55 protein-coding genes and 3 pseudogenes (1 of these 58 running past the window's edge) are annotated in these 56,639 nt (G+C 56.9%); 32 read left to right on the forward strand and 26 right to left on the reverse strand.

Annotated elements, in window-relative coordinates:
* Positions 1-15 precede the first annotated feature (15 nt).
* Positions 16-576, forward strand: a complete 561-nt coding sequence (locus tag HNQ72_RS26220) for a Fic family protein (protein WP_246450595.1) — start codon at positions 16-18, stop codon at positions 574-576.
* A 98-nt stretch (positions 577-674) separates the two neighbouring features.
* On the opposite strand, the gene HNQ72_RS26225 is transcribed toward HNQ72_RS26220, so the two are convergent.
* Positions 675-2,126 (reverse strand): CYTH and CHAD domain-containing protein, encoded by a 1,452-nt coding sequence (locus HNQ72_RS26225; protein ID WP_183996899.1) that lies wholly within the window; start codon positions 2,124-2,126, stop codon positions 675-677.
* A 120-nt stretch (positions 2,127-2,246) separates the two neighbouring features.
* Between HNQ72_RS26225 and HNQ72_RS26230 the strand changes: the two genes are divergently transcribed.
* Both HNQ72_RS26230 and HNQ72_RS26235 read left to right on the forward strand, forming a co-directional pair.
* Positions 2,247-2,684 carry an NUDIX hydrolase gene (locus HNQ72_RS26230; protein ID WP_183996901.1) on the forward strand — a complete coding sequence of 146 codons (438 nt, stop codon included), beginning with the start codon at positions 2,247-2,249 and terminating at the stop codon, positions 2,682-2,684.
* A gap of 17 nt (positions 2,685-2,701) precedes the next feature.
* Positions 2,702-2,995 carry a hypothetical protein gene (locus HNQ72_RS26235; RefSeq protein ID WP_210319727.1) on the forward strand — a complete coding sequence of 98 codons (294 nt, stop codon included), beginning with the start codon at positions 2,702-2,704 and terminating at the stop codon, positions 2,993-2,995.
* A 228-nt stretch (positions 2,996-3,223) separates the two neighbouring features.
* Here HNQ72_RS26235 and HNQ72_RS26240 read toward each other — a convergent pair whose 3' ends face one another.
* Positions 3,224-4,405 carry a Fic family protein gene (locus HNQ72_RS26240; RefSeq protein ID WP_183996905.1) on the reverse strand — a complete coding sequence of 394 codons (1,182 nt, stop codon included), beginning with the start codon at positions 4,403-4,405 and terminating at the stop codon, positions 3,224-3,226.
* A 245-nt stretch (positions 4,406-4,650) separates the two neighbouring features.
* On the opposite strand from HNQ72_RS26240, the gene HNQ72_RS26245 reads away from it, so the two are divergent.
* From HNQ72_RS26245 to HNQ72_RS31150, 4 genes are all read left to right on the forward strand, one after another.
* Entirely contained in the window at positions 4,651-7,011 is a 2,361-nt protein-coding gene (locus tag HNQ72_RS26245) for a hypothetical protein (RefSeq protein WP_183997221.1), read from the forward strand.
* A 304-nt stretch (positions 7,012-7,315) separates the two neighbouring features.
* On the forward strand, positions 7,316-7,903 hold the full coding sequence (locus tag HNQ72_RS26250; RefSeq protein WP_183996907.1) for a glutathione S-transferase N-terminal domain-containing protein: 588 nt from the start codon (positions 7,316-7,318) through the stop codon (positions 7,901-7,903).
* 732 nt (positions 7,904-8,635) lie between these two features.
* Positions 8,636-9,505 (forward strand): alpha/beta fold hydrolase, encoded by an 870-nt coding sequence (locus tag HNQ72_RS26255; RefSeq protein WP_183997222.1) that lies wholly within the window; start codon positions 8,636-8,638, stop codon positions 9,503-9,505.
* 273 nt (positions 9,506-9,778) lie between these two features.
* Entirely contained in the window at positions 9,779-10,741 is a 963-nt protein-coding gene (locus HNQ72_RS31150) for a helix-turn-helix transcriptional regulator (protein ID WP_183996909.1), read from the forward strand.
* Between the two features lie 16 nt (positions 10,742-10,757).
* Here the strand turns inward: HNQ72_RS31150 and HNQ72_RS26265 are convergent, their stop codons facing one another.
* The 12 genes from HNQ72_RS26265 to HNQ72_RS26320 all read right to left on the reverse strand — a co-directional run bounded on the left by HNQ72_RS26265 (position 10,758) and on the right by HNQ72_RS26320 (position 23,249).
* Positions 10,758-11,507: an SDR family NAD(P)-dependent oxidoreductase gene (locus HNQ72_RS26265; protein WP_183996911.1), complete on the reverse strand. Its 750-nt coding sequence runs from the start codon at positions 11,505-11,507 to the stop codon at positions 10,758-10,760.
* 253 nt (positions 11,508-11,760) lie between these two features.
* On the reverse strand, positions 11,761-12,678 hold the full coding sequence (locus HNQ72_RS26270) for an MBL fold metallo-hydrolase (RefSeq protein WP_183687154.1): 918 nt from the start codon (positions 12,676-12,678) through the stop codon (positions 11,761-11,763).
* A gap of 246 nt (positions 12,679-12,924) precedes the next feature.
* Positions 12,925-13,290 (reverse strand): response regulator transcription factor, encoded by a 366-nt coding sequence (locus HNQ72_RS26275; protein ID WP_183996913.1) that lies wholly within the window; start codon positions 13,288-13,290, stop codon positions 12,925-12,927.
* Positions 13,291-13,410: 120 nt separating this feature from the next.
* On the reverse strand, positions 13,411-16,290 hold the full coding sequence (locus tag HNQ72_RS26280) for an MASE1 domain-containing protein (protein WP_373289506.1): 2,880 nt from the start codon (positions 16,288-16,290) through the stop codon (positions 13,411-13,413).
* Between the two features lie 130 nt (positions 16,291-16,420).
* Entirely contained in the window at positions 16,421-17,908 is a 1,488-nt protein-coding gene (locus HNQ72_RS26285; protein WP_183996915.1) for a mechanosensitive ion channel domain-containing protein, read from the reverse strand.
* Between the two features lie 86 nt (positions 17,909-17,994).
* Positions 17,995-18,426 (reverse strand): CBS domain-containing protein, encoded by a 432-nt coding sequence (locus tag HNQ72_RS26290; protein ID WP_183996917.1) that lies wholly within the window; start codon positions 18,424-18,426, stop codon positions 17,995-17,997.
* Positions 18,427-18,600: 174 nt separating this feature from the next.
* Positions 18,601-19,011 carry a cupin domain-containing protein gene (locus HNQ72_RS26295; protein WP_060723604.1) on the reverse strand — a complete coding sequence of 137 codons (411 nt, stop codon included), beginning with the start codon at positions 19,009-19,011 and terminating at the stop codon, positions 18,601-18,603.
* A 71-nt stretch (positions 19,012-19,082) separates the two neighbouring features.
* Entirely contained in the window at positions 19,083-19,841 is a 759-nt protein-coding gene (locus HNQ72_RS26300) for an SDR family oxidoreductase (protein WP_183996918.1), read from the reverse strand.
* A 35-nt stretch (positions 19,842-19,876) separates the two neighbouring features.
* Positions 19,877-20,692, reverse strand: a complete 816-nt coding sequence (locus tag HNQ72_RS26305; protein ID WP_183996919.1) for an alpha/beta fold hydrolase — start codon at positions 20,690-20,692, stop codon at positions 19,877-19,879.
* Between the two features lie 346 nt (positions 20,693-21,038).
* Positions 21,039-21,701, reverse strand: a complete 663-nt coding sequence (locus tag HNQ72_RS26310; RefSeq protein ID WP_183996920.1) for a response regulator transcription factor — start codon at positions 21,699-21,701, stop codon at positions 21,039-21,041.
* A 152-nt stretch (positions 21,702-21,853) separates the two neighbouring features.
* Complete coding sequence (locus tag HNQ72_RS26315; protein ID WP_183996921.1) at positions 21,854-22,381, reverse strand: RrF2 family transcriptional regulator; 528 nt, start codon at positions 22,379-22,381, stop codon at positions 21,854-21,856.
* Between the two features lie 85 nt (positions 22,382-22,466).
* Positions 22,467-23,249, reverse strand: coding sequence for a sensor histidine kinase (locus HNQ72_RS26320; RefSeq protein WP_183996922.1), 783 nt, complete (start codon positions 23,247-23,249; stop codon positions 22,467-22,469).
* 227 nt (positions 23,250-23,476) lie between these two features.
* Here HNQ72_RS26320 and HNQ72_RS26325 point away from each other — a divergent pair, with 227 nt between their 5' ends.
* Positions 23,477-25,495 (forward strand): mechanosensitive ion channel family protein, encoded by a 2,019-nt coding sequence (locus HNQ72_RS26325; RefSeq protein ID WP_183996924.1) that lies wholly within the window; start codon positions 23,477-23,479, stop codon positions 25,493-25,495.
* Positions 25,496-25,631: 136 nt separating this feature from the next.
* Here the strand turns inward: HNQ72_RS26325 and vapC are convergent, their stop codons facing one another.
* Both vapC and vapB read right to left on the reverse strand, forming a co-directional pair.
* Positions 25,632-26,033: a type II toxin-antitoxin system tRNA(fMet)-specific endonuclease VapC gene (gene vapC, locus HNQ72_RS26330; RefSeq protein ID WP_183996926.1), complete on the reverse strand. Its 402-nt coding sequence runs from the start codon at positions 26,031-26,033 to the stop codon at positions 25,632-25,634.
* Entirely contained in the window at positions 26,033-26,263 is a 231-nt protein-coding gene (gene vapB / locus HNQ72_RS26335) for a type II toxin-antitoxin system VapB family antitoxin (protein WP_183996928.1), read from the reverse strand. Before vapB ends, vapC begins: the two co-directional genes overlap by 1 nt.
* A 226-nt stretch (positions 26,264-26,489) precedes the next feature.
* Between vapB and HNQ72_RS26340 the strand changes: the two genes are divergently transcribed.
* The 7 genes from HNQ72_RS26340 to HNQ72_RS26370 all read left to right on the forward strand — a co-directional run bounded on the left by HNQ72_RS26340 (position 26,490) and on the right by HNQ72_RS26370 (position 34,463).
* Complete coding sequence (locus tag HNQ72_RS26340; RefSeq protein ID WP_183996930.1) at positions 26,490-27,500, forward strand: LacI family DNA-binding transcriptional regulator; 1,011 nt, start codon at positions 26,490-26,492, stop codon at positions 27,498-27,500.
* A 42-nt stretch (positions 27,501-27,542) separates the two neighbouring features.
* Positions 27,543-28,820: an ABC transporter substrate-binding protein gene (locus HNQ72_RS26345; protein WP_183996932.1), complete on the forward strand. Its 1,278-nt coding sequence runs from the start codon at positions 27,543-27,545 to the stop codon at positions 28,818-28,820.
* A gap of 211 nt (positions 28,821-29,031) precedes the next feature.
* Entirely contained in the window at positions 29,032-29,883 is an 852-nt protein-coding gene (locus tag HNQ72_RS26350) for a carbohydrate ABC transporter permease (RefSeq protein ID WP_183996934.1), read from the forward strand.
* A complete protein-coding gene (locus HNQ72_RS26355) occupies positions 29,880-30,722 on the forward strand; it encodes a carbohydrate ABC transporter permease (RefSeq protein ID WP_183996936.1) in 843 nt (280 codons plus the stop codon). The genes HNQ72_RS26350 and HNQ72_RS26355 overlap by 4 nt, the downstream gene beginning before the upstream one ends.
* Positions 30,723-30,733: 11 nt before the next feature.
* The gene (locus tag HNQ72_RS26360; protein ID WP_183996938.1) at positions 30,734-31,786 is read left to right on the forward strand and encodes an ABC transporter ATP-binding protein; all 1,053 of its coding nucleotides are present in this window, start codon (positions 30,734-30,736) and stop codon (positions 31,784-31,786) included.
* Positions 31,787-31,806: 20 nt separating this feature from the next.
* The gene (locus HNQ72_RS26365; protein WP_183996940.1) at positions 31,807-33,075 is read left to right on the forward strand and encodes an MGH1-like glycoside hydrolase domain-containing protein; all 1,269 of its coding nucleotides are present in this window, start codon (positions 31,807-31,809) and stop codon (positions 33,073-33,075) included.
* Between the two features lie 119 nt (positions 33,076-33,194).
* Complete coding sequence (locus tag HNQ72_RS26370) at positions 33,195-34,463, forward strand: glycerate kinase type-2 family protein (protein WP_183996942.1); 1,269 nt, start codon at positions 33,195-33,197, stop codon at positions 34,461-34,463.
* Positions 34,464-34,770: 307 nt separating this feature from the next.
* Here HNQ72_RS26370 and HNQ72_RS26375 read toward each other — a convergent pair whose 3' ends face one another.
* A complete protein-coding gene (locus HNQ72_RS26375) occupies positions 34,771-35,472 on the reverse strand; it encodes a GntR family transcriptional regulator (protein ID WP_183996943.1) in 702 nt (233 codons plus the stop codon).
* A 205-nt stretch (positions 35,473-35,677) separates the two neighbouring features.
* Between HNQ72_RS26375 and HNQ72_RS26380 the strand changes: the two genes are divergently transcribed.
* The 8 genes from HNQ72_RS26380 to HNQ72_RS26415 are packed head-to-tail and all read left to right on the forward strand — an operon-like array spanning position 35,678 to position 41,891.
* Positions 35,678-36,157, forward strand: coding sequence for an ureidoglycolate lyase (locus HNQ72_RS26380; protein ID WP_183996945.1), 480 nt, complete (start codon positions 35,678-35,680; stop codon positions 36,155-36,157).
* The gene (locus HNQ72_RS26385; protein WP_183996947.1) at positions 36,157-37,071 is read left to right on the forward strand and encodes a polysaccharide deacetylase family protein; all 915 of its coding nucleotides are present in this window, start codon (positions 36,157-36,159) and stop codon (positions 37,069-37,071) included. The genes HNQ72_RS26380 and HNQ72_RS26385 overlap by 1 nt, the downstream gene beginning before the upstream one ends.
* Before the next feature lie 24 nt (positions 37,072-37,095).
* Positions 37,096-37,938: a substrate-binding periplasmic protein gene (locus HNQ72_RS26390; protein WP_244654581.1), complete on the forward strand. Its 843-nt coding sequence runs from the start codon at positions 37,096-37,098 to the stop codon at positions 37,936-37,938.
* 55 nt (positions 37,939-37,993) lie between these two features.
* On the forward strand, positions 37,994-38,659 hold the full coding sequence (locus tag HNQ72_RS26395) for an amino acid ABC transporter permease (protein ID WP_183996949.1): 666 nt from the start codon (positions 37,994-37,996) through the stop codon (positions 38,657-38,659).
* Between the two features lie 12 nt (positions 38,660-38,671).
* Positions 38,672-39,346: an amino acid ABC transporter permease gene (locus HNQ72_RS26400; RefSeq protein WP_183996951.1), complete on the forward strand. Its 675-nt coding sequence runs from the start codon at positions 38,672-38,674 to the stop codon at positions 39,344-39,346.
* 4 nt (positions 39,347-39,350) lie between these two features.
* Positions 39,351-40,346 carry an NAD-dependent epimerase/dehydratase family protein gene (locus HNQ72_RS26405; RefSeq protein ID WP_183996953.1) on the forward strand — a complete coding sequence of 332 codons (996 nt, stop codon included), beginning with the start codon at positions 39,351-39,353 and terminating at the stop codon, positions 40,344-40,346.
* The gene (locus HNQ72_RS26410) at positions 40,343-41,098 is read left to right on the forward strand and encodes an amino acid ABC transporter ATP-binding protein (RefSeq protein ID WP_183996954.1); all 756 of its coding nucleotides are present in this window, start codon (positions 40,343-40,345) and stop codon (positions 41,096-41,098) included. Before HNQ72_RS26405 ends, HNQ72_RS26410 begins: the two co-directional genes overlap by 4 nt.
* A gap of 10 nt (positions 41,099-41,108) precedes the next feature.
* Positions 41,109-41,891 carry an SDR family NAD(P)-dependent oxidoreductase gene (locus HNQ72_RS26415; RefSeq protein ID WP_244654580.1) on the forward strand — a complete coding sequence of 261 codons (783 nt, stop codon included), beginning with the start codon at positions 41,109-41,111 and terminating at the stop codon, positions 41,889-41,891.
* Positions 41,892-41,900: 9 nt separating this feature from the next.
* Here the strand turns inward: HNQ72_RS26415 and HNQ72_RS26420 are convergent, their stop codons facing one another.
* Positions 41,901-42,767 (reverse strand): LysR substrate-binding domain-containing protein, encoded by an 867-nt coding sequence (locus HNQ72_RS26420; protein WP_183996958.1) that lies wholly within the window; start codon positions 42,765-42,767, stop codon positions 41,901-41,903.
* Between the two features lie 92 nt (positions 42,768-42,859).
* On the opposite strand from HNQ72_RS26420, the gene HNQ72_RS26425 reads away from it, so the two are divergent.
* Both HNQ72_RS26425 and HNQ72_RS26430 read left to right on the forward strand, forming a co-directional pair.
* Positions 42,860-43,273, forward strand: coding sequence for a VOC family protein (locus tag HNQ72_RS26425; protein ID WP_183996960.1), 414 nt, complete (start codon positions 42,860-42,862; stop codon positions 43,271-43,273).
* A 619-nt stretch (positions 43,274-43,892) separates the two neighbouring features.
* Complete coding sequence (locus HNQ72_RS26430) at positions 43,893-47,873, forward strand: PAS domain-containing protein (RefSeq protein WP_183996962.1); 3,981 nt, start codon at positions 43,893-43,895, stop codon at positions 47,871-47,873.
* 171 nt (positions 47,874-48,044) lie between these two features.
* Here HNQ72_RS26430 and HNQ72_RS26435 read toward each other — a convergent pair.
* A pseudogene (locus tag HNQ72_RS26435) lies at positions 48,045-49,169 on the reverse strand (IS3 family transposase).
* Positions 49,170-50,076: 907 nt separating this feature from the next.
* Between HNQ72_RS26435 and HNQ72_RS31155 the strand changes: the two are divergent.
* Positions 50,077-50,238, forward strand: coding sequence for a recombinase family protein (locus tag HNQ72_RS31155; protein WP_343061640.1), 162 nt, complete (start codon positions 50,077-50,079; stop codon positions 50,236-50,238).
* Between the two features lie 4 nt (positions 50,239-50,242).
* A complete protein-coding gene (locus HNQ72_RS31160) occupies positions 50,243-50,671 on the forward strand; it encodes a recombinase family protein (protein ID WP_308422370.1) in 429 nt (142 codons plus the stop codon).
* A 39-nt stretch (positions 50,672-50,710) separates the two neighbouring features.
* On the opposite strand, the gene HNQ72_RS26445 is transcribed toward HNQ72_RS31160, so the two are convergent.
* From HNQ72_RS26445 to HNQ72_RS26455, 3 genes are all read right to left on the reverse strand, one after another.
* The gene (locus HNQ72_RS26445; RefSeq protein ID WP_183996964.1) at positions 50,711-50,962 is read right to left on the reverse strand and encodes a hypothetical protein; all 252 of its coding nucleotides are present in this window, start codon (positions 50,960-50,962) and stop codon (positions 50,711-50,713) included.
* 126 nt (positions 50,963-51,088) lie between these two features.
* Positions 51,089-51,322, reverse strand: a complete 234-nt coding sequence (locus HNQ72_RS26450) for a hypothetical protein (protein WP_183996966.1) — start codon at positions 51,320-51,322, stop codon at positions 51,089-51,091.
* An 80-nt stretch (positions 51,323-51,402) separates the two neighbouring features.
* The gene (locus HNQ72_RS26455) at positions 51,403-51,744 is read right to left on the reverse strand and encodes a hypothetical protein (protein ID WP_183996968.1); all 342 of its coding nucleotides are present in this window, start codon (positions 51,742-51,744) and stop codon (positions 51,403-51,405) included.
* Positions 51,745-51,996: 252 nt separating this feature from the next.
* On the opposite strand from HNQ72_RS26455, the gene HNQ72_RS26460 reads away from it, so the two are divergent.
* The 3 genes from HNQ72_RS26460 (at position 51,997) to HNQ72_RS26470 (ending at position 53,331) form a co-directional block, all read left to right on the forward strand.
* The gene (locus tag HNQ72_RS26460; RefSeq protein WP_183996970.1) at positions 51,997-52,290 is read left to right on the forward strand and encodes a hypothetical protein; all 294 of its coding nucleotides are present in this window, start codon (positions 51,997-51,999) and stop codon (positions 52,288-52,290) included.
* A gap of 8 nt (positions 52,291-52,298) precedes the next feature.
* Positions 52,299-53,051 (forward strand): hypothetical protein, encoded by a 753-nt coding sequence (locus tag HNQ72_RS26465; RefSeq protein WP_183996972.1) that lies wholly within the window; start codon positions 52,299-52,301, stop codon positions 53,049-53,051.
* Positions 53,052-53,175: 124 nt separating this feature from the next.
* Positions 53,176-53,331, forward strand: coding sequence for a hypothetical protein (locus tag HNQ72_RS26470; protein WP_183997254.1), 156 nt, complete (start codon positions 53,176-53,178; stop codon positions 53,329-53,331).
* 160 nt (positions 53,332-53,491) lie between these two features.
* Here the strand turns inward: HNQ72_RS26470 and HNQ72_RS26475 are convergent, their stop codons facing one another.
* From HNQ72_RS26475 to HNQ72_RS26485, 3 genes are all read right to left on the reverse strand, one after another.
* Entirely contained in the window at positions 53,492-53,920 is a 429-nt protein-coding gene (locus HNQ72_RS26475) for a hypothetical protein (protein ID WP_183996974.1), read from the reverse strand.
* 195 nt (positions 53,921-54,115) lie between these two features.
* Positions 54,116-54,823: a hypothetical protein gene (locus HNQ72_RS26480; protein WP_183996976.1), complete on the reverse strand. Its 708-nt coding sequence runs from the start codon at positions 54,821-54,823 to the stop codon at positions 54,116-54,118.
* A gap of 304 nt (positions 54,824-55,127) precedes the next feature.
* Positions 55,128-55,280 (reverse strand): hypothetical protein, encoded by a 153-nt coding sequence (locus tag HNQ72_RS26485; RefSeq protein WP_183996978.1) that lies wholly within the window; start codon positions 55,278-55,280, stop codon positions 55,128-55,130.
* A gap of 247 nt (positions 55,281-55,527) precedes the next feature.
* On the opposite strand from HNQ72_RS26485, the pseudogene HNQ72_RS31390 reads away from it, so the two are divergent.
* Positions 55,528-55,653 (forward strand): annotated as a pseudogene (locus HNQ72_RS31390) (hypothetical protein); the annotation flags it as partial.
* Positions 55,654-56,005: 352 nt separating this feature from the next.
* On the opposite strand, the gene HNQ72_RS26490 reads toward HNQ72_RS31390, so the two are convergent.
* A complete protein-coding gene (locus HNQ72_RS26490; RefSeq protein ID WP_183996980.1) occupies positions 56,006-56,209 on the reverse strand; it encodes a hypothetical protein in 204 nt (67 codons plus the stop codon).
* A 339-nt stretch (positions 56,210-56,548) separates the two neighbouring features.
* Here HNQ72_RS26490 and HNQ72_RS26495 point away from each other — a divergent pair.
* Positions 56,549-56,639: pseudogene (locus HNQ72_RS26495) on the forward strand (DUF4158 domain-containing protein) (its annotated part continues 1,445 nt past the right edge of the window); the annotation flags it as partial.

Raw genomic sequence — 56,639 nt, forward strand, 5'->3', positions numbered from 1 at the left:
GATACGCCGCGTCGAATGGAAGAACTGATCGCCTGGCTGGATGATCAAGGGCGAGAAAAGCGGCTCCATCCACTTTTGGTTGTCGCGATCTTCATCGTCGTTTTCCTCGAAATCCATCCATTCCAGGATGGCAATGGCCGCCTATCGCGTATTCTGACCACCTTGCTGCTCCTGCGGGCCGGCTACGCTTACGTGCCCTACAGCTCGCTCGAAAGCATCATCGAGCAAAGCAAGGAGAGCTATTACATCTCGCTTCGGCGCACCCAGGGAACGATCCGCAGCGCCGAGCCCGACTGGAATCCCTGGATCGAGTTCTTCTTGAGAGCCCTGCATCGGCAGAAGACGCGGCTTGAGAAGAAAATGGAGCGCGAGCGTATTATCCTCGCCGACATGCCGGAATTGTCCGTTACATTACTCGAGTTGGCGCGCGAGCACGGGCGCATCACGGTCGCGGAGGCTGCACGGATCACCGATGCAAGCCGTCACACCATTAAGGATCATCTCAAGGCACTCGTGGATCAAGGGCACCTCGTCCTGCACGGTGCCGGCCGCGGCGCCTGGTACGGTCTTTCCTAAAGAAGGGGGTGTCAAGCCCATCTGAATGGGGCACCTTTATGAGGTACGAACTCTCGACCCCTTCTTTAAGTCGGTCATGCAATCAGTAGCTTAGCTGATTAACGCCAGAAGCGTTTGGCATCGAGAACATCTTCGAGCGCCGATTGAGCTTGCCCGACGAGGGCCTGCTTGTCAGCATGGGATACCAAATATTCCAATCCTGGTATGTCAGAAATCCCGTGGGTCCTCAGAACTTCAGGACCCGTCGCCAGATCGTTGAGTGCGCCGAGTTCATCCTGCAGCGTCTCCATAGCGCTGACGAAACGCTTGTAGCGTCGCGACCCCTTCTTGTCCGAAAACAGCGAACGGAAAAATTCAGACGCGTATCGCAGCTTTTTTGCGTCCTTGCGTGCCTCGTGTCGATGCTCGTCATCAACGCCTGCAAGATCCCTGCCGTGCTTCTTTAGCTTCTTTCTTGCCTTGTCGAGCGCTTCAGAGGCGAACTCGTCGACCTTTCGCTCCCGGATGTCGCGGCTGGCCGGATCCCGAAGATACTCTCCGCAGTGCAGCCACTCGTAGAAGTCCAGCATCAACGCGCGCGTGCGGGAACTGTCGATCGCCACCATCACGTCCTCATATGCGCTGGCGCGCTTTCCCGATAGTTTGTCTCGCAGTTGCCCTGGTTTCGCCTTTGGTAGCAACACGTCAATGTTGCGGACCTCGCCAAGAACGTCGGCCAGCCATCGCAACTCTCCTGACAATCGTTTTGTCTCACCGTCACGCAATATCGGCTTGAACAGTGTGATGGCCGACCGCAGACGACGCAATGCGACGCGGGCCTGATGTAAGGATTCAGGGTTTTGCCTCACCCGCATGATTTCTTCGTTTAGACGAAACTGGCGGAAGCATGCCGACATGATGGCTTTGAATGCATCGGCTGTCGAAGTGCCACGATCCAGCTCAATTGGTTCCGCCTTAACGACCGAACGGGCTGCTTCCATCAGTCGATATCCGCGTTCCGCCTTCGAGAGAACGCCGAAGCGGACCGGTACGACTGCCTCGATCTTGCGGGCCAGAACGAAGAGGTCACTCGCCTCGCCGTCCTTGAGCTCAAGTTCCAGTTCAACGAATGGGGCTTCCCGGTCGACTGCACGCGCGCAGCCGATATCCAGGGCGACTTCGATGGTTGAGCCATTTTCATTGACGGTCCAAATCCGCCGCTCGTTTGAGACCTCGAATTTCGCGGCCACGTCATTGAGGCCGTCATCGAACTCGTTGAGGAGCGGACTGGAGTGGTCGAGAACTGGAACCTTGCCTGCAACCGGAAACTCCCATTCATCGCGGGCGAAGATCGAGGCGCTCGGACCCGTCGCCTTGATGGTCTGCACCTGAGTGTCGCCTTCCTGCCGGATGCGAAGCGTGAAGCCAGAGGCAAACAAGAGATTGTCGGGGGTATCGAAATAAATCGAACCCTGCGAGACGCTCCGCGGCTCCCCTTTAAAGAGATCAGCAGCCACCAAGCGATCGACATCGGCACTCTGAATTTCAAGCTTCAATTCGACTTCGGGCAAGGGAGCACTCCGCGATTTCGTGACAACACCGTCGAACGCATGCGGTCTGGAATTAGTTCATCCTCCTGTAACAGGTATGACGGTAGCACCGGCAGGCAAGTGTTCGGGGAGATGGACGAGATGAAGCGTGGTTCCAAGGCGGTGAAGATAAGCTCTGAGCCCTCGGTCATAGAACAGGCCGGTGCTCTCTGTTTTCGCATCACCGCCGACGGGACAAAAGAAATGCTCCTTGTCGGCAGCAGGCGCAACGGGAGATGGGGTCTGCCGAAAGGGCACATGGATCCTGGCGAAACCTCCCATGCAGCCGCGGCGCGGGAAGCCTTCGAAGAGGCTGGGATTCGAGGCACTATCTCCGAGGCGATCGTCGGATCCTTTCTTTACTCGAAAGACAGCAGTCCCTCTCGCTACCGGGTGATCGTGCACGAACTTTCGGTGACCTCGGTCGAAGATAGCTATCCTGAGACAGGGCTTCGAGCCCGCGAATGGTTTTCTCTTGAGCAAGCACGCGAGATTGCCGGCCATGACGGTCTTCGAACGTTATTATCTTCGATAGTTTGACCGTTGGCCTTTTAGAAATGCAGGAAGAAAACGACGTTGATGGCTTCACAAGCCTCGATCAGAATGCGCAGAAACAGCCAGCTCTGTTAGTACTGTCGCTCCTCGACCGCCGCGCCGATCTGCAGGAACGGCTCGGCTTGATCGACATCGACCGGCGAATTTCGCAAGCGACATCCCTTCGCTCCGAAGTGAGCGAACTCTCTCATATGGCAGATGATATCATCCAGCGACGCGTGGAGAGCTTGAAAGGGGAGATCTACGGCCTGGAACTCGAAATCAAAAAGAGGAACGATCATGCGTCGAAGGCCTGACATCTCCGACTTCGATGTCCTGATTATTCCCGATGGACTGGGGAACCCGTCGCGACGGCACTACGACGAACTCGCGGTCGACACCGTCAGACATTTCCTCCTCTCTAGCAAAGATATCGTTCTCTTTGACTGCAGCGTTTCGCAATCCACCGAACATCCCTCAAATTCCGAGACGTACGCCTGAGATTAAGATCTTGATGACGATCGAACCTTTGACCCAGTTATTTGTCATGAACTTAGAGGCAGAGGATCGGTACCTTCGCCTAGAATTGCAAGGTATCGTTGATAGCTGAACACGCGGCCACGCTTGCGGCCGGTGACCTCATCAACAATGCCCAATCGCTCCAGATCGGCGAGTGCCGCGTTGACCGTAGGTGCGGACAGACCTGTTATTTGAACAATCTGGTTCGCCGTGTGAAACGGATTCTGCTGAAAAAGCTCGTGAATGCGAAGTGCCGACCCTGCTCTATCACTCTCCACCGTGATCCGCTCCCGATCTTCCTTGAAAAGATCGACGATTTGAGTGGCAGCCTCAAATGCCTGATTGGCGGTGTCGGCGACGCCGGCGAGGAAAAAGTCTAGCCAGGCTTCCCAGTTTCCATTCTCGCGGACCTCTTGCAGTAGCCGATAGTATTCTCTCCGATGGGATTTCAAATAGAGGCTGAGGTAGAGCAGCGGCTTTCGCAAAACACCGTGCATGCACAAATATAGGGTAACAAGCAGACGTCCTATACGGCCATTGCCATCGAGAAATGGATGGATCGTTTCAAACTGGACATGCAGCATGCCAGCTTTGATGAGCGCCGGTAACCGAGATTGGTCGTCATGCATGAAGCGCTCGAATGCATCCAGGCAACCGGCCATTTCGGTGACGGGTGGCGGCACAAAGAGTGCGGTACCGGGGCGCGTGCCACCAATCCAATTTTGCGAGCGGCGGAACTCTCCTGGATCCTTGGTGCCTCCTCGCCCACTGTGTAGGAGCCGGGCATGCATCTCGCGGATGAGACGCAATGACATGGGCAGCGTTTCCAGCCGCTCCAAACCATACATCATGGCGTCCACATAGTTTGAGACTTCGCGAATATCATCAATCGGCTGCCCCGCCTGAGCTTCAGTCTCAAACCGCAAAAGATCGGAAAGCGTCGACTGCGTGCCTTCAATCTGCGAGGAAAGAACAGCTTCCTTTCTGACATACATATAAAGAAACAGCTCCTGTCGCGGCAGCAGCATTGTGATACCATCCAAGCGTCCTAGCGCGCGTTCTGCCAGACTGAGACGCTCGAGCAATGAGAGCACATCAATCGCGGGCTCGGGCGGCAATGGTGGGGGCACGAACGCCCGCACTGTTTCATTGGCAGCTATCGTCTCGACAAAACGACCCAGACGATGTTTGGACTTGGAATCAGACATGGCCGATTATCGGTCTCACTCCTTATTTAAGCAAGATACGCTTCGTTTAAATAAGCGATAGACTTAAATAAGCACGCTTAATTAACGCGAGCACATTGAATTCCCGAGCACTGAGCCGGAGTGATTTGCGTAGGACATGAATGCGACGATCACGCAGCGTTTGAATTGCCATGCCCGATAAATCCATTCTTAACGCTCGCCCCCTATTTCCGCTCGCCCTCGGCATTGCCGCCGAGAGAAACGGAATGATTATGACCAACGACATTTCATCACGCCATTTCCAGCGAAAGATATCCCAATTCTGCGAGCTACGTATTGCGCCAATCGCATCCAGGCGGGTGCTGGAGAATATCCGGCCTTACCTGGTCAGTTTAATCATCTATCGGAAATCGCCCCCGCTCCTGAATGGCCATATCGACTGGACGATGATCAGTCAGGCCTGTGGGATCGAAGCCGATTTGACGGCAGAACTGAAAAAGCAGCTGCGGCCAGGCCTGGATGCAATCATCCGGTGGCTCGGTGTAGCACCAGCGGTCGAAGAGAAACGGTCGCCAAAGCAGACAGCTCGCCCGGACAACATAACGCCTGCCAAAAAAGCAGCCTCCGCAACCTCAACCAGAAAGCCTCAACGTGCGGCCGCGGATGGCAACGTTGCCCCGCTTGCATCTGCGCCACGTGGACCGGCCCCAAAACCGATTAGCCCTTTCCCGGAACCACTACTCGAAGCGACAGAAGATCCGGCGAGCTTTCAGGATGCACTCGTCTATCATATGCGTCGGTTCGGCGACACCTATTGGCAGCTCTACCGCGCAGTTGTTCATCTGAATGAGACCTTCGACAATAAGACGCTGCTATCCTGGATCCAGGGCGAACGCGTGCCCCGATCTGTCGCCAGTTTCAATATCCTCCGCCGCATCGAGCGACGCTATCGGCTTTCGGAGGGATATTTCAAAGAGAAGCTGCCGCACCAGGCACGCTCGGTGTATGGTCACGATCTCGGTGACATCAGTCCAGCTGAGCGTCGACGGATTTCATTACACCTGCCAGAGGACTTCAACAACCTCCCCTTTACCAAGCGAGAGGAGATCCTCGATTGGGTGCGCCGGGTGATCATTTCCGGCTCCACGGAATATCGCCGCTATCAGGCGGCAGCCAGCAAGCAGCGATATGCCATCCGTTTTCCCGGAGTCACTTATGGCAGCAACTTTCTTTCTTCTCGATTGTTAGCCTCGGCGGCCGGTGCCAATCAGAACGTCGCAGCAGAACTTGATGATCCGGATTTGCTCTCCGGCGTTGTCGACGCGCCGCCGAGGCTTGCAATGGAAATGGCTGATCTCATCCGCTTCAAGACTTCGACGCTGACGGCTATAGGCTTTCACCGTAACGGCGTCTGGGGTGAAGAAACGGCCTCACAGAAGATTGAGCACCTCGGCTTGATGTTTGGTGCGCTGGCTGCCTCGCCAAATGGCGCCGTGAAGGGTTTCGGCGTGCCAGTCAGCCGGTTGAGCTTTGGCCTTCTCGTCTTCCCTGGTGTTTGGGACTGGTACCTGCAGTGGCGGGAACAGCGGCGTGGTTTCTACACTAAATGGGAAGAGGATATGTTGATGGTCGCCCAAGCCCTATCTCGCGCGGACGTCGGCTGGATCCGGCAGCACCCGGAACTCCTTCGGAATGTCATGCCCATCGCGGGTTTGATCGAGCAGGAAGAAATCGATTTTGCGGCTCGCGACTGGCATGGCGCCTGCGATGCGTTTCATCGACATGCCGCTAACCGATCCAAGGAAATCCAACGCGTCATGCGCGTTCACCGCGATCCGTTTGAACCGATCATGTGTGTCCTCGAGGCCGAGAGCCCATTGGCTGAATATCGTAAGATTACGGACGAGATCCTTGAGCGGATGCCGGATGAAAGCCGATACCCGCGGCCGGCGGCCGAAGCCGTCAGGTCCTTCCTGCTCCTCCGACTTGGCCTCCATCTCGGGCTGAGGCAAAAGAACCTCCGCCAACTTCGTGTCTGCCCACGCGGGCATTATCCGACATCAGAGCGCCGGCTTGAAGACATGAAATGCGGGGAACTGCGGTGGAGCGATCGCGACCATGGGTGGGAAGTCCTTATCCCATCGGTCGCATTCAAAAACTCTGGCTCCTCCTTCTTCGGACAGAAGCCGTTCCGGCTAATCCTGCCCGACTTGCTCGACCTCTATAAATACCTCGACGCTTACATCGACCGCCATCGTGGCGTTCTGCTCAGTGGAGCCAAAGATCCCGGAACCCTGTTCGTCAAAACGGTGAAGACAACCAGTATCGATGCGGCCTACAACTCCACGACCTTCTACGAGGCATGGCGGACGGTTATCCAACGCTATGGCATTTATAATCCCTATACTGGACGAGGTGCAATCAAGGGCTTGCTGCCTCATGGACCCCATAACCTGCGGGACATTCTCGCGACGCATATTCTGAAGCAGACAGGATCATACGAGCAGGCGAGCTACGCTATTCAGGACACGCCCGATGTCGTGCAACAGCACTACGGTCGTTTCCTGCCGCAAGACAAGGCCGCACTGGCGGCCAAAATCCTCAATCAGGTTTGGGAAGCTGCATAAAACCGAATGAGACGCTCGGCTTGGATGTTGGTTACAGCCTACGTCTGAGCCGAGCTCGTCGTTTCGTCTTGATGGGTATCGAACCTACGACCCGAAATTAACAGCGCTTCAAGTTCTCTATTAGAGGAAAGCCTACTACACCGCGCTATCGACCATCTCCGATTGGTGTACGCAGACCGACAACCCGCGTGACCAGGCTATCCCCTAGTCTAATTTTCCGGACCCGGCGGGCGCCCTAATCTCCTGCGTGAAATCGACCAAGAGCTTTAATGGTCGCTTTTTCACATTCAGACAGGAGTATCCCTTGAGACTTTACTACTATCCAGGCGCATGCAGCCTTTCGGATCATATCGCTCTCAGAGAAGCAGGTGCCGAGTTCGAGATCGAAAGTGTCGACTTGCAGACAAAAATCACTTCCTCTGGTGACGATTTCACAAAGATCAACCCGAAAGGATATGTGCCAGCGCTCGTCTTGGACAACGGCGATGTTATCAGCGAAAACGTCGCGATATTGGACTGGATAGCGTCGAGCTACCCCGAGCTCGGCGTCGAGGGCAATCTCGGTCGAACACGCTTGCTCGAAGTGCTGGCCTTCATCTCTTCCGAGTTGCATCAGGGGTTTGAGTCTCTCTGGTCACATCGAAGCGCAGACGAGATCGCTCGTGCCAAAGCTGCCCTAATCCCCCGATTTGGCTTTTTGTCGGAAAGCTTCGAAGGAGCGTTTCTGTTCGGCGAGAAGCCCACTGTTGCGGACTTCTACCTTTTCGTGATGCTATTGTGGGCAGAGCGCTATTCGCTGGGCTTGGAACCGCATCTCGTCGAGTATCGCGAAAGATTGAAATCGCGTTTGAATACTAGCGGGGCAATGAAGGCAGAAGGTCTAATCCAATAATATCGCGGCTGACGCGAACCCTGGCCAATGTAGCGTCAGGCGCGCGTTGCTGTGTTTTCGCATCACCTTATTTCCTGTATTGATATCCACCGCCTGGACTTGCAGCCAAAGCCGAGGACTGGCGCCCGGCGAACCGCTAGGCTGCAAGATTTACACACCTACCGTTTCCCTCGTTGGAACGCGTGGCGCCATCTGAAAAACTTTGCCGCTGGATGCCGGCGCCCACTAAGGTCAAAAGTCACTAACCGCTCATCGCCACCCTGGGGGAATCCGGGGTGGCGTTTTTTATTGAGGCGGCCACAAGGGCGCAACACGTCTTTAAGATTCTTCTTGCTCAACCCGTTTCCGGTGTTGTGGCCGTCCCCACACGAGCAATTCTATCTAGTGCGGGTAGAGCAAGGTGAGGCTAATTATCGATTGCTCCCGAAGTGCCAAGAGATGGCATCATGAACTGCCGCTCACTCTCTACATTTATTCGAAAAATGGCAATCGCACGATACTTAGAGCAACTTCCCAAGGTCCCGCGCTGATTGATTTAAGTAAAACTACTTCCGTTAATGGCTCACAACGGAGATAAATATGATTGAGAGCTTTTCCTCGACTCGCCCCTTTATCAATAACCGATTCCCCGCGCCGGCGATGCCATTCCGCCGTGATTTCTTGGTCGCCGGTCTCTCTGCGCCAATTCTTGTAGCAGCGCCATTGAGCGCTTCTGCAAAAACAAACGAGAAGATGGGTACGAGCACCAGTAGTGCGAGCAAAGATACCAATTACGTGACCACGACCGATGGCATTGAGATCTTCTACAAAGACTGGGGGCCAAAGGATGCTCAGGCGATCGTCTTTCATCACGGGTGGCCCCTTTCATCGGACGACTGGGATGCTCAGATGTTGTTCTTTCTCGGCAAAGGTTATCGCGTAATTGCGCATGACCGCCGTGGCCATGGGCGGTCAGGCCAACCCAGCAACGGCCACGACATGGAGCACTACGCAGCAGACTTCGCCGCCGTCGCCAAACATCTGGACCTGCGAAACGCGATCCACATCGGTCACTCCACAGGCGGAGGCGAGGCCACCCACTACGTCGCCAGACATGGTCAACCCCATGGTCGTGTCGCGAAGCTGGCCCTTATCGGTGCTGTACCTCCGATCATGGTCAAGACGGTGAATAACCCTGGCGGGCTCCCGATTGAGGCTTTTGATGATCTTCGTGCCCAGCTTGCCGCCAACCGATCCCAGTTCTATTTCGATCTGCCGAGCGGCCCATTCTATGGTTTCAATCGGGATGGCGTTAAACCGATCGATGCGATCATTCATAACTGGTGGCGGCAGGCAATGATGGGCGCTGCCAATGCACACTATCTCGGCATCAAGGCGTTTTCGGAAACCGATTTCACGGAAGATCTGAGAACGATCACAGTGCCGACACTTGTCTTACACGGTGATGACGACCAGATCGTTCCAATTGCCGCCTCTGCGCCGCTCTCCGCCAAGCTTCTCAAGCACTCGACACTCAAGACCTACGCAGGCCTGCCGCACGGGATGTGCACGACGCACGCCGACGTAATCAACGAAGACCTGCTTGCTTTCGTTAGAAGCTGAGCAGCGCCGGAAGGCGGCGCATGACCCGTGCCGCCTTCTCCACTCTCTCTGCCTTAATCCTATGAAAAACGTCAGGTCTCATAGCGATGAAAGCTAACCGACTTGCCATTCGTTATGCGTGCCTTCTCTTTTGGCCGAGACGCTATACGAATTCGTGCAGCCGACACGAACAACAGCTTAGATGATATAGTCCAACGACTGATACCTTCTGCACGTCCTGTTGCATATCGTCTTTCCACGTCTCCGACAAAGAGCCGAAGGAAGGATGCATACGTGGCTCACACAACGACCAAGAAATACACGTCCGATATCAAAAAAAGCGTCCTTAAAGAGGACTCAATGCACGCTCCCGATCAACCAGCGCCGCCAGTTCAGGCCGATGCTGAAATGGAACGCGTCCTGCGAACCGCGCCGTTAACATCCTTTAGTGTGCACGATCCCTTCGAAACCCGACTTGCCCGCTGGAAACATCAACCGTTCCATGACGTCGTGAAACCGATGTCCGACCATGTTGTGATGACATATCTCGGCGCAATGCAGCGCCTCGATCGCACATCCGGGCGGGACCACCACTCGTCCGTGGGGCGGCGGGGTTCAATTACATTTATCCCAGCCGGATCCAGCTCCCGCTGGGACATACATGGCCCAATGGATATCGTGCAGGCTTACATGGCGCCCGAACTGCTCGAGCAGATCGCCAAGGAATGCCCTGGCCCGACGACCTCGCTGGTGGAAAGTACGGCGCGACCCGACAGCCTACTGGCAACGCTTCTCGAAAAGTCGATTGAGCCTTCAGTTGAACCGGCATATTTGGAAAACCTGTATCGCCAGCAGCTCACGACGTTGATTGCAGTTCACGTCGTCAAAGCGCACCGAGATATCGCTGAGGCGTTCAGTAATACCTTGGGCGGGCTTTCTCCCTATGTCCTGCGGATGAGCCTCGAGCGCCTCTCCACGGACGATGACAGAGACATCTCGCTTGGGGCGCTCGCAGACGGAGCAAACCTCTCACGTTTTCACTTCTGCAGGGCTTTCAAGAAAAGTACGGGTGTCAGCCCTCATGAATGGCTACGTCAACGGCGGATGGAGCGCGCGATGGCGATGCTTCGCGATCCGCGTTTACAGGTGACCGAGATTGCAGAGCGACAGGGTTACGCGACGCTGACGGCTTTCAGCGTCGCATTCAAACGCCACACAGGTCTGACACCCAGCGAATGGAGAAGGGCTGCCCTGTGACACCGTCTGATCGATCTCATACCAGCGTCATGCCGCCGTCAACGTGAAGTTCGATCCCGTTGACGAAACTGCCAGCATCAGATGCAAGAAACAGCGCCGCGCGCGCAAGCTCCTCTGGCCGACCCATACGCCCGGCGGGGATAAGCGACGCCATATGCTGCTCGAAATCCGGGAGCTGCTCTTCAGAAACGCCGAGCTTGCCCAAAATTGCGGTCTCAACAGGTCCGGGGCTTAGTATGTTGACCCTGATTTTCCGTGGTTTCAGCTCGATTGCCCAATTTCGAGCGAAGGCAGAAACCGCTGCCTTGGATCCGGCATAGACCGCATGATCAGGCAGTACCTTTGTTGCGGCGAGCGAGCTTGTGACGATGATATTGCCGCCATCCCGGATCAACGGCGCCATCGCCTGCACTCCGAAGGAGACACCCCGCGTGTTGATGGCGAAGTGCTGGTCATATTCTTCCGGCGTCACCTTGCTGGAGGCAGTGAGATTGATGACGCCGGCATTGGCCATGTAAACATCAAACTTGCCGAATTTCTCGGCAATCATTTCGGCCAGTTTCTGGTGATGCTCCAGATCGGCGGTATCACCGACGAAACCCACAGCTCCGCGACCAATTTCATCGACTGCCCGGGCGACTATATCCGCCCGCCGGCCGGTGATGATGACTTGCGCGCCTTCATCGGCAAACAGTTGAGCAGTGGCTTTGCCGATCCCGCTATTGCCGCCGGTTATGACGGCAATTTTGTTCTTGAGATGCTGCATTGTTCTGTTTCCATTGAAATTGAGCGGAATTCGATTGCCGATGCGCTCTTACCTTACGGGCTCGGATCTTTCTTGTGAAAACCTGTGCCATGGAACGGTGCGATCGACTGGCAATCGGAAAGGTCACTACAGACATCGCACGTCTACCGGGCAAAAACCGAATGCTCGTTAAGCGCCTGACCGAATAGGAAGTGCCGTAAGCGATGAGGTCTTCGACCAATCGCATACGGCACCAAACTTTAAGGCTGTTGGATCAGTAATCCCAGAAGACGGGGACCCAGCGGAAGGCTTCGCCGTCTGTCGCCACCCGGCCAACCGATGGAAAAGGCAAATGCGTCGCAACCAGCTGTTCGCCGGTGTCGGCCAGTTCCCTCAGAAGCTTCAACCGGACCCGAGCGGCCTCCTCCGGGTCGTGCTCGAAGCCATTGTACCAGTCGGGATGATCAAAACCGACCGCGAAGATCGCATCGCCAGCGAATGTCAGCCGGTCGCCGCCCGATGAAAGACGCACGACACTGTGCCCTGGCGTGTGTCCGCCCGTACGGTGAATGACGATCCCCGGTGCGACTTCATACTCATCTTCGAACGTGTTGATGAGGTCTCGATATTCTGCAGCGAATTTCTTGGCTGCGGCGCGGAGTGCGTCAGGAAACCCCTGCGGCATATTCACATGCGTGAAGTCCGGGTTTTCCCAGAAGTTCAGTTCGGCAGCCGCAACGTGAATTCGCAGATCGGAACGCAGCCGTTCCTTGACACCTTCGACGAGGAGCCCGCCGACATGATCCATATGCATATGAGTAATGATGATGTCGGTGACGGATCCGAGATCCACACCGGCCGCCTCGAGCCGCCTGACCACCTGTCCGGCCCTCGGCAGGTTCAGGTCCGGGTCAAGGCCAAGACCGACGTCGATAAGTATCGTCTGCTCGCCGTGGCGGACGAGAACGACGTTCAACGACCAGTCGAACGCGTCCTGGGGCAGGAACATTTCGCCAAGCCAGGCCGCACGCTCGGACGCTTGCGCATTGTGCCCTAACATCTTTGTGGGAAGCGGGAGAACACCGTCGCTGATGACCAGCACTTCGATCTCACCGATCTGAACGGCGTAACGCGACGGAACAAGTTCTTCCGTTCTAACTTGGTCAGCGCGTAAAGCGTTAACTGCGCTCATGCTTGTCTCCTATTGATTAGAATACGTGGAATTGTCACAGCGCTTCGTCGTGAAAAGTACCCGTATTGCGATGTCAGAGCATCGGGATGACGAGACTGCGCTTCGGATTGTAGGTCCGTGCCCGTCAGCGGTCGATTGGGCCCTCTACGAGGCCGGCCTAGCCATTGGGCTATAGCGAGTTATGCATTCCGCTTATACAATCACCGTAAAGACCAGTGCGCAGTGAGCTGGGTCTCTCGCCGGAATTTAGCTATGCCTTGCCAGCGCTCTTCGGATCGATTCCAGCAAGGCGTGGCCATCGAAGGGCTTTCGCAAGATCTTCTCAGTGCGGGATGATTTTCGATCCGACTTCTCGTGCCTGCCGCTTATTAGAAATATGGCAATGTGAGGATGTTTTTCCTCGACGCAGGCCTGCAATTCGAAACCGTCCATATCCGGCATGCCGATATCGGTGATCAGAACGTCGATCTCGTTAAGTCCGGCAGCCAGAAGCGCAGTGGCAGACGAGAAGGTTCGTGGGGTAAACCCGGCTGATTCCAGGAGCTCCTGGAGAGACTCAAGCACTTGTGGATCATCATCGACAACTGCAATCACTGCCGCGCGTTGGTTCATATTCTCCTCCATAGACCGCGGCATGCCCCATATTCGCTATCGACCGGTCTGCTATCCAATTGAAACTCTTTGCCATGCAAGGCTCGGGACGAACAATAAGAACGCGCCGGAGGCTTGCAGTTAATCGATGTGGTCCAGTGCGGCTCGCAAGGTAAAAATGAAAATCGCGCCCTGAGGTTCATTTTTTTCCGACCACAGTTGGCCCCCGTGCGCTTCGACAATCGAGCGAGAGATCGAGAGACCCATCCCCATTCCCTGATCCTTGGTCGTGAAAAACGGTTCGAAGATTTTAGTCGGAAATTGAACGCCTCGACCGCAATCGCTGACAGACACTTGAACCAGATCCTCGTTTCGGTGAACCTTCAGCGTCACTGTTTTTCTATTCGATACGGATGTCATTGCATCCATCGCATTGCGGACGAGATTCATGACGACTTGCTGGATTTGAACGCGGTCGAAGGGGGCGAGTATAAGGCCCACTTCCAGATCGAGCTCAATACGTATCCCCCGGCGCGAAGCTTCGGACGCCAAAAGATCTCGAATTTCGAAGATAATCTTATCGAGGGAAGTGCTGTCTCGCGTATCTCTATCCTGCTTGAACAGAGCGCGGATACGGGCGACCACATCAGCGGCCGAGTTAGCGCTGTGAATGATGCGATCAACCGCTTTCTTTGCTCTTTCGATGTTCGGCGGGTCCATCGTCATCCAGCGCTGGCAGGCATTCGAGTAGTTCATCACTGCAGCCAGTGGCTGGTTGACCTCATGCGCGATAGACGCAGAGAGCTCAGCAAGACTTGCCGCCTGGCTGGCGCGCGCCAAGCTATCCTGCGCCATGCGGAGATTTTCTTGGGCCCAGACCTCTCCGTCGATGTCGAGGCAAATCACATTCCATTGGACGATGTCTCCCGCATCATTCCGCATCGGAGCTGCTCGGGTCTCTACCCACCGATATTCTCCATTATGCCGTCGTAGCCGATGTCGCCGGGCATATGGCTCGCCCGTCGTCAGGCAATGATGATATTGTTCCTTGACGCCAGCTACATCGTCTGGATGCACACCCGAATCGAGAGTTCCATCGAGGCGGGTTTTCCCGCTGCCATCCAGCGCATCGAGATTGTAGCCCAAGAACTCTCGAAGCTGCTGGCTGCGATAGAGCGGCTCTCCGTCCGGCCCTGCACAATCGATCATCGCGGGCAATGTTTCCACTAACTGCCATAGGAAGCGTTCTCGCTCGCGTAACGCCTCCTGGGCCTTCATCTCTTCCTCAATATCGATCGACGCAATATACCATTGAACGATTGCGCCATCTTTTCCTCTCAACGGCTGCGCCCGCGCCTCGATCCAGCGGTAGCTTCCATCCGTCAATATCCGGCGAAAGCGATTGATGAACGGCTCACCAGTTACAAACCCATGCTTGGCCCGGGCAAACATGACAGGAAAGTCATCTGGATGAACCACTTCCCGGGCTAGGGCATCAAAGTCTTTGACATGTGGAGACGGCGTCCCAGCCTGCTTCAGATACCGTTGGCTCGCATAGGTCATTTGACCTGAAGGCGAGAAGCTCAACACGTTGAACGGAACAGCCTCCAGCATTTGCTCCAGCTGCTGCTTACTTTGGTGAAGCGCCTTATCCGATCGAACCTGATCTTCAATGTCCTGGGATAGTCCGTACCACTGGATAATTTCGCCGTCGTCGCCGCGAAGCGCTTCTGCCCGCCCTGCGACCCAACGATAAATGCCATCCTTCCCGCGGAGGCGGTATTTTAAGGAAAATGGGTTGCCAGTTTCAAAAGACTGCTGAAGAGTCGCGGCGAAACCTTCCGCGTCTTCAGGGTGGACCAAAGCTTCGATAAATGCAGAAAGCCCCTTTTTCTCCGAAGTGTCATAGTCACCGACGTCAAGTCCAAAGAAATCGACGACCCTTTGGCTGAAGAATACCGGATCACCTTCCGCACTTAGGCGCCATAAGTAACTCGGCACCATGTTGACAAGTTGTGAGAACTCCCGCTCCCGGTTCCGAAAGGTTTCGACGCTGTCCTCTAATGTACGCAATGCGAGCTGATGCTCTCTCGAAACGGCGGCGACCACGAGCGCCGAAAAGGCTGAGATCGCCAGGAAGAGCTGGAGCATGACCTGCCGATGCTTCTCCGTAAGTTGATCGTCGACCGCTTGGCTGCCGCCCGATACGGCGAATAGCACCGTGAACACCGCGAGTATGGCGAGTGCCATGGCAGCGCCTTTGAATTCGAAGCGAACGGCAGCCCAGAGTAAGGGTGGCATTATGATGTAGGCGAACGGAAGGTAACCGCTCAGTGTCAATGCGGCGAGACCGAGAAGAACGAGGCACAGCGCACCAGCTTCTATTAGACGTTGGATCGAGATCCGGTTGGCATCTCGCCAGCTCTGAAAAACCACCAGCGCAAGCGGAGCAACGATTAGCACTCCGGTCGCGTCTCCAATCCACCAAAGCGGCCAAGCCGTAGTAAAGGATTGCGACTGAATGTCGAACCATGCAAGTGCTACGCTTCCAACCGTCGCACTGATGATCGGCGCCAGCCCTCCTGCGAAAACGATGAGGGTCACGACCTCCTTTAAGGTCTCGAACCGGTGGCTTTGCCCGGCGACGCGATGCACAATCCAGGCCCCGATCATCGCCGCCAGCGCGTTGCCTATGTACATGACAGCTGCAGCGACAAACGGGCTATGAAACCACAGAGCGTTCGCGGCGAGTTCGGCGCCTGCGCCCGATATAATCCACCACGGCCACGTACCTTTCCCCGCAAAGAGAAGTGTTGCGATAAAGAGGCCGCCGGGTGGCCATACTGAGATGCCCGTGCCTGGCACGACCGCGAGCAGCTGAGCAAACCCACACCCAAGGAGATAGGCAAAAAAGAATAAACCTAGATACCGTGCATCGGGTAATCGAGACAGCAAAAGCTTTATCGGCTCGATCACCCGCCGAGACAACGTACCGTCATTTAAGCGCCCACCAGTATCCAAGACCACCGCTCCCCTTCAGCCAGAACATCATGGTCCAGAGAGAGTCGGACTTGATCAGTGTTCAACGGCTTGAGGGAAATGATAGCTTGAAAAAATCGATGGCGAACCTCTTCTGAAGGCTAGGTTTTGGTTAGTTGGTAAAGATTGTACGGATCGATCTCAGGAGAGCGTGCGGTGTATGATCATCTTTCGCCTCCGCATGAGCGACGCGCCGAGCTTCTTCCTCGTGCATCGCCAGCCTTGCAGTAATCTCGTTAGCCAGTTCAGGCCTGCTTCTGAACAGATCGGAGAGATCATCGCGGCTAATTTCCCATATTTTCACGGCGGATATAGCCGTGAGGCTGCAGTCATTGAGTGATGATGACAAGCTCGCGTCGCCATAGAAATCACCTGGTGAAAGGCGTCTTTGCTCCAGTCCATGCTGCGTCACGGCGACTACACCGGAATCAATCACGAAAAATGAGGAAGGTTGCTTGCCTTGGGGCATTATCGAGGCCCCCTGTGCAAAGACCCGCGATCTGACAGAACGGGCAAGCAGATCCTTGTCTGCTCTGGCGAGTGTTGCGAATATTGTATTTTGGTCGATGAGCTCGATGAACCGCTCTTCGGCGGGCTGGTGGAAATCCGCTCCGCTTGTTGCATCCGCGAAAAGCACAGAGGATGCGGACGGTGCAAGTTGCAGGCCAGCCGCTCTGCAATGGCGATGAAGCAGATCGATGATTTCGTTTCGAGCTTTTGCCATCCGCATTGGATCCATAACACGTGCATAGATGTCCGCGTCGACGGCATTGGCATCGATACTTTTGAGGGCGACCATCGGCGCCGGATCTTTGATAATCAAGTTGCATCCGGCCAGAGCAGTGTTAAGTACAGCCTCGATCGACGAGGGTGTTCTTGTCGGCTTGATCCTCACATTCAATTGCAGAAGATGCGTCTCTGTCGGCCGGCTGACATTAGTGAGGCCGAGTTTGGCCAATGCACTATTCGGCAAAACGACGACATTATTGGCTATCGTCAATATTTGTGTCGAGCGCCACGTGCTGGCGACAACTCGCCCTTCCATGCCATCGTTGAGGCGTATCCAGTCTCCGAGTGCAAATGTGCGACCAAGCGTTAGAGCGATGCCGGAGAAAACGTCGCCCAAGGTATTTTGCAGAGCAAGCCCGAGCGCGATGGCAATTACACCGGAGGTCGCGATCAAGGTTCCAACCGGCAACCGAAACACGAATGCGAGAGCCGATAGCGTGACGCACAAATAGACGCCGCCGACAACAATGTCTTGGAGAAGCCGCGCTTCACGCGGCCGGCCTTCGAGCACGAGATAAATGCGCACAAATCCGATGACGGCCCAGGAGAGGTGCAACCACCATAGCATCTGCCCAAGAATGACGAAAAACGTATGCTCATCGCCCGATTGAAAACCACCTGATTGACCAAGCGGGATCCGCCCGAAAACAAGGACCGATGTCATGGCGCCGAAAAATACGATTTGCACTACGAGCCGCAGGTTCGAGCGGGCCGGACCAATAAGCTTCCAGACGATCATTCCGGCAATGCCGAGAATGATAAGCCATGCAACAGGATCGCTGGCCAGGTCACCATACTGAATTTGTGGCATATCGATTTTCCCCGAACCTATAGTGGATTGCTGAATGGGTAATGTGCTTGTGTGAGATCCGGGGCGCTGAGCGGGCAACGGCGCCGTCAGTAGCCGATCCCGGCGATATAGTTCTCCATCATTTGTTCCTGCAGTTGCTCTTGTTCGTAGAGCACCTTCAAAGCATCCCGCATATCGAGCACTCCAAGAGGTCTGGCCTCGGCGCCGAGGACCGGCATGTTCTGTAGGCGATTGCTGATCATGATTTGCCAAGCCGCTTGCAGATCATCCGCCGGTTGACAAGCAATGATCTTGGGATTCATGAGCTCTTCGACCGAGTTCGACCGTCCGTGATCGGCAATATGACGGATGAGATCGGATTTGCTGAGCACACCCTTTGCTCTGCCATCGGGTGAGCAGACAATGGCGAGCCCGATTCCGGGATTGGACAGTGTCGCAGCGGCGTTCTGCACCGTTGCCGCTACATCTATAATCTTCAAGCGAGCCGAGATCATGGGGTAGAGTTTTTCGATGCGCATCGCATTCTCCTGACGAGACCGCGCAGCTGCCGGATCCGTCTTCTATCGCGAAATGTCAACCGGAGTGGCGCGGCGGCAGCGCCACTCCGGTATGCCGGCGATCGTCCTGCCCAATGCGGGACAATCGCCGAACAAGTCCGCGGGCTACGCCGCGCGGACGGATTGTTGGCAAACTTACTTCTCGTAGTTCGTGAGATTGGTTTCGGACGTATCGACCACGAAGACCGCCAGAAGACGCGCACGTTCGGTCTTGCTTGCGTTTTCGCTAACCGCGTGGTGATCGCCCGGGTATTCAGAAAAATTCTCGCCCGCATGGTAGACTGTGACGGGCCCGCCGTTGACCTGGCTGGTGATCGCACCTTCCAGGACAGTCGCATAGATGAAAGCTGAGTCCGGATGGGTGTGTGCTGGAGAGGAGCCACCGGGTGCATATTCGACGAGCACACCCTTCAAGCTTTTTCCCGGAACATTCGGAAGCGGTTGGTCATATACGACCTTCACATCCTCGCCTATGGCGTCATGGGCCGAAACAGATGCGGCCAACGACAGCACGCAGGCACTCGCGCAGATGAGCAATTTCAACATCGTCAGTTTCCTTGTTCGTGAGCAGTCCGCCTGGACGATTTCGGTGCCAGGCGGACCTGAGACAGAGCCAGTTACTTCTGTTGCGCCGAGTTGGCTTTCAGCCAGTCCTCGAACCGGATATCGCCGAGATGAGCACCGGCATCCGGTACCAGCGTCCGATCGTCGATCTCGACTTCGAAGTAGCGGGCCGTCGGATCAGCCGTGACAGTGCGTGGATCGTTTGTCGCCTTCAGATACCGCGCGATGAACTCGTTCATCGGTCCGCGGTCAGGGCCGGCGATCTCGGTGATTGAGTTCATCGGTTGGCCGACCGCAACCTTTGCCATCGCGTCCGCTACGTTGTCGGCCGCGATGGGCTGGAATGCGCCTGTCGGTGCCCGAACGATCGAGCCTTCGGTTGCAGACTGCGCGATCGCGCCCACAAACTCAAAGAACTGGGTCGCATGAACGATCGTGAAAGGGATGCCGGATTTCTGGATATGCTCTTCCTGGAGGAGCTTTGCACGAAAATATCCCATTGCCTGCATGCGGTCGGTGCCGACAACCGACAATGCAACATGATGGCGTACCCCGGCCTTCTTTTCTGCCGCAAAGAGATTGCGCCCTGCCGCTTCGAAAAAGTCCATTGCGGCCTTTTCCTCGAACGAGGGAGAGTTTGCCAGATCAATGACGACTTCTGCTCCGGCAAGAGCTTCATCCAGACCCTCTCCGGTGACGGTGTTCACGCCGGAATTTGGCGAAGCGGCAAGGACGTCGTGTCCCAGCTTGGAAAGCCTTGCGACGGTCTTTGAGCCAACAAGGCCTGTGCCTCCGATGACGACGATTTTCATGTTAGATCTCCTTGTTAGAGTTGTGTGATTGATATTCAGTTGGAGCCGTGGACAGGCTTGGCCTCTTGGCTATCGCGCACTGCTTGCTCGATGAGCGAGACCACTTCCTTCGGCCTCGACACGATCAGGGCGTGCGAGGCGCCGTCGAGTACGACAGTTTTCCGTGCATGGGCGCGTTTCGCCATGAAGCTCATGACCGCTGGCGGAATGCAGAGGTCGCGCGTACCGTAGATCGCGTAGGACGGCAGCAGCTTCCAGGATGCTCTTTTTGTCGGCTCAGCCAGTGCGGCTTCGGTAACCGGTCGTTGCGTGACCGCCATCTGTTCGGATATCGGCTGAGGAACGTCTGCAGCGAATTGATCGTGGAACAGGTCGGGCCGGATATAGAGATCCCGGTTCCCATCCGGCAATGCGACGGTGTTCAGCGTCTTTGGCAGCGTACTTCCTGGAAATTTCGCAGAAAGGCTGGTGCTCGACTCTCCTACATCGGGTGCGAAGGCTGCGACGTAGACGAGTGCCTTGACGTTAGGGCTGTCGTTCGCAGCCTCGGTGATGACTGGTCCGCCATAGGAATGACCGACGAGAATGACCGGACCGGGCACCGAACGCAGATAACTTGCGACAGCTGCACCATCGTCGGCGACGCCGCGCAGCGGGTTGGCTGCAGCAACGGTTTTGTACCCGTCTCTTTTCAGCTCATCGATGACGCGGTTCCAGCTCGACGATTCTGCGAATGCGCCGTGTACGAGCACGATCGTCGGCTTGGGTGAAGCGTCCTCGGCAAAACCGAAGGTGCAGGCCGCGACACTCATTACACTGCTGAGAAGAAGAGTTCTGATCGAGTTCCGCATCTGGTTCTCCCATCCGACGTTTTCGCTGATGGGAGATTGCGCGATTAAGCTCCTTTGGCCTATCGAGCCTTGGACGAGGTCATATAGTCCCAAAGGCGAGGTCGCGCACCTCGGATGGCTGGCACATTCCGCACGGCGGTGAGTGAAGCATCGCGACACGTCAGGCAGGCGTGCAGGGCCGGCGAGGATAGAAGGATTTCCGCCATAGTAAATTGAGACAGCAGGAGACGCGCTTGCCCAACCTCTCCGCCGAGGCATCAAGGTTTAAGTCTCTACGGCGGGTGATTGGTTTGCTTGGGCCGACCCGGCATGAACCGGCCTCCGGCCTTAAGTGTTCAGGAAAACACTAGGAAGATAACGACATTGAAGAGGCGTCGCGTAACGAAGAAGGCAAGGCGTCCCAGACGCGAATGAGTTCTCCCACCGAAATGGTCTGCATCTTCCGCATGACGTTGCTACGGTGGAGTTTGACGGTCGCCTCGCTGATGCCCAGATCAAAGGCAATCTGCTTGTTCAGCCGACCAAGCGCGACTTCGTAGAGGATCTGCTTTTCACGCGGCGTCAAGGTCGCAAATCGAGATGTGTGCTCATGCGTATTTTCCGCGAGCTTGCGTTGATCGACATCTCGTTTAATCCCGGCAACCACTGCATCGAGCAAGGTCTGATCCCGCACGGGTTTGGTCAGAAAATCCACTGCCCCCGCTTTCATGGCCTGCACTGACATGGGAATATCGCCATACCCGGTGAGGAACACAATCGGTTTGGTTTTACCCTGCTCGTAAAGCTGTTGCTGAAGGTCAAGGCCGCTTGATCCCGGCATTCGTACATCCAGAACCAGGCAGCCTGGCCGGTCAGGAAGTGCCGCGGTCAGAAGCTCACGTGGCGATGGAAAGCAAATCACATCCAGACCAACGGATTCGATCAATTCCTGCAGCGAATTCCGAACATCTGCATCGTCATCGACAACGATTACCAGCGGGCTATCGGCGATAAGAGCCGCCGCCGTCATTGCCCGGCCCTCCGGCAGGATTTCATCGCTTTCTTGTCATCATCAGAAACTGGACAATCACTCATGACCCTTCTCCAAAAATCCATAGTCAGAATGCCATTTTGTTGAAGGCGGATTGCTTTCGCGCGCAGCACTTCCATTGGCGCGGAACGCTAATTCAAGGTCGATCCGCCGGGGCCTTTCGAAATGGCTCTGCTCTCGATCCACCGATCGATGTCCTCGTAGAATTCCGCAGGCGCCTTACGGCCAAATTCCTCGGCAATATCGGCCAAAGACTGAGTTGCCAAAGCCTCGCGCATCGCCTTCTCTGCACGCAACATCACAGCATGGATCGCACAAACGCCTTTTGTTGCCCAAGGCGGAGGCTTCCCGTCAAAGGCCGCACAGCGACCGCGAATCTCCTGACAGTCGAAGAGAGGTTTTTTCCCCTCGATCGCATCCACCACCTCAAGCACACTGATCTGATCGGGCGATCTAGCTAGCCGGTACCCCCCCTTCACCCCCTCAAATGCAGCTACGATGCCGGCACGTTCAAGCTTCGGGAAGATTTTTGCCAGAAAGCTGGGAGAAATTCCTTGTAAGTCAGCGAGATCCCGGCTGCTGAGAGGCTTGCCTGGGGATCCCATCAGCCACATCAGACAATGCAAACCGTATTCAACTCCAACCGTCATATGAGCCATAACACGGACTATATTTGTCCGCGTTTATTTTGGCAAGGGTCAAGTTGCCGTCTCACTTTTGGCTATTTGCACCAACTGTTCGAGATCATGTGATCCCGTAGGCTGGGAGTGTCATTGTAATTCGTGTGCCGACACCGGGCTCGCTTTCAAGCTGGATGTCGCCATCGGCCGCCTTCACGAAAGTTTTAACAGCGGACAGCCCATAGCCCCCTTCGCGCGATGACCGTGTTGTGAACAAAGGTGTGAAAGCCCGCTCGAGTGTTTCCCGTGTCATACCCATCCCATCATCGGCGACCACGATTTCAACGCCAGCGACGCCAGCCGCAACAAGCGCCCGTGCAGCGAGCAGTATCGTGCCGCCGTCCGGCATCGCATCACGCGCATTGACGATCAGGTTCAAAAGCACCGTCTGGAAACCAATCACATTGCATGCCAGGCGAGGCAGGTTTGGCTCTGCCTGAACTTCGAAATGAATTTCGGGCTCCCAGATTTTTTCGAGCAAGGCTTTCAAATCGAACAAGCAAGTTCCGACACAAATGCTATCGACCGGCGTATAGCCACCGCGAGCGGATCTAAGAGACTGGCGAACGAGACCGCCGGCACGTTCCAGCGAAGCCTGAGCGCTCAGAATGATTTGCGAAGCCTGCTTATCGCGAGAAATGCAGCGACTACGCGACAAAATATTGAAGGCGGATGTCGCGACCTGAATAAGATTGCCGAGATCGTGGATGACGGCTGCCAAAGGCTCGTGAACAGCGTGTGATTCATACGCGGCATTTATCGAAAGCGTCGGCCGAGGCTCTGCAGGCAAGACTGGCTCTGATTGCAGCATTTTGTCCTCCGGATCTACTGCGATGGCTCGTTCCATACGGAACTGCTCCAAAGCCTAGAGGAGAAGACGCTTGGTATCGACCTCGCAATCGACCCAAGCAGACCATACGGAAGGCTAGGTTTCCTACCGCTTTCGATGTTGCCCAGCGCGAATGCTAACGATTGGCTCAAACACAGCGAGGACCTGCCGGTAGGGGCTATTGTGCCTAGCAATTTGGCGAGGTGGCGCACTCCTTAGGAGGATGAGGACCTACGCCAGTCCAGATGGGCGATGACGTCAAAGCAATGCATCATCCTGGAACCAACCAATCGCCATATCCGACGGCCCAGGCTCGTGAGTTCCCTATGAAATGGCTGCTAACACTCATTCTCATTTTTTGCTCGAATCCCATCGCTGCGGCCACGGTGAGCGTTTCCAAACTCGATGACGAGCGGCCAAAAACGTTTCAGCAGCCGGCAATGCCTACAGCTTCGACATCAAACCTTTTCTTGCAAGCCTCTCCCGCACCTGACCAAGATGCAGCTGTCGGCATCGTGAGCTGGGAGAAGCGTACTCGCGCCAAGATACACGCGGTTCTCTCAGCCATTAGCCTCATTCCGCACGAGGCACGCCGCGCGTTAGAAATCCTTGTTCGTGATGTGACGGAAAATGGCTATTTGCCAGTCTCCACTGCCTTCGCCCTGCTGGTTGCCGCAGGCGCGGCGGCGGAGCGATCAATACGTCGGAACCGGCTGAATCACTGGGATGGACTGGAGCAATACCTCCCATCACTTGTCCTCTCGATGCTCATCGCACCACTCTATTTTATCGTGAATCTTCCGCCCTCTGTCCGTCTCATTGCTGGCTCATATCTCCTTTTATTCGTGGCCTACCGCTTTGCTTCAGCCTTGGTTGACCACGTAGCGCCTTACTCCGTTCGCAGGAAACTCAAGACCGTCATAGGCTTATCACTGTTTACCGCCGCCACAATTATGGTAGGCGACGTGCTGCTTATCGATCCAGACGTAGTCACAGCGATCGAGGTCCTGGCTTCCTGTGTGATATTGATGCTCGTCATGAGGTTGACCTGGACCACGGCAGGTCGCGATGCGGCAGTGAACACGGCGCTATCACTCTATATCGTGGGCGCTTGGATCCTTTGGTGTTTGGATGCGCGCGCGTTTTTCTGGTTGAGCGTATATCCAGCGCTGCTTCCACCAATCCTGCGCTCCATTACGCGTGTCGTGCAGGACGTCGCCTGTAGAAAGCTTCAGATTCCGGATTCGAACAGCCGAACGATCTTGCTTGTGCGCGGAGGCAGGGCATTCGTTCTAGCGTTGGCTCTTGCATGGCTCGCGTTTGTTTGGGAGACCGACATCAATTTCCCGGGTCACAATATCCCGCTAGTTCATCAAGCCCTTTACGGCCTTCTGCGCGGAGCACTCGTGCTTCTCGTCGCTGACATTGTCTGGCACCTCGCGAAGGCCGCCATAGATCGAATGCTCGCTCAGCAAAGCTTGCCTTCGGCTGAACCGCTCGAAAATGGTGAAGCAGAGCATTCCACGCGTCTGCAAACGCTACTCCCGATCCTGCGAAACGTGCTCGCGGTTGCTATCTTTGTCGTTTCGGGCCTGACGATCCTCGGGCAGATCGGCGTCGATATCGGTCCGCTTGTCGCAGGAGCGGGTATTATCGGAGTGGCAATAGGCTTTGGATCGCAAGCGCTGGTACGCGACATTATAAGTGGCTTTTTCTATTTGTTCGACGATGCTTTCCGGGTCGGCGAGTACATACAGGCGAAGGATTATCGCGGGACCGTCGAGGGTTTCAGCCTCCGATCTGTCAAGCTAAGGCATCATCGAGGTCCGATTTTCACTGTTCCCTTTGGAGAGCTGGGCGCCGTGGAGAACATGAGCCGCGATTGGTCCAAGACCAAAATACTGGTCACCGTTCCTTATGACACGGATCTCGAAAAAGTCCGCAGGATCGGAAAGGCTATCGGCCAGGCGTTGCTCGCGGATCCGGAAGTGGGCCGTTTCTTCATCGAGCCGTTGAAGCTAAAGGGTGTCGAAGATTTCGCTGAGTATGGAATCGTGATTAGTTTCGCAATGATCACCGTGCCAACCGCCCAACAGAGTTTCATCAAACGCACGGCCTACGCATCGCTTCGGAAAGCCTTCCAGGAGAATGGGGTGACTTTTGCCCAGCCGACAGTCAACATCGGTGGCAAGGATTCTCCGGAGGTCATAGCTGCCAACTGGGAACACCAGCGAGCAAAAGCATCAGGCCAAGCGAACGGCTGAAATTGCCGACTACTGCAAGAGGACGTGTCTTCGCGTTGAACAGATATGAACCAGAAACCCGTCGATCTCATAGGATTATCATGAGGTATCTGCATGCTGTGATCACGGAGGGCCCACAGCGACTGTTAGTCTAAATTCAGGTTGCCCAATCCTCGACACGTAAACCGGGCACGCGATCGAACTCGCGCCGGTTGTTTGTCACCGTGATCAATCCACGAGAGCGCGCATGCCCTGCTATAAGTTGGTCATACAGACCAATAGGCGTTCCGTTTAGAGCAAGTTCGGCTCGTAATTGACCAGTATGGCTGGCTGCGAGCTCATCGTAAGGCAAGACCTCAAGGCGTGCGGCGAAGCCTTCTACAACAACCAGATTTTGTTCGGGATTGGCAGACCTTTCTGCTCCATAGATCAATTCCATCAAGCTAACTGAGCTAATGCATAGCTGACCGTGATGACGATTGAACGCATCTCGGACCTGCTGCGGCTTGTTCTTGATGGTGAAAATGCAGATGTTGGTATCGAGCATGAATTTCAACATCAGAAAGCTTCACGCTCCTGCAAGGCAGGCTGATCACGGTCGCCCATAAAATCCGATGTCACCTCAGCACCCTCGAACCAGCTATCCCAAACCTCACCGGCCGGTGTGATGATCCGAGTGCGTCCAAGCACTACAATATCAACACGCTTTACGTCATCAGGCAGGGCAACAGCTTTTGGCAGCCGAATGGCCTGGCTACGATTGCTCTGAAATACCGCACCTTGTTCCATCAAATGCTCCTTTGGCATCTACGTCTGGCCTACCCCAGAAGATATTTTCCGGACTTGGATATGTCAATGGGATATACATACAGATATGTACTTCATTCGCGTTGAGGTGATCTGCATTCGAACGCGCTTTCATCCACCTCCTCAGCACCAGGAGCGTATCCAAAACGTTTCGGCTTGACTCCCAAAACGTTTTGGATAACCCTCAACTGTCTGGGAGGACTTTGCCTTGGCTAATCTAAAGCAACTTGCCCAATCACTGGGACTTTCGATCACGACCGTCTCGCGGGCGCTTGACGGTTATTCCGACGTATCGGCCGCCACCCGAAAGCGTGTGCAGGAAGCCGCCGACAGGGCCGGTTACCGCCCCAATGCTTCCGCCCGTCGTCTGCGCAAGCAGCGCGCCGAACTTGTTGCAGTAACGCTTCCAAGTGAACCCGGTCACATCGGCCCACTGCATTTCCTCGACATGCTGTCGGGCTGCGCAGAACATCTGGCCGGTGCCGGCCTTAACCTCGTGATTGCGCCAGTTCCCCACGGAGAGAGCGAACTCGACATGTGCCGCCGTTTCGTCGATGGCCGCAGGGTCGATGCCATGCTGCTCGTCCGCACGAAACGCCACGACGAGCGCGTCGAATTTTTCCAGTCGCGCGGCTTTCCCTTCGTCACCAATGGCCGCACGGAATCGGCGATCCAGCATCCCTTTATCGATGGCGACGGCTTTTCCGGCTTTCACGCGGCGACACTGCGGTTCCACAAGGCAGGCCATCGCCGCATCGCCCATGTCGGCGGCCCTCAGGCTTATTTTTTCGCTCATGTCCGGCGTCAGGGCTGGGAAACAGCGATGCATGAATGCGGCCTTGCTGCCGATCTATATGTGGAACAGATGCCGACAGAACAGGGCGGCTACGAAGCCGCACTTTCCCTGCTTGGGCGGCAGGACCGACCAACCGCGATTGCCTGCGCCACCGATGAAATGGCTATCGGTGTGCTGCGCGCGCTGCGTGAGGTCGATGGCGGTCAAGGGGTCAGCGTCATCGGCCATGACGACCTGCCGATCGGCGCCTTTTCCAGCCCGGCACTTTCGACCATGCGCATGACCGGCGGCAATCTCGGCCGCAGCTTCGCCTCGCTCCTTCTGCGCACGATTGCCGGTGAGCCTGCCGAGGCGCTGCAGGAATTGCATGCGGTCGAATTCGTCGATCGTGACAGCCACCGCCTGCCGCCGATCTCGGCCTGAAGGCCGACCAAAATCAGACAAGAGAAAAACGGAGGAAAAGCAATGAAACGTCTATTGTCCATCGCCATCCTGGCATCCACCGCAATCGGTTTCGCCGGCCAGGCGCAATCGCAAACAGTCTTCCTTTCCACCCAGCTTCGCCCGATCGAGGAAGCAACGGCGGTGCGCGAGGAACTGTTGAGCGGTCTCGAAAAGCCGGTCGACTACGTGGTTGAGGAGCCGCCGCAGTTCGCCGTGCGCATGGAAGCCGAGCGTCAGGCCGGCAAGCACACGATCAGCCTCGTCGGCGCCCTGCACGGCGAATTGTCGCCGCTTGCCGACAAGCAGATGCTCGAGCCGCTCGACGATCTGGCCAAGAAGCTGGCCGACGCAGGCATGCCGCAGTCGCTGATCGATCTCGGCAAGCTCGGCAAGGCCGAGCAGCAATATATCCCGTGGATGCAGGCAACCTACGTGATGGCCGCCACCAAGGATGCGCTGCAATATCTGCCTGAAGGCGCCGACATCAACACGCTTACCTATGATCAGCTGATCGAGTGGGGCAAGAAGATGAAGGAGGAAACCGGCGCGCCGCAGATTGGCTTTCCGGCCGGACCGAAAGGCCTGATGCCGCGTTATTTCCAGGGCTATTTCTACCCGTCCTTCACCGACGGTGTGGTCCGCACCTTCAAGAACGCCGATGCCGCTGCCGGCTGGGAGAAGCTGAAGGAACTGTGGACCGTCGTCAGCCCCAATTCGACCAATTACGATTTCATGCAGGAGCCGCTCGCTTCGGGTGAAGTCATGGTTGCCTGGGATCACGTGGCCCGCCTGAAGAACGCCATTTCCGGCTCGCCGGACAATTACGTCGTCTTCCCGGCACCGGCCGGTCCGAAGGGCCGCGGTTACATGCCGGTCGTCGCCGGCCTTGCCATCCCGAAGGGCGCACCGGACGCGGCCAACGCCACCGCCGTCATCGAACACCTCGCCACTCAGGACGTGCAGCTGCAGACAGCTTCGCTGGTCGGCTTCTTCCCGACGCTGAACGTCCAGCTGCCGGAAGATCTCGATCCGGGTGTCGCCCTTCTTGCCGGTGCCGTCACCGCCACCCAGAGCGCGCCGGATGCGGTCATCTCGCTCCTGCCGGTCGGTCTCGGCGACAAGGGTGGTGAGTTCAACAAGGTCTATATGGACGCCTTCCAGCGGATCATCCTGCAGAACGAACCGGTCGCCGACGTCCTGAAGGCGCAAGGTGAAACCATGGCGAAGCTGATAGCCGACACCAAGGCCCCCTGCTGGGCTCCCGACGCCAAAAGCGACGGCGCCTGCCCGGTGGAGTGAGATTTTAGCGGTCAGTCGCAAAAGCCCCTCATCCGCCTGCCGGCACCTTCTCCCCGCGAGCGGGGAGAAGGGAGCAAGCCGCTCTTTCTCGGCTTCTCTCCAAGGTCGCTTATGCCACGTCCCTTCTCCCCGCCTGCGGGGAGAGGGCTAGGGTGAGGGGCTTTTCCAGCCACCGCCCCCACCACAGAAATCAAAAACCAAAGGGTAACCCATGACCCAATCCAAACCCTGGATCCCCTACGCGCTGATCCTCCCTTCCGTCGTCTTCCTCGGTTTGCTGTTCGTCGTGCCGCTGGTGCAGACGCTGTGGCTCGCCGTTTCCGATAACGGCACACCGTCGCTCGCCAACATGACGACGATGGTGACCGACCTCCATTTCGGCCGCTCGGTGCTGAACACGTTTCTGCTGACGCTCGCTGTCGTCCCCGTCCAGATCGTCATGGCGCTGACCATGGGCTCGATGGTCGCAAAGATGAACGGTGGCCGCGAAACGATCCTGTGGATCTGGACCATTCCGCTCGGCATTTCCGATCTCGCTGCCGGCATGGTCTGGTTGTCGATCCTGCAGAATACCGGCTATCTCAACTCCATCCTCTTCGGCCTCGGCATCATCGAGCGACAGACCGCCTGGCTCACCTACCAGACGCCGGTCGCTCTCTTCATCGGCATCGCCATTGCCGAAATCTGGCGCGGCACTGCGATCGTCATGATCATCATCGTCGCCGGTCTCAACCAGGTACCGAAGGAGTTCAAGGAAGCCGCCGAGATCTTTGGTGCCAGCCCCTGGACCCGCTTTACGCGCATCACCCTGCCGCTCATCCGCCCTGCCCTGCAATCGGCGCTGATCCTGCGCACCGTGCTCGCCTTCGAGGTCTTTGCGGTGGTCTACGCGCTCGGCGGGCGCAATTTCCCGGTCCTCGTCGGCGAGGCCTATAACTGGCAGAACCAGAACCAGAATTATGGCGTCGCAGCCGCCTATGCGGTGCTGATCATGGTCATCTCGCTCGCTGCCACCCTCGTCTATCTGAAGGCCGTCAAGGTCGATCCGGAGCGCCTGCCATGAGCAACAGCATGAACACATCCGGTCCTGCCGGTTTCATCTCGGCCCGACGTCTTCTGTTCTGGAGCGGCATCGTCGCGCTCTGCGCCTGGGTTCTCGTCCCGATCTATCTGGTAGCACTCGGTGCGCTGGGCGGACGTACCGGCGCCTATCAGTGGCCGAAGAATTTTCTGCCCACCAATATCTCGCTGCAGCCCTTCCTGCTGTTTTTGAAAACGGAAGGCGTCTTCCAGTCCTTCCTCAATTCGCTCGGTGCTGCAGGCATCACCGTGGCGCTGTCGATCGCGCTCGGCGCACCGGCGGGTTATGCGCTGGCCCGCTACAATTTCCGCGGCAAGGACAGTTACCGGCTTCTGGTGCTTCTCACCCGCGCCTTCCCGCTCGCCATCCTCGCCCTGCCGCTGACGGTCTCCTATATCCGGCTCGGCCTTTACGACACGGTCCTCGGCGTCGGCCTCATCCATACCGTGCTGGCGCTTCCCTTCGCGGCGCTGGTCACGCAAGGGATCTTTCTCGGCGTCCCCCGCGAGCTGGAAGAAGCTGCCTGGGTGTTCGGCTGCACCCGCATCCAGGCCTTTTTCAAGGTCGTCGCACCGCTTGCCCTGCCGGGTCTGGTGGCAACAGCGGTCTTTGCCTTCGTCATCTCGTGGAATGAGGTTTTTGCAGCCTCGGTCCTTACCGTGCGGCATCGCACGCTGACCGCCTATCTGCTCACCGTGCTGTCGGAAAGTCCGATGCACTACCGCTTTGCCGGCGGCCTCATGCTCATCCTTCCCTCGGTTGTCTTCATCTTCGCAGTCAGGCGCTACCTGTTTGCGATCTGGGGCGTCTCTTCAAAGTAACGGGTACATTCATGGCCAACATTGTCATCGACAACATCAAGAAGAGTTTTGGTGCCTTCCAGGCGCTCAAAGGCGTCTCGCTGACGATCAATGACGGCGAGTTCGTCTCGCTGCTCGGACCGTCCGGATGCGGAAAGACCACGCTTCTGCGCATCATCGCCGGCCTGGAAACCTCGACTTCGGGCGACGTCCGCATCGGCGAGAAATCCGTTATCGGCCTGCTGCCGAAGGATCGCGGCCTTGCCATGGTCTTCCAGAACTATGCCGTCTTCCCGCATATGACCGTCTACGAAAACGTCGCCTTCGGCCTCAGAATGCAGAAGGCAGATGATGCACGGGTGAAAAAACAGGTCGAAAAGGCCGCCGGCCTTTTGCATATCGAACCCTATCTCGACCGTTATCCGAACAAGCTCTCCGGCGGCCAGCGCCAGCGTGTTGCGGTTGCCCGTGCGCTCGCAGTCGAACCCGGCGTGCTTTTGATGGACGAGCCACTCTCCAACCTCGATGCGCTGCTGCGTCTCGAAATGCGCACGGAACTGAAAACCGTGCTGCAGGAAGCCGGCACCACCACCATCTACGTCACCCACGACCAGACGGAAGCCATGGGCCTGTCGGATCGCATCGCCGTCGTACATGACGGCCGTATCGAACAGGTCGGAACGCCGGTCGAGGTCTATAACAACCCCGCCACCCGCTTCGTCGGCGGCTTCATCGGCAACCCGCCAATGAATTTCATCACCATGCCGGTGACGGGAGGCCAGGTGACGGCCGGCGCACAGCAGTTTGCAGTTCCCGCCCAAGGTGGCGATATCGTGCTTGGCCTGCGTGGCGAAACCGTCGAGCGGGCACCGACCGGACATGGACTGGACATGCACGTCCGCGTCGCTGAACCGATGGGCTCGCACCTGCTTCTGACCGGCAGCATTCTCGGCCAGCCGGCCCGCGTCATCCTTCCCGCCACCGAAACCGTCAAAAACGGCGAGACAGTCGGCCTCACGCTCGATCCCAGGCGCCTGACATGGCTGTCGCCCGAAAGCGGTGTTTCCTATCCGGCAGCTGCCTAATATTTTTGGAGTTTTCGACAATGACCAAACATTTCGACGAGGCCTATCGCATCCTCGCGGCCAACGATCGCGGCGGTTATACCGTGCCGACCGATCGGCTTTATCCGTTCCAGTGGAACTGGGATTCCGCCTTCGTCGCCATGGGTTTCGCCACATTCGACATCGACCGCGCCTATCGCGAACTGGAGCGGCTGACCGAAGGCCAGTGGGCCGATGGCATGATCCCGCATATCGTCTTTCACCAGCCGAGCGACACCTACTTTCCCGGTCCCGACGTCTGGCGCACAAGCCACACGATCCCGACCTCCGGCATCACCCAGCCGCCGGTCTTCGGCATTGCGCTGCGCGCCGTCCACGAAGCTGCCGAAAAGGCCGGAACTGAAGACGCGAAGGCCCGCACCCTCGCCCTCTTCCAGGCCGGCCTGAAATGGCATCGCTGGTGGTACAAGGCCCGCGATCCGGAAGGCACCGGCCTCGTCGCCCTGCTGCATCCGTGGGAAAGCGGCAGCGACAACTCTCCCGCCTGGGATATCGCCCTTGCCCGCGTCCCCACCACGACCGACACAGCCGTGGTGCGCAAGGATACCGGCCACGTCGATGCCGCCATGCGCCCGCGTGACGAGGACTACCGCCGCTTCATCCATCTGGTCGATACCTATGCTGCCTGTGGCTGGGTCCCGGCAGAACAGTGGGGAAAGGCGCCGTTCAAGGTCGCCGAGATCCAGACCACAGGAATCCTGCTCAAAGCCGGGGAAGATCTCGAACATCTCGCGAATTCACTGGGCCTTGAGGCTGAGGCGCTGGAACTCGCAAACTATAATGATCTGACCCGCAAGGCGCTTCTAGCCCAGTGGCGCCCTGCATTTTCCCGCTTTGTTTCGCGCGACCTGATCTCCGGCGAAGATATCGAGGCACCGACACAGGCCGGCTTCATACCGTTGCTCAGTCTTGATGTCGACGCAGACATTGTCGATGCCGCCGTGGCAGAAATGAAGCTTTGGTCGAACGGCATGAAGGTTGGCTTTCCGACAACCAAGCCTTTCGTCGGAAGTTTTGAACCCAAGCGTTACTGGCGCGGCCCGTCCTGGGCAATCATCAACTGGTTGCTGATCGACGGGTTGGCGCGCAATGGAATGAACGACATGGCTGCCGCTCTGCGTTCAAACACCGTCGGCGCCATCGAAGCGGAGGGCTTCGCCGAGTATTTCGATCCGATCACTGGTGAGGGGTGTGGTGGCCTTGGCTTTTCCTGGACTGCCGCTGCCTATCTGTGCCTTGCAGGACAGTAGCGCCCCGAACCTTCGCTGAACAATTTGGTGGGTTCGATGAGATCGACGATAGATGCGTAATAGGCCCACCAGTCCCTTTAACGGGTCAACGGCTCGGAAAAATGAGAGGACACCAAACCATGTCGTGGGATGATCGGACCGTGAGAGCTTTGTTGCACCGCATGTTCGACGCCGCAGTGGAAAGCGCCGCGCCGGCTGCGGCCGTGTTGCGTAACCTGCCACCAAAGCCGGCTGGTAGATGCATCGTTATTGGTGCCGGTAAGGCATCGGCCGCGATGGCCGCAGCACTCGATGCCGCATGGCCGGACATCAACGTGTCAGGCGTGGTCGTAACACGTTACGGACACGCTGTTCCGGCAGGCCGCATCCGCATCATCGAGGCATCGCATCCAGTACCAGACGAGATGAGCCTAGAAGCTGGCCGCCTCATATTACGTGCGGTCCAGGGTTTAGCAAAAGAAGATATGGTGATATCCATGATCTCGGGTGGCGGCTCAGCCCTACTCGTGGCACCGTCAGGAGACATGACTCTGGCTGACAAACAAGCGGTGAACGAGGCATTGCTTAACAGCGGCGCAACCATCCGCGAGATGAACGCCGTACGTAAACAATTGTCGCTGGTAAAGGGCGGACGGCTGGCGATGGCGGCAAAACCGGCAAAGGTCGTGACGCTGGTGATATCCGATGTACCAGGTGACAACCCCTCCGACATCGCATCAGGTCCCACCGTCGCCGACGATTCAACCATCGAGATCGTCCGTGAAATACTACAGCGCCGACGTATTCTACTGCCGGCACGCGCACTGGCGGCGCTCGATATGGATCTTGAAACACCGAAGTGCGGGGATCTGCCCACCGATGTCAAAATCATCGCAGCGCCGTCGCTAGCCTTGGCCGCCGCCGCGCGTGTGGCGACGGATAGCGGTGTCAAACCCCTGATCCTGGGCGATGCCATAGAAGGTGAAGCACGTGAAATGGGGACTGTCATGGCTGGTATTGCACTCTCCGCTCGAACCAAGCGTGAGCCTGTGGATGGACCCGCGGTTATCCTATCGGGGGGCGAGGGAACAGTGTCGATCGGGACTGTCAAACCTGGGCGCGGGGGACGTAACACTGAATTCCTGCTCAGCATCGCCGTAGCACTCGCAGGCACTGACGGTATTTGGGCGATTGCAGGCGACACCGATGGCATAGATGGCACGGAAGACGCCGCTGGCGCAATCGTGTCTCCGGATACCTTGAGCAAATCAATGCAGGCGGGCCTAGATGCGAAAGGACTTCTGGCTTCGCATGATAGCTACTCGTTCTTCGAGAAGATTGGCGATCTGGTGAAGACAGGCCCTACACTGACCAATGTCAATGACTTTCGGGCTATCTTCGTTTCGTGAAATTTTCCGATGGTCGCGCCGCAGACAAGCCAACCACGAACATTCAGTCGCATTGCTGCTACCCACAATCGGGTAGTGTTCCTCAAGGCATGCGCATGCCCAGCGAAGCTCACGCCTTGATGGGATACAGATCGAAAACCCACCATAATCCCTACTTTCTCGGCATATTGTATTCAACAAAATCACCTGCGTGCAGGTTTAGTGCAATTGCGGCATTGCCCTCTGCGGCCTGGAGAAAACACTGGCGTTGAAATGATATCGCAACCCAAAACCGCGTATGAAGCTTGCAGCAGCTTAGCCGCAGTCGCTAACCAAAATACCAGCGAACAAAACGGTCTTTTACCCCGTCGACATGTGCTTCCATCGCCGCGCGTGCACGAGGCGCATCGCCGGCGGCAATGGCCTCCAGAACGGCTATATGCTCGGCCGCCTGATGTTCAAAACTCTTTTCCATCCGCACGACATGGCACATGCGCGCCCGCTGGCGAATGTTCTGGACATATTGTTTCAGGACCGGTCGGCCACTGGCCTCTGCAACGAACTCATGGAACTCGTCGTCGTATTTCCAGAACGGCTCCAGCTCCATTTTGGGATGGGCCACAACTTCCCGGCTCTTCTGAAGAATGGCATCAACACTTGCAGGCACATGGCGCTGCGCCGCCTGTGCTGCGGCCTCGCCTTCCAGCATTCGCCGAATAATCAGGATGTCCATCAGTTCCTCGATCGCCACTTGCTTGATCACGATCGTGCCATTGGACAGGCGTTCGACCAAACCCTCCCCCACAAGGCGATTGATCGCAGCCCGCATCGGCGTCCTCGACGCGTTTAACTGATCCGCCAGAGCCCTCTCGGTAAACACTTCGCCGGGCTTCAGCTCCTGCGCAAGGATGAGGCTGCGGACATATTGGTAGGCCTGTTCCGTCAAGCTGACGGACTTTTTGCCTGCGGTCCTGACGATTTCTGTGGCCTCGGCCATGTATGTCTCCCAACTGATCGCGTGTGCGGTCAAGCACTCCACAACTATCCTCGTTACTGCAGGCGCCCGGCGAACTCCAGCCGATTGACCGGCACCGCACCCTTTCCCAACAATTTATGCTGCAACGCAATGAAACTCTTTACATCGGATTTTTTCTCGATAAAAATCCCAAATGTATCCACCTGGGATACCACAGGTATTCAGACCTAGTAAAGCACACCACAGACGGAGTTCCCTTGTGAAGTTGCATGCCCGCCCACTCTCCGCGGAAGCCTTTTCGGAGTTTGGTGAAGTCATCGCCCATCGGGGCAACGAACGTCGCTACTATTTCCCGCTCAAAAGCGAGGAAGACCTCGGTCAGGCATTCTGGGTGACGAAAGTCACTGAAGCCATTTCGTTTCCGTTCGAGATTTCGCAGATGGAGCGGCACCCGCATTCCGATCAGGCCTTCTTCCCGCTGTCAGGCCAGCGGATGCTGATTGTCGTCTGCCCCACACTTGCCGATGGCGGGCCGGACCTGTCGGATCTTCGCGCCTTCGTCTCGGAACCCGGTCAGGGCATCCTTTATCATCGCAATGTCTGGCATTCCGGCATGTCGGTACTCGATCTTCCGTCGGAATTCGTGGTGACGATGGCGATGGAGCGCTCGGCCGCCGACACGGATATTTTTCTGCCGCTGGATAAGCCCTTCCACGTCGATTTCAAGGAGCTCGTCTGATGCAGGCCAAGCACCCGCAGCGCAATTTCGAGGGCTATGGCCAAACGCCTCCCGATCCCAAATGGCCGGGCGGGGCCAAGCTGGCACTCAATTTCGTCATCAATGTCGAGGAAGGCTCAGAGCCTTCGATTGAGGATGGTGACCCGACGACCGAATCTGCCCTGACGGAAGGCGCGTCCGGCAATTTTCCAGGTCGTGATCTGGCAGCGGAATCGATGTTCGAATATGGCAGCCGCGTCGGTTACTGGCGTATCGCCCGCCTGTTCGAAGAACGCGGCATGCCGGCGACGATCATGGCCTGCGGCCTTGCGCTGGAGCGCAACCCGAAGATTGCTGCGCATGTACGCGACAGCAAACTCTTCGACATCTGCGCCCATGGTTGGCGTTGGGAACACCATCGCGCATTGACGCGTGACGAGGAGCGCGAGCGCATAGCCCGGACCGTCGCGTCGATCAAGCAGACGGCGGGACGTGCGCCTGATGGCTGGTACTGCCGCTACGGACCGAGCATGAACACCCGCGAACTGCTCAGCGAAAACGGGAGTTTTCTCTATGACAGCGACGCCTATAACGACGAGCTGCCCTATTGGCTCGACGTTAACGGCAAGGCTCAACTCGTCGTGCCCTATAGCCTGACGAACAACGACGCCAAATTCATGCGCGGCGCAATCGAAAGCGGCGAGGCTTTCTTCCGCATGCTGCGCGAAAGCTTCGACATGCTGATCGCAGAAGGCACAACCGCACCGAAGATGATGTCCATCGGCCTGCACCTGCGCATAGCCGGTCATCCCGGTCGCGCCTCGGGCCTCAAGCTGTTTCTCGAACACGTTGCCCGTCACGGCGATGACGTGTGGGTCACTACCCGCTCCGATATCGCCCGCCACTGGCATCGCCACCATCAACCGCAAGCATAGTTCGACACAAGGGGAACTTAAAAAATGAAGAAAATGCTTCTCTCTACCATTGCCGGCCTCATGGCATTGACCATGGCATCGGCTGCTACCGCCCAGGATGCGAAACCGCTCATCGTCGGCTCCGACTTCGGCGTTGCCCCGTGGATGGTTCGCGGCGCGAACGGTCCAGAAGGTTTCGGCGTCGATCTGATCAACGCCATCGGTGAAAAGATCGGCCGCCCGAAGGTCGAGATTACCGACGTCAACTTCTCGGGTCTGTTTGCGGCACTCTTCGCCAGCCGCATCGACATCACCGTCAACCCCCTCAACATCACCAAGGACCGAAGTGAGAAGATGCTCTTTGCCGAGCCGATCTTCGCCACCGGTAACGGTTTCATCGTCGCCAAGGGCAACAAGATAGCCGGCTTCGAGGATCTGAAGGGCAAGGCGATCGCCGTTAACCGTGGTACGCTGTCGGACACCTGGGCGACCGCCAACGCCGAAAAATACGGCTTTGAAGTCCAACGTTACGACACGTTCCCGGATTCGGTCCAGGCCGTTCTGACGCGCCGCGCCTTCAGCGCACTCAACGAAATCCCGACCACGGTCTATGCCGCCAGCAAAAACCCGGCGATCGAAGTCGCCTTCAAGGATTTCGACGGTCGCAAGTTCGGCTACGCTTTCCGCAATGAAGACGTCGCGCTGCGCAACCAGGTGGAAGACGCGATCGAATGCCTGAAGAAGGAAGGTGTGCTCGTTGGCCTTTACGAGAAGTGGTACAACGAGAAGCCGGCTGCCGACAGCCCGCTCAGCACCGTCTATCCCGGCTATGGCGCTCCCGGCTTCACCGGCTACGACGCCACGCCGCACGAACTTGCCTGCAAATAAGTCCGGAAACCGAAGCCGCTGATCAATGATCGGCGGCCTCTTTCGGGAGCGCGCGATGCAGAAAATTATCGACAACTATCTCAATTGGGAAATCCTCAAAGAGGCGTTTCCCGAAGTGCTGGCGGGTTTCTGGGTCACGGTCCAGGCGTCGCTGGCCGTCATCGTCATCGGTCTTCTGACCGGTCTTGCACTTGCAGTGCTTCGCTGTTTGCGCAACCGTGTGATCGATGGGGTGATCACCACCTATATCGAGATCTTCCGGACCCTGCCGCAGCTGGTCGTGCTCATATTCGTCTATTTCGGCCTGCCCTATCTCGGCATCACGCTGTCGCCCTTCCTGGCAACGGTCTTCGGCCTTTCCGCCGTGCTGTCAGCCTTCGCTGCAGAAATATTCTGGGCGTCGATCGTTGCCGTACCGAAAGGACAGTGGGAGGCCGCGACAGCGCTCGCCTTCAAGCCCTGGCGTACGCTCGCCTTCATCATCCTGCCGCAGGCCGTCCGGCTTGCGCTGCCGCTCGTGACCAACCGGTCGATAGCGATCACCAAGGGCACCGCACTCGGCGTCGCCGTTTCGATGCAGGAAACGCTCGGCAGCGCCCAGAGCATCATGTCGATCAAGGCCAATCCCTCGCCGCTGACGCTCGCCGCCTTTTTCTATCTTCTGTTCTTCATCCCGCTGGTGGCCTTCAGCCGCTATGTGGAACGTCGATTTTCGCATTGAGGAGAAACGGACATGGAACTTCTTCTACTCAATTTTGCCAATATCGACTCCCTGAAACTCATCTATCCGCTGCTGCTGCAGGGCCTGCAACTTACATTGCTGTTGGCGATCGTCGCTCTGCCCCTGTCGCTGCTCTCCGGCCTAACCGTCGCCGTCACCTACAGTTTCGCCGGTGCGCGAGTTCGCAAGCTGATGGTTATCTTAATCGACCTGCTGCGCGCCTTCCCGGTCCTCGTGCTTCTGGTTCTGATCTATTACAGCCTGCCGTTTTTCGGCCTGACACTCGGCAGCTTCACCGCCGTGGTCGTCGCGCTTGTCATCAACAACACCGGCTATTTCAGCGAAATCTTTCGCGCCGGCCTGGAGTCGATCCCAAAGGGTCAGCATGAAGCGGCGGCGGCGCTGGGCTTTCACAAGTTCCGCGGCATGATCTACATCATCCTGCCGCAGGCGGTCCGCAAAGTCGTAGCACCCCTCGCCAGCAACTCGCTCGAACTAATCAAGACAACGTCGATCGCTTCGCTCGTCGCCCTTCCGGAACTGCTGCGTTCAGCACGCGTTGCCCAGGAACAGACCTACAATCCGACACCGTTGACCGCAGCCGCCGTCATCTTCTTCATCATGCTCTGGCCCTTCTCCCATTGGGTATCGCGCTTGGAGCGCAAAGCCATCATCGGAAAGGCGTGACCGCGTGCGCATTCTGATTACAGGCGGCACCGGCTTTGTCGGTCTTGCAACGGCTGAAGCACTTCTCAAGGCCGGCCATGACGTGACGCTCTTCGCCACGGCCGGAATGCCGGATGCCTTCGTGCACGCGGAAGAACTTGCCGGCGTAGCCGTCATACTGGGCGATATCTGCTGCGAAGCGGATGTCGGAGCGGCGATTGCAAAGTCAAGGCCGCAGGCGGTCCTGCATCTGGCCGCCATGACGCCCAACCTGGAAGCCGAGCGGGAAATGGCGGCGCGGATCATAACCGTCAATGTCGGCGGCACCGCGACGCTCCTGAAGATGCTGCGTCACGCACCGGAGCTGACCCGTATCGTCGCGACGAGCAGCGTTGCCGTCTATGGCCATGTTGACGTCGAGGACGGCCCGATAGCCGAGGGCAGCTTTTCCCCCAATCCGGCAAGCCTATACGGCATCACCAAGGTCGCAGCGGAAGACACGGCGCTGCGCCTTGCATCGCTTTACGGCTTCGACCTGAGGATCGCGCGCATAGGCCCGCTTTTCGGCCCGTGGGAATATCACACCGGCGTTCGTCCGCTGCTGAGCCCGCATGCGCAGGTCCTGTCCCAATGGCGCAAGGGTTCTGTCGCGACGCTGGCTCGCCCGCTGGCTGGCGACTGGCTCTACAGCCGCGATGCAGCGGCCGGTCTCGCCGGACTTCTCACCGGCAGTGGCTTGAAGCACACCACCTACAATATCGGTGCAGGTGCGTGCGAAACGATCCTCGATTGGGCAAACGCCTTCTCGCCGCTCGTCTGCGGGAATGGCGCGGCACTTGCTGCCGCGCACGAAGCGGCCAGCGTCGCCGTGACGATGGCTCAGGATCGCGCGCCGCTATCTATCGAGCGGCTCTCGTCCGACACCGGTTATCACATCCATTATCGCGGCGAGACCGCCGCCATCGACCATGCCGAATGGCTTACCCGTTTTGACCCGCTTCCGAAGAGGATCAGCGCATGAATACCGTCAACCTCGGCCGCACCGTGATCGAGATGCGCGCCGTCACCAAATCCTATTCGAACTTCAAGGCGCTGGACGGCATCGATCTCGATGTCGCGCGCGGCGAACGTATCGTCATCTGCGGTCCGTCCGGTTCCGGAAAGTCGACGCTCATCCGCTGCATCAACGGGCTTGAGACCTTTGACACCGGCTCGATCACCGTCGATGGGATTTCGATCGGCGCAAGCGCCCGCAATCTGGACAAGGTGCGCCAAGAAGTCGGCATGGTGTTCCAGCACTTCAACCTCTTCCCGCATCTGACGGTCCTGCAGAACCTGATGATCGCGCCGATGAAGAACCGCGGCAAGACGCGCTCCGAGGCGGAAGCGCTTGCTCGCCATTACCTGGAGCGCGTTCGCATCGCCGATCATGCACACAAGATGCCGTCCCAGATTTCCGGCGGCCAGCAGCAGCGCGTCGCCATCGCCCGAGCGCTCTGCATGGAGCCGCAGATCATGCTGTTCGACGAGCCGACCTCGGCGCTTGACCCGGAAATGATCAAGGAAGTGCTCGACGTGATGGTGGAGCTTGCCCGCGAAGGCATGACCATGGTTTGCGTCACACACGAAATGGGCTTTGCCCGATCGGTCGCCGGCCAGGTCATCTTCATGGATCGCGGTACGATCGTCGAGCGCAACACGCTGGAAGAATTCTTCTCCTCTCCGCAGCACGAGCGGACGAAGACCTTCCTGCAGCAGGTCATCAGGCACTAGGATCATGACAATGAGATTGACTGGGAGATTGACCGGCAAAACCGCGATCGTCACGGGCGCATCCTCGGGCATCGGGCGTGCGATATCACTCTTGTTTGCACAGGAAGGCGCGACTATCATCGCGGCCGATGTAACGACCAACGTCGTCGAAGGCGGCACACCGGTGCTGGAAGAACTGAACAAAGTCACCGACAAGGCGATCTTCGTCAAAGCGGACATTTCCAAGGGCTCGGATGTCCAATCCCTGTTCGACGATGTCGCCGGTCGTTATGGCCGCGTCGATATCCTCGTCAACAATGCCGTCATTCGCGGCGGCTCCTCGCTCGTCGATACCGACGAGGCGGAGTGGGAACGCGTCACCGATGTGAACCTCAAGGGCGCCTATCTCTGCCTTCGCGCCGCCGTACGCCAGATGCTGACCCAGGAGATCATCGGCGAGGCGCGGGGCCGTATCGTCAACATCACCTCGCAGCACGGCATGATCGCCGCACCCGGCGATTTCGCCTACGGTGTCAGCAAGGCGGGCATGGTCTACATGACCAAGCAGGTGGCCTCCGACTACGGCCATGAAAGCATCATCTGCAATGCAGTCGCACCCGGCAAGATCCTCACCGGCAAGGGTGGCCGCGCCGTCGATCCCGATATGCTAGCCTATTCCGAAAGCCGCACGCCGCTGCCCCGCCTCGGCAAGCCGATCGACGTCGCCCGCGCCGCACTGTTTCTGGCCAGCGATGAGGCGACCTATCTGACCGGCCACAATCTCATGGTCGACGGCGGCTGGATGGCGCGCTGATCAAACTGGTCAATCTATCGTTTCGACCAGCGTCCTGTGAAAAATATCCAGCGCTTTCGGCCGCCGCGGCTGCGACGACCGAAGCAGGACGATCTCGCGGTCGTAGCGCCCATCGTCATCGACTTCGGTGACGAAAAGCCCCTGCGGCTGGAAGCCCGCCCATGCCGGCACCAGCGAGTTGCCGATACCGTTCGCCACAAGAATGGCGATTGCCTCCAGTCCGTCGAGGTCGCAGAAGATGTCCGGCTGAAGATTGCGTTCTTCGGTGAACAGAGCCGCCATCCGGCCTCCCCATGAACCGGGATCGTAACGGAGATAGGGTTCGCCCATGAGTGTCGTTCCTATTGCGTTCGAATCGACGGCATGTTTGGACAGAAGCATGAGGCGTTCCCGGCGCAACGCATGTATGCGCATCGACTTCGGGATCGCGAATGGCGGCTTCACCAAAATCGCGGCGTCGAGTTCACTGGACAGCACCGCTTCGTAAAGCATGTCGGATGTACCGGGACTGATCTTCAGCCGCAGATCCGGCGCCGTGCCTGCAAACTTTTTGAGCACCGCCGGCATCATCCCCGTCAGGGCCGTCGAGATCGCGCCGATGGCAAGTTCGCCACTCAATTCACCACCCGCCGCTTCGGCGATAAGCACCTTCGCTTCGGCGATCAGATGGCGCATTCGCGGCATCAGCGCCAGACAGGTCTCGGTCGGCCTTGCCGAATGAGCACCGCGGGCAAGCAGCGCACTTCCGATCAACTTTTCAAGCGTCTGCACCCTTTGGCTGACCGCAGCCGGTGTAAGGTTCTGGCGCCGCGCGGCCGCCGTGATCGAACCGGTCTCGATCACGGCAAGCAAGCTCTCGATAAACCGAATATCCAAAACATTTCCTTATGCTTTGAGAGAGAAAAAGACAGTAAATGTTTTGCTGAAAGCAGGCTAGAGCTTGGCCGTTAATCCTGAAAGGACACCCAATGCGCTCGCTTTTTCACCTCGCCTATCATGTCAAGGATCTCGATGACTGCCGCCGCTTCTACGGCGACGTGCTGGGCTGCACCGAAGGCCGCAGCACCGAGACCTGGGTCGATTTCGACTTCTACGGCCATCAGATTTCGCTTCATCTCGGCAAGCCGTTCGAGACGACGCGCACCGGCAAGGTTGGCGACCACATGGTGATGATGCCCCATCTCGGTGTCATCCTGCCACTCGACGAGTGGTTCACACTTGCCGAACGCCTCCGGAGTGGCGGCATCGCTTTCGACATTCCGCCGGTCGTCCGCTTCGAAGGCGAGCCCGGTGAACAGCGCACCATGTTCTTCTTCGATCCGAGCGGAAACCCCATCGAGGTCAAAGGCTTCAAGGATTTTGACAGCGTTTTCGCGCAGTAAAGCAACGTTTGCATCGCTCCGACGAGATCCGAGTGTTACGTAGGATCTTGTCGAAGCAACCTTAATTCCCAAATGTATAAGATACTGTGGCCTTGAATACATTCGAACCGCTGATCCCGTCGTTTTTCTCACGCAAAGTATCGCTTGCAGCCAGCTACTCGCCCGCCACTTTTGGATCTTTTGCAGACTGGAAGCAGGTCAGAGACGGACAGGAGATCGCGGCCGGTATGGCCCTGGACTAGCAGCCTCTGCAGGACGGCAGCAAAGATGGCGCTGGCCTTCTTGTTCTGTGACGAACAGCGTATCCTTCCTCTGCCATTTCGCGCCTCGCAAGTGTTCGACAAGCCGATAGACTGGGCGGCGATCACGTCTCAGGTTCAATGTCGCCCGAGGGGGGTATCGACCTGAGAACGAGGCCCATCGCGAAGGCCAGACCGACTGGCCTTATGATACGCGGCAATATCCGCCAACGACGAGGGGCGCAAACGAACTCCAGTCATTCCTTTCAGCTTGCAGCAATTGCTGGAATGGATAATCTGCAGGTCTCTCGGGCTGGCCCAAGCTGATTTAAGCGGAGTGATAAAGCACGATGTTTCAGTGGCCTCCAGGTACAGGTGACATGGCCACGCGCATCCGTGCGTTTGATTGGTCGGCAACGCCGCTCGGCACTATCGCCGACTGGCCACAGAGTCTCAAAACCGTTGTCGACCTGATGCTGGCGACCCCGCAGCCGGCTATTATCGGTTGGGGGCCGGACCTGGTCTTGCTCTACAACGGTGACTTTGCCTCTCTTCTGGGGATCCGGCACTCGTCCGTTTTGGGTTTGCCTTGTCACAGCGTCTGGTCGGGAACCTGGACGGAGTTTCAGCATGAGGCCGCTGCCGTCATGGCGGGGCGATCGCTGCGGCTCACTTTTCCGCCGCGATCGCCCGAGCGCCCCGTTTCAGAAACGACATGGTCCAGCTCATGGATCCCGATCCGTCGTGAGGACGGTTCCGTCGGCGGCTTCTATGGCGTTGTAATCGAGACGACTTCGAGTGCTGAGGAACGCCTGCTCGCCGCCAGCGAAACGGCGCGCGCGCAGGTTACCGCTACCCTGGAGAGCATCGGTGACGCCTTTTACGCCGTAGATGGGGGCTTTCGCTTCACCTACGTGAACGCCAAGGCCGAGGCGTGGTGGGGACGACCACGCGAGACCCTCATTGGCCGGAACCTGTGGTTTGAATTTCCCACGGCAATTGGTGGCGAGCCACACGCGCAGCACCTCGCCGCGATGCGCGACCGGAAGCCGGCACAATTCGAGGGATTTTCGCCAGTTCTCGGTCGCTGGATGGAGGCGAGCCTCTATCCCGACGCAGTCAGCGGCGGACTTGCGTGCTACTTCCGCGACGTCACGGAACGCCGCGCAGCTGAGGCTGCATTGCGCGAGAGCGAGGAGCGTTATCGCACACTGTTTGAGTCTATCAATGAAGGCTTCTGTATCGCCGAGCGCGTGCCTAGTGCCCGGATCGACTTTAGATTTTTGGCTGTAAACCCCGCATTCGCGCGCCAAACAGGCATCGCCGATGTTGTCGGCCGCACCATGCGCGAGATGGTTCCCGAGATTGGGGAAGCCGACTTGGAACGCTACGATCGGGTGGCGAACGGCGGCAAGAGCGAGAGTGTCACCGCGTTTGTGTTCGACCGCGAATACGAGATTGAAGCATCGGCGACCGGAAACGCAGGACAGGTCGCATTGTTGTTCCACGACGTCACCATGGCCAAACAAGCCGAAAGGACCCTGCGCGAAAGCGAGGAACGGCAAACGTTCTTGCTGACACTTTCCGACGCGCTGCGGGCCGAACCCGACGCGGATGCGATAGCGTATCGCGCATTGACGATGCTGTCTGACAATCTGCGTCTCGATCGCTGTTATATTACCTATTACAGGCCCGCTGACGACGCCGCCGATTTCCCGTATCAGATCGGCAACGACACGGTCCCGCCGCTTCCGGTCACCGTCCGCTTGTCCGATTTTCCCGACGCCTACCAGCAGGTGCTCGAAAAAACCTATGTGATCAACGACGATTTCGAGCGACGCGGGCTTTCAGATGCTGAGCGTGCCAACAGCACGGCTTTGGGGATGCGAGCAATGCTTGCTTCGACCGTTCGGAGGGGAGAAAAGAACCCGCTCGCATCAATGGCCGCGGTATCGTCGCGACCACGGCATTGGACACCTGCAGAGATCGCATTGGTTGAGGAGACGGCTGAGCGCACCTGGGCCGCCATCGAACGCGCCCGTGCAGAAGCCGCCCTACGTCGGAGTGAAGAGAAGTTCCGCACCTTGTTCGAGAGTATCGACGAAGCGTTCCTGATCAACGAGATGATCCGGGACGTTTCTGGCCGGGCGATCGACCTGAGGATGCTGGAGGCTAATCCATCCTACACCCGGCAGACCGGGCTGGGATTGGAGATGGTCGGCAAGCTCGGCAGCGAAATCCTTCCAAATCTCGAGCCTTTCTGGCTAGAAACGTACGACCGTGTTGCCCGCACTGGCGTGCCCGAGCGCGTTGAGAACTATAATCAAGACACTGGCCGATGGTACAGCGTCCACATCTCCCGTGTTGCTGGGCAAGATCAACAAGTCGCTGTCGTGTTCGACGATATTACGCAACGCAAGCGCGCCGAGGCCGCGTTGCGCGAGAGTGAAGCTCGGCTTGCGCATGACCTCGAAGCGACCCAGATGCTTCAAAACATCAGCAACCAGCTAATCTCCAAACCCGGCGTCAACGGGCATTTCGATGAACTCTGTGAGGCGGCCCGTGCGCTCATGCGTTCGGACTGCGCCAGTATTCAGGTGTATGATCACGTCACGGCCAAGCTGGAGCTCGTCGGGCATATGGGCTTTCACCCTGATTCCGCCGCCTTCTGGAAATGGGTGGACGCGGGTTTCGGCAGCGCCTGCGGACGAGCGCTATCGACAGGCGAACGGGTGATCGTGCCAGACATTGACCTCTTCGAGGCGGACGCGCTCGATGTCGAGGCCTTTCGCCGATCCTCCATCCTTTCCGTTCAGTCCACTCCGCTGGTGGCGCGCACCGGTCAGGTTGTGGGGATGATGTCGACCCAGTGGCACAGGCGGGACGCGACCGCCGAAGCGAGCTACCGTTTCTTTGACATCCTCGCCCGCCTTGCCGCCGACTTCATCGTGCGCATACGGGCCGACGCCGCTCTGCGCGAAAGTGAAGAGCGGCAGCGTCTCACCGTCGAACTTGTTCCAGCATTGCTGTGGTCGGCGAGCCCCGATGGCCAGGAGGTCACCCTCAACGAAGGATGGCTGGCCCATACCGGGCCAAGCGAGGCCGACGGGCAGAACAATGGCTGGCTCAACGCGGTCCATCCCGACGACCTGCCGGCGACACAGGCGGCCCTTGAGTATGCATTTGTAACCGGCGAGCCATTGGAGCGTCAGCAGCGCATTGGGAAAGCCGGCGACGGCTGGCGCTGGCATCTGGTCCGCCAAGTCCCAGTGCGCGATGAAGACGGTGCCATCACGCGCTGGTTCGGCGCAGCGGTCGATATTCATGAAAGCAAGCTCGCCGAGCAGGCGCTGAGGGAAACCGAACTGCGGTTACAGTCGCTGGTCGAGGGTGTACCGCAGCACGTCTGGCGAGCGGTCGACGGCGGGCACTGGACCTGGGCGAGCCCGCAATGGACGGAATTTACGGGGCAGGCAGAACCGGATAGCCACGCTTGGGGTTGGCTAGACCCTGTTCACCCCGACGACCGCGCGGGCGTGAAGGAAATCTGGGGTGGCGCAATCGAGCGCGGATCGTTCCAGGCCGACTATCGCATTTTTAATATGGTTGAAGACCGCTATCGCTGGTTCCAGACCCGCGCGACAGCTGTTCGTGACGACAGCGGCGCAATCATCGAGTGGCTCGGCACATCGACCGACGTCGATGACCTGCGAGGACTGCAGGAGCGACAGCAGGTGCTGGTTGCCGAATTGCAGCATCGCACGCGCAACCTGATGGGGGTCGTGCGCTCGACGGCGAACCGAACCGGCGAGACCAGCAAAGATTTTGCCGACTTCAAGGACCGGTTTCGCGATCGGCTCGAAGCCCTGGCCCGCGTCCAGGGTTTGCTCTCGCGGCTGAACGAAACCGACCGCATCGCATTCGACGAACTGATCCAAACCGAGATCGCGGCGATGCACGGATCCGGCGAACGCGTCTCGCTCGACGGTCCATCCGGCATTCGACTGCGGTCGAGCATGGTGCAGACGCTGGCCATGGCTCTCCATGAACTCGCAACCAATGCCGTCAAATATGGCGCGCTCGGTCAGCCCGACGGCCATCTGGCGATCTCGTGGCGCATGGTCGAAGCCGATCGGCGTGGCCAGCCGCGGCTTCGCATCGAATGGCGTGAAAGCGGCGTGAAGATGCCGGCGCCGAATTCGTTGCCGCAAGGCGGCGGCCAGGGCCGCGAGTTGATCGAGCGAGCGCTGCCCTATCAGCTCAGCGCAGAGACCAGCTTCGAATTGGGACCCGACGGCGTGCATTGCACGATCACAATCCCGGTGTCTGCCACTAAAATATCGGAGGATGCAAATGGCTGAGCGACCGTTGGAAGGCAGACCATTCTAACTCATCTCTTCCCCTCTGGCGGATGTGTCACCCCCTGACGGAACCATTTGTGACAGTTTCATGACACACAACCTCGTTACAATTGATAGATTTACCGATTTTCGCCATAGTGAATAGCCCCGAATTTCGTAGACACCCTCGGGTTAGATTTTCTGCCGCTTCTCGAACTCGACGGGCGACAGCATTCCGTTTCTGACGTGCTTGCGTTTCGGGTTGTAGAACATCTCGATGTAGTCGAACACATCCTGGCGAGCTTCATCGCGTGAACGATAGACCCTGCGACGTATCCCTCCCGCTTCAGAAGATTGAAGAAGCTCTCGGCCACCGCATTGTCATGGCAGTTGCCGCGTCGGCTCATCGAGTGAACCAGATTGTGGTGCTTGAGGAACGAGGCCCAGTCCATGCTGATGAACTGCGAACCCTGATCCAAATGAACAAGGACCTTGTCCTTCGGCTTTCGCCTCCACACCGCCATGAGCAGAGCCTGCAATACGACGTCCGTGGTCTGTCGGCTCTGCATCGCCCAGCCGATGACCCGACGGGAATAGAGGTCGATGACAACCGCAAGGTAAGCGAAGCCCTCGCAGGTTTGGATGTAAGTGATGTCCGTGACCCAGGCCTTGTCCGGAGCCGATACGTCAAATTGCCGGTCGAGCGTGTTCTCGATAGCAACGGCAGGCCTGCCGCCATTGATGCCGGGACGGCGTTTGTAGCCGATCTGCGCCTTGATCCCGGCGAGACGCATCAGACGCGCAACCCGGTTCGGCAGCACATCTCTCCCTGATCGAGAAGATCGTCGTGCAGTTTGCGATAACGGTAGACCTTACCGCTTTCTTCCCATGCCTCCAGGAGCAGATCGGTCTGTCGCTTGTCCTCGTTGGCCCGCCTGCTCAGCGGGTTCTTCAGCCAGGTGTAAAATCCACTCGGGTGAACTCGCAGGAGACGGCACATCGTCCGCACCGAAAACTGCAAGCGATGCAGGGCAATGAACGCGTACTTCACTTTGCATCCCTGGCGAAATACGCGGCCGCTTTTTTTAGGATCTCTCGCTCCTCGGTGACGCGAGCCAGTTCCTTCTTCAGCCGCCTGACCTCCTCGGCCTCGTCGTCGGCTTTGGCGTTCGACGCAGCAAACTACTTCTTCCATTCATATAGGGAACGCTGGCTGACCCCGAGGCGCTGAGAAAACTCCGCAACCGGATGGCCTCGCTCCGTGATCTGGCGCACGGCGTCGCGCTTAAACTCTTCGCTGAAATTCGATTTGCTCATAATGCTCTTCCTGCCTCAAAATTAGGAAAGAAGGTGTCTACAAATCTAGGGGCTATTCAGGGGTCGCTGTATCGTACCCGGCTCACTTGGCTGAATTCTTCTCGGACAGGATTCGCAAACAGAAGCACATGGTGATGAGATAGGTGACCAGAAAGAACCCGCCGAACAACCAACCAAAACCGATATGATTTTCGACCGCGTTCCACGACTCCGGTAAAAGTCGGTAGAACGCGTACGGTACAAGTAGGGCAATCACTAGGCTAACAAAAACAGACCCAATGAACTGAAAGAACTTAAATGTACTGAACATAAAAAGGCGGTCCACAACCTCCACAGATGTGAACCGCTTTCTGTCTTCACAGTGCTAGCAGTTCAGACGCTTGAACATACGATCAGAGATTGTTTCGCCGCAACGATTATCGTCCGTACGGTATCGTACCAAACAAAATGAGGACGACCAACTTTATTAAGCTGGTCGTCCTCAAGGTCGGCGATGTGTCCAAAATCGCCATGGTTCTCGTGCTGAACCATTCCTTAAAATGGGTGACGCTGATGAAATGACAAGTGCGATATCTTGCCAGAACCATGTTTCGCCGGCGCCCGCCGCCGAGCCGCAAAAGCTCCGATCGATTGCGCGCAATGTAATAGTATTACATGTCAGCAAAATCTGACCTAAATACGTGCTTTCCGCATATAATATCAGGCGCAACGACCGACGACATTTTACACTAAACCATTCTGGATGATTTATAGTGTAGCAACTACAGAGGTTTATCTCATTGAAACAGTACATAATTTTCACCCGCGTTAGTACGGCAGAGCAGGGCAATAGCGGTCTCGGTCTCGAAGCTCAGCAGCGCGATATCACATCTTCCTAGACCGCTTTTCCGAAGGGCCGTACGAAGTCATTGCTGAATATCAGGACGTTGGATCGGGTGGCGAAGACAATCGCCCTGAACTTACCAAAGCGCTCGCCCTTGCCCGGAAGACCGGCGCTGAATTGCTGGTTGCTAAGCTGGACAGGCTCAGCCGTAAGGTCTCCTTCATCGCCAAGATCATGGGACGATAAGCGTGTGAACCTTCGTGTTGCATGCATGCCATATGCTGACAAGTTCCAGCTACACATCCATGCCGTACTGGCAGAGCAAGAGCGGACCCTCATCAGCGAACGCACCAAAGCAGCGCTGAAAGCCGCGAAAGCACGGGGCGTAAAGCTTGGTGGCATGCGTGATCCACTCATGACGCGCAATGCGGTAATGAAGGAGAACGCAGACTTCGCCCAATCCATCTCACCGATCATCAAGAGCACGCGAGCATCAGGGGAGACACTAGCCATCATCGCTCAAGCCCTCAATACCAGCGGCAAGCCTACGCCACGCGGCGGTCAGTGGACATCGACAGCGGTCAAGCAGGTACTCGATCGGACCTGCCCGCCGATCGCCTGGATTCTCGGCAAATGCACCCCCGCCCTCACCCCCTCATCAACTGATAGTTGCACTTAGGACGTCTCCGCTATTTTTAATGTTTTTAGGAAAGTCGGGTCAGGCAGCGATAGGCGTTTCTTCGGTAGCAATCGCTTCCAGCATCACAGCCAGTTTTGCGAACTTCTTGCTCGCCTTCGTCAATATCTTCCCGTCAGCGATCGGCAGTTCAATCACATCTTCAAGCAGCCGAACAACCTTTCGAGCCGCCTTTCGCAGTTCGGGTGGAGCGGCATCACTGCCGAAAATTTCTAATGCTAGGGCGTGCATCCGCCGGTGGCTTTGGGCTTCCAAGGAAGATTCGAGCCACATGATTCTATCCATGCTCATGGCGCACATAACGCGCATGGCGCAGTTCTGTCTCAAAGCGGTCGCTTATGAAGTCAATATCACATTAACCAATCGTTCACGATGAATTAGCGATCGCCGATACAACCATTACACAGCAGGTTTCCGGCTGCTTCGAGCGAATGCCCGTTTCAGCCAGCCATCTTCCTGTTGCTGGACGACGAGATCGAGATACTCAGCACGAAACCCGGCAAGGGTGATTTCCCCGGAAATCCAGCGCTCTTCCATCGCCAAATAGCGTGGATCATTGTCGAACTTCAGCCCATGAGCAGCAAGTTTCTCGCGTGCACGCTCAACCCATACTTTTCGCAGTTCGACGGACATTCGAATCTCCTGATAGACGGCAAAGATACGCGCGCCGTCCATTATGAGACAATCGAGATCGTCCGTACGCTATCGTACCGTCAAGCAGCTTTGCGCTTGCGACCCGGCTTATTCGGCTCGGCGACCGGCTCGCCATAGGCTTCTTCGATTGCAGCGCGAGAATCGGTATCGTTTTCGTCGTAAGCTTCCCGCTTCAGATCGGCGATAAGCTGAAGAGCTTCATCCTCGCCGTGAATGCTGATTTCGCGGTTCGCCAGAGTAAAATTGTAGACGGAATCGCCTTCGAGCTTGACCGGTGAACGACCCCCCACCCGATCCTTTTCGATTGCTTTTCTGATCCGATCAGCATCGGCGAGGAACGCCTCCAAAGCCGGGTTTCTCCGCTTCACATGCCGCTCAAGTAGCTCCAAACCGTTCGCCATTTCCGCATGCCTTCAAAATTGCATTCGCTTCTAAATACCGGTCACGATCGACCGCAAGATGATGATCGCCGAACTCGAAAGCGGCTCATTCGAGCGGACCAACGTGGCGATCGTTGAAGTCATGGACCTGATGAATATCCCTGCTTATCAAGTCGACGATCTTTGGATGTGGGCAACTAACCTTCAAATAACAGCCCGGTTGTCCGATTCACGAAAATCGTCAAACCTGTCGTTCGCAACTAGGGGGCGGCGATGTTTGAAGATTGGTCTAAGCGAACGGATGACGAAGTATTCAAGGACGCGAGCGAACAGCCGGGGCCTCAGGCGTCTTACTACCGTGGAACGGAGATAAGCCGCCGCCTTTATCTTCTTGAGAAAGCGAATCTTGAGGCTCAACGCGCTTTGCTGCAAGCCACATTAGAAGGCATTACTGAACAACGCTCTACCACTCAAAAAATGAGACGCCAGTCTAAGCTCATGTTCGCTTCGGTCGTGGCAGCTTTTCTTCTGGCATTCTTCACGTTGGTTGCGGCTTGGATCGAGTGACATTCGCCATGGCGAGAAGCCGTTATGTCCCGATTGTCACCGATACCGCGCTGAACGGCATCCATATTCCATTGGCGGCTTTGCCAAGTGCTCTCGGTCGTTGTGCGCTGACGCTGTTCGTTGTCAATGATGATCCGATCTACAAGGCTTCGCTAAGAGGCTCGGCAACATGTCTGCTTGTACACAATCACTACATTGTTGCGTGCTGCTACCACCAATTCAAAGACATTGATCCGCAGAAGATCGGCTTGCTTACGAAAGGCGGGGAAACTCTTGTAACATCCGGAGGGGTTAGGCACTTCATTGACCGCAACGATTCCGAGTTTCATGACCTAGCGCTGTTCGACTTCACCGAACCCTGCCAGGCCATTCCGGAATTGCGCGAGCACTTCCACAGGTTTGTCGTCATCCCGCCAGCAGCGCCAAGTGACGACGCGATGTTCGTTCAGGTATCGGGCTTTCCTATTGCCGACCAGACATACGATCTGGCTGAAAATAATCATATCAGTTTAGCGAAACGGCATATCCACTGCGACATTCTCCAGCCGTCGCACGACGAGTCGGTAGTCCTTCTTGGGCCTCATAAACCTTTGGACTTCTTGCCAGATGGGTTGAGTGGAGGACCGGCGTTCACCGTCCAAAGGATCGGAAATCAGCCGACTTGCTGGTATCGTGACGCGCGCAGGAAAAGACAGGATTTATATCCTCAAAAGCGGATACATTCGGTCAGCGATCCATGCCTTCCTCAACTCGTAAGGTGAACGCCATATGCCCGGCTCATCAGCTTCAAACGGCGACATATAATCTACCAATCAAACCGTCCAGCTAGGAAACCAATTGGAACGTCGTCCGTTCTCTCGTGGTCAAAAACAGCAAGGATGACCAATGAGCACTGGAAGCCAAGCCCGCTCGCGAATGTACATTTTCGTCGCCGCACTCTTCGTTTTGGGCCTCATGCTTGCTGGCTACTACACGTTCTTTCAAACCCCCGGCGAGATCAACGATGCTCCCGCGTCAGAGGTGGTTAATCCGAAGTCGTGAAGTCATCACTAAAATTAAGCTGTGCTTATCTACAATCTGAAGATCATATATCGCCAGACGTCGGAGGCTCTATGTTAGGTCGCCTCAACGGAGCCATACGATGCGTCTGACGATCTACAACTTTGTAATGTACGCTTCTTTTGTGCTCGTAGCTGGATACCTATACATCTTCGAAATCGCGCTTTAGCGGACGTCTTAACCCCAAATCTTTGGGGTTGATGTATTGTCGCCGGTGTAACTCGTGGTCCTGCCGTATCTGAAGCCATCCAAACGAATAGGAATGGATTTGCTGGCATTGTTGCATCATAAGCGATTCGTATAACAACACGCCAGAAGCCATCGGCATCTTGCGTCGCCGACACAGCACCAGTCGCCAGTTGACGCTGTATTTCAAAGCCGCATAGTTGCAGCCATTCTTGCCGATTTCGATGACCGCATTGCGGGTGCCTGTTCCGCGCGCAAGGCTAACCGAATATTCCTTCGTCGTGCTCGCCACTGTGAGTGTTGACGTGAGAAGAATATGGTGGTTCGGATCGGTGGACAGTTCGCGGATTTCTGCCGCCGTCAGCTTATGTTCCGGCGAATACACGTCTCGTGCCGTGCGCGCCGTCCAGCGCCCAAACTCCAAACGGTCAGGCTTTTGTACTGATAGAGCGCACCAGGCGCAAGCACCACACCAGCATTGACAGCCGTCGCGCCAGTGATTTTCGACGTGACATTGAAGTTTGCACCATTCGCCGCCTTCTTGTTACCGGTCGCATTCCAGTGAGTGCCGTCCGCCGTGTCAGACAGTGCAAGGATCGTGCCGGGAGTTACCGCGCGTTCGGTGCCGACTGCTATATCGACCACATTCTGACGAGTGCGGAGATCGGTATTGCGCGTGCGGCGCTGTGGATCGCGTGTCGCATTGTAAACCGCGTTGGCAACGTTCGAATGTGACAACAGCCGGGATCGTCGAATAGAAGTATGATTTATTCGTATGACGTGACTTGGCAGCTTCGACATAACCATCGACTTGTGCAGCCGTGCAGTTATTGAAGATCATGTCATTGGTGCCGAGCGCATAGAAGATGTTGTCGGTGATATTCAACAGACGATCGCGGCATGTGGTCTTGGAATAATCCGACATTTCGAATGCGGTTGCACCCGGTACGGAAGCGTCGATACCAACCATGTAAGGCGTCAGAAGACGAGCAACCGAACCGATAGCACCTTGCAGCGTGTCAGGAACGTCACAGACCGCACCGGAAACCAGAACGCCAGAATGGTTACTGTCGCCAGAAACACCAAACGTCGGACGCGTCAGCTTACCACCAATGAAGGACGGACCATAGAAGTCACCGCCACCAGCCCTAGTATTCGAATATGAATTGCCGGTTCCGATCAGGTTCGGGAAAGAAGCGCCATATTGGAGAGCTTCCCCGTTCGCATAGCCGCGCGAGCATGAGAGTAATAGCCACCGTTCGGGAAGTTGCCTTTGAAGTTGATCCAAAAATGGCTTCCGCCATTGGGACGGACAGCAGGACCATACAATTTTGCGTCTTGGAAAGCGGCGGCTCAAGCGACGTTTGCACCGGCTTTCGTTTGGAGAACCGTGATCCGTTGAAGTGATGTTTTCGTACGCAATGCCGTGAACAGTGCCCCCGACAGCCGGATTTACGGAGCCAAGGCCCTGCCCGCCGTTATATCGTTGGCGAGTGCCGTGACGTAAGACAGTGGACGAAGTCGCTCTAACCCAGCGCCAGCGGGCTTCAGAAGACCAATGTTCGAGAAGCCGAAACCAAGCCCGAAGACCATCAGGCGCTAACGACCGTCACTTTCACGCCTGAGCGAATGGAGAACGGGAACGACTGACCAGCAGCAATTTTCACACGCGGCGTTACAGCGGCATTCGGGGCGGCTGCACCGCTCGAAAAGGCAACGTAGATGTCCATCAAGGCGATGACCATCAGATACTTCTACGATGCGGCGGTGAAGGTGTAAACGGCACCGCTGTCCAATTCTTGCGATTCGAAATCGCAAGACATCACAGCGGCGTCAGGGGTAATATTAGAAAAGACGAGTTGGGCAACAGCTATATAGAGGGCCTCAAATAGCTAGTGTTTTAGCTATTTAGAAGCCGCACTGTCTCCGCGATCCGCTGGAACCAAAGTCCCTCAATCTAGTTTGGCTGCAACCTCAACGCGGATTGCTCAAATGTCCCAGGACGATGTGATTTACTCGAAGTGCTTTGAAGAAGGTCGCAGAGCCGGTCGGATCGGCATGCCAGACGCTTCGAACCCCTACGGGGAAGCTGGAACTGAGCGGAGCGCATGGCTCGACGGTTACGCCTCAGTCGATTTCGATCATGTGATCGCTATCGAGCGCATCCATCTTTTTCACCTTGGAAGAGAAGCGGGTGAACGCGGCGATACGGCGACGAACTGTCCCTTTGTCCATGACGAAGACCCTGAGCGAATGGAAATATGGCTGATGGGCTATGCGCCCCAAATTGACGGGGAACCGAACGCGAATGCCAACGTTCGGCATTCATGAAGTTTTTAGAACGCCGCCCATTAGTCACGACATTCATATTCTCAATCGCGATCATTGCATCGGTGTACGTCGTCCAGACGTGGATGACTGACCGGTTCGGATACGTTGACGGAAAAGCCCCGATCACCGAACCGCCGACCTAAGCTGCCGTTTTAATGGCAGCAAAGAAGAGCTTCGCTTCAGCGGCAATCTTATCGGCTTTGTCCAGCGAATTGATGATCTTTCTAGCACCAGCCCAATCGGTCGTCTGGTCGTTGAAATAGTCGGAGAGCTTTTTGCCGGTGAACCGACCACTGGTCATGCCGTCGAACATAGCGTTGACCGACACATCCACTTGAACCATGCGATCTGGATTATCCTTACAACCGTACTTCCAATAATTGTCCCTGCCCGTCGTCTGGCAAATCCCCCTCTTGCGATCACGCCATACGTCGCCAGATGACTCAGGACCATTGCCCATACGATCGGCATAGGCACGGTTTGCAATTGCTTGAGGCTTACGCGCATACCTTGGGGTCAGAACAAAAGTACGCTAAGGCCGAACGAAACCGTAACGATACAGAGATCGGATGTGCGACATCGGATCTCTGTGGATTGCCGTCGACATGCGCCAGTTTTGATTTCTCTGCCCGGCCCGACTCGGCAACGCTTCTTGCAGATTGGTCGTTAATGAGGTCGGGCGATGGCAAAGCGCAAGCTTCTTAATGATCAAGATCGCCGGAAGCTTATCGATATCCCAGTCGACGAAGACAACTTAATCCGCCACTATTCGT

The sequence above is a fragment of the Aliirhizobium wenxiniae genome (assembly GCF_014201355.1).
Classification (GTDB): domain Bacteria; phylum Pseudomonadota; class Alphaproteobacteria; order Rhizobiales; family Rhizobiaceae; genus Neorhizobium; species Neorhizobium wenxiniae.

What these genes read in the sequence shown, in the direction of transcription:
- HNQ72_RS26220 (WP_246450595.1), top strand. Translation starts at nt 16, where the DNA reads ATGGAAGAACTGATCGCCTGGCTGGATGATCAAGGGCGAGAAAAGCGG.
- HNQ72_RS26230 (WP_183996901.1), top strand. Translation starts at nt 2,247, where the DNA reads ATGAAGCGTGGTTCCAAGGCGGTGAAGATAAGCTCTGAGCCCTCGGTC.
- HNQ72_RS26235 (WP_210319727.1), top strand. Translation starts at nt 2,702, where the DNA reads ATGCAGGAAGAAAACGACGTTGATGGCTTCACAAGCCTCGATCAGAAT.
- HNQ72_RS26240 (WP_183996905.1), bottom strand. Translation starts at nt 4,405, where the DNA reads ATGTCTGATTCCAAGTCCAAACATCGTCTGGGTCGTTTTGTCGAGACG.
- HNQ72_RS26245 (WP_183997221.1), top strand. Translation starts at nt 4,651, where the DNA reads ATGATTATGACCAACGACATTTCATCACGCCATTTCCAGCGAAAGATA.
- HNQ72_RS26255 (WP_183997222.1), top strand. Translation starts at nt 8,636, where the DNA reads ATGGGTACGAGCACCAGTAGTGCGAGCAAAGATACCAATTACGTGACC.
- HNQ72_RS26265 (WP_183996911.1), bottom strand. Translation starts at nt 11,507, where the DNA reads ATGCAGCATCTCAAGAACAAAATTGCCGTCATAACCGGCGGCAATAGC.
- HNQ72_RS26270 (WP_183687154.1), bottom strand. Translation starts at nt 12,678, where the DNA reads ATGAGCGCAGTTAACGCTTTACGCGCTGACCAAGTTAGAACGGAAGAA.
- HNQ72_RS26275 (WP_183996913.1), bottom strand. Translation starts at nt 13,290, where the DNA reads ATGAACCAACGCGCGGCAGTGATTGCAGTTGTCGATGATGATCCACAA.
- HNQ72_RS26285 (WP_183996915.1), bottom strand. Translation starts at nt 17,908, where the DNA reads ATGCCACAAATTCAGTATGGTGACCTGGCCAGCGATCCTGTTGCATGG.
- HNQ72_RS26290 (WP_183996917.1), bottom strand. Translation starts at nt 18,426, where the DNA reads ATGCGCATCGAAAAACTCTACCCCATGATCTCGGCTCGCTTGAAGATT.
- HNQ72_RS26295 (WP_060723604.1), bottom strand. Translation starts at nt 19,011, where the DNA reads ATGTTGAAATTGCTCATCTGCGCGAGTGCCTGCGTGCTGTCGTTGGCC.
- HNQ72_RS26300 (WP_183996918.1), bottom strand. Translation starts at nt 19,841, where the DNA reads ATGAAAATCGTCGTCATCGGAGGCACAGGCCTTGTTGGCTCAAAGACC.
- HNQ72_RS26305 (WP_183996919.1), bottom strand. Translation starts at nt 20,692, where the DNA reads ATGCGGAACTCGATCAGAACTCTTCTTCTCAGCAGTGTAATGAGTGTC.
- HNQ72_RS26310 (WP_183996920.1), bottom strand. Translation starts at nt 21,701, where the DNA reads ATGACGGCGGCGGCTCTTATCGCCGATAGCCCGCTGGTAATCGTTGTC.
- HNQ72_RS26315 (WP_183996921.1), bottom strand. Translation starts at nt 22,381, where the DNA reads ATGGCTCATATGACGGTTGGAGTTGAATACGGTTTGCATTGTCTGATG.
- HNQ72_RS26320 (WP_183996922.1), bottom strand. Translation starts at nt 23,249, where the DNA reads ATGGAACGAGCCATCGCAGTAGATCCGGAGGACAAAATGCTGCAATCA.
- HNQ72_RS26325 (WP_183996924.1), top strand. Translation starts at nt 23,477, where the DNA reads ATGGGCGATGACGTCAAAGCAATGCATCATCCTGGAACCAACCAATCG.
- vapC (WP_183996926.1), bottom strand. Translation starts at nt 26,033, where the DNA reads ATGTTGAAATTCATGCTCGATACCAACATCTGCATTTTCACCATCAAG.
- vapB (WP_183996928.1), bottom strand. Translation starts at nt 26,263, where the DNA reads ATGGAACAAGGTGCGGTATTTCAGAGCAATCGTAGCCAGGCCATTCGG.
- HNQ72_RS26345 (WP_183996932.1), top strand. Translation starts at nt 27,543, where the DNA reads ATGAAACGTCTATTGTCCATCGCCATCCTGGCATCCACCGCAATCGGT.
- HNQ72_RS26350 (WP_183996934.1), top strand. Translation starts at nt 29,032, where the DNA reads ATGACCCAATCCAAACCCTGGATCCCCTACGCGCTGATCCTCCCTTCC.
- HNQ72_RS26355 (WP_183996936.1), top strand. Translation starts at nt 29,880, where the DNA reads ATGAGCAACAGCATGAACACATCCGGTCCTGCCGGTTTCATCTCGGCC.
- HNQ72_RS26360 (WP_183996938.1), top strand. Translation starts at nt 30,734, where the DNA reads ATGGCCAACATTGTCATCGACAACATCAAGAAGAGTTTTGGTGCCTTC.
- HNQ72_RS26365 (WP_183996940.1), top strand. Translation starts at nt 31,807, where the DNA reads ATGACCAAACATTTCGACGAGGCCTATCGCATCCTCGCGGCCAACGAT.
- HNQ72_RS26370 (WP_183996942.1), top strand. Translation starts at nt 33,195, where the DNA reads ATGTCGTGGGATGATCGGACCGTGAGAGCTTTGTTGCACCGCATGTTC.
- HNQ72_RS26385 (WP_183996947.1), top strand. Translation starts at nt 36,157, where the DNA reads ATGCAGGCCAAGCACCCGCAGCGCAATTTCGAGGGCTATGGCCAAACG.
- HNQ72_RS26390 (WP_244654581.1), top strand. Translation starts at nt 37,096, where the DNA reads ATGAAGAAAATGCTTCTCTCTACCATTGCCGGCCTCATGGCATTGACC.
- HNQ72_RS26395 (WP_183996949.1), top strand. Translation starts at nt 37,994, where the DNA reads ATGCAGAAAATTATCGACAACTATCTCAATTGGGAAATCCTCAAAGAG.
- HNQ72_RS26400 (WP_183996951.1), top strand. Translation starts at nt 38,672, where the DNA reads ATGGAACTTCTTCTACTCAATTTTGCCAATATCGACTCCCTGAAACTC.
- HNQ72_RS26410 (WP_183996954.1), top strand. Translation starts at nt 40,343, where the DNA reads ATGAATACCGTCAACCTCGGCCGCACCGTGATCGAGATGCGCGCCGTC.
- HNQ72_RS26415 (WP_244654580.1), top strand. Translation starts at nt 41,109, where the DNA reads ATGAGATTGACTGGGAGATTGACCGGCAAAACCGCGATCGTCACGGGC.
- HNQ72_RS26425 (WP_183996960.1), top strand. Translation starts at nt 42,860, where the DNA reads ATGCGCTCGCTTTTTCACCTCGCCTATCATGTCAAGGATCTCGATGAC.
- HNQ72_RS26430 (WP_183996962.1), top strand. Translation starts at nt 43,893, where the DNA reads ATGGCCACGCGCATCCGTGCGTTTGATTGGTCGGCAACGCCGCTCGGC.
- HNQ72_RS26445 (WP_183996964.1), bottom strand. Translation starts at nt 50,962, where the DNA reads ATGTGGCTCGAATCTTCCTTGGAAGCCCAAAGCCACCGGCGGATGCAC.
- HNQ72_RS26450 (WP_183996966.1), bottom strand. Translation starts at nt 51,322, where the DNA reads ATGTCCGTCGAACTGCGAAAAGTATGGGTTGAGCGTGCACGCGAGAAA.
- HNQ72_RS26455 (WP_183996968.1), bottom strand. Translation starts at nt 51,744, where the DNA reads ATGGCGAACGGTTTGGAGCTACTTGAGCGGCATGTGAAGCGGAGAAAC.
- HNQ72_RS26460 (WP_183996970.1), top strand. Translation starts at nt 51,997, where the DNA reads ATGTTTGAAGATTGGTCTAAGCGAACGGATGACGAAGTATTCAAGGAC.
- HNQ72_RS26465 (WP_183996972.1), top strand. Translation starts at nt 52,299, where the DNA reads ATGGCGAGAAGCCGTTATGTCCCGATTGTCACCGATACCGCGCTGAAC.
- HNQ72_RS26470 (WP_183997254.1), top strand. Translation starts at nt 53,176, where the DNA reads ATGAGCACTGGAAGCCAAGCCCGCTCGCGAATGTACATTTTCGTCGCC.
- HNQ72_RS26485 (WP_183996978.1), bottom strand. Translation starts at nt 55,280, where the DNA reads ATGGTCATCGCCTTGATGGACATCTACGTTGCCTTTTCGAGCGGTGCA.
- HNQ72_RS26490 (WP_183996980.1), bottom strand. Translation starts at nt 56,209, where the DNA reads ATGGTTCAAGTGGATGTGTCGGTCAACGCTATGTTCGACGGCATGACC.